Genomic DNA, 40,632 nt, shown 5'->3' on the forward strand with positions numbered 1-40,632 from the left:
ATGATCATGGAGCATCGACACCCTCGCATATAAGAATCCAGCTTAAGATGGACAGATGCGAAACCACACTGCTAGATGGTCGTCCATGCACTTAAGCAAACAGCCAGCCGGTTTGAAGCTAACTTCCATGTCAGGGGAACAGACTTTTAATTGAAGCAACCATTTCTGGTTCAACAGGAGATAATAGAACTATTACCTGATTGACACGGGGACAATTATATCATGGGCTTAACTAAGCCTATTGAACAAATATTTATTAAGTTATCAAGGTACATTTAATGTATCTAAAAATATTATACGAGGAGATAAAGAAATGACTTTTAAAGATATATTTAAATCAAGCTTTTTAGAGAATGTAAGCAGTATAAGTATCTTAGATATGGTTTTGGCACTTACACTGGCGTTTGCTATAGGAATGTTCATTTTTCTTGTTTATAAAAAGACCTATCAGGGAGTTATGTATTCCTCAAGCTTTGGGGTGACACTGGTAGCGCTTTGCATGATCACAACGCTGGTTATTCTGGCAGTTACAAGTAACGTAGTTCTTTCACTTGGTATGGTCGGTGCTCTTTCTATTGTTCGTTTCAGAGCAGCGATAAAGGAGCCTTTGGACATTGCATTTTTATTCTGGTCAATAGCAGTTGGAATAGTTTTGGCAGCAGGGCTGATACCACTGGCAGTTTTTGGAAGTGTAATAATAGGAATCATTCTTCTTATTTTTGTGAATAAAAAAGCTTATCTTGCTCCATATATTGTAGTAGTTAGCTGCACTGGTCATGATGCAGAGGTTAAGGTCTCTGAATACTTAAAGTCCAGAGTGCAGAAATTCGTCGTAAAGAGTAAGAGTGCACAAAAAGGAAATCTTGAACTTAATATTGAGGTGAGATTAAAGGAAGATAACACCGATTTTGTAAATGAAGTAGCCGATATGGATGGTGTAAACAGTGCAGTTCTTGTAAGCTACAACGGAGAATACATGGGTTAAGCTGGCGGAAATACACTGGTACAAAACCAATTTTGAAAACATCGGACAGGTCTCAGGAATCCGCTAAGCGGAATTTGCTTGGGCTTAAGAGGAAAACATATGTCGAGTAATAAAAACATAAATAGGATATGCGTTATCATAACTGTCATCGCCGTTCTGGTTACTGTACTTTTCATGAATGGAAGAGCATTTGGAATCACAGCAGATGATTCTGTATCCTTTGGATATGAGAATAAAATCTTTGATGACAGTTATGTTCATACAATAGATATTGAAATAGATGATTTTGACAGTTTTTTAGAGAATGCTCTGTCTGAGGAATATACCAATGCTGATGTGACAATCGATGGTGAAACAATTAAAAATGTAGGTCTTCGCTGTAAAGGAAATACCTCACTTACGACGGTATCCCAGCTTGATAGCGACAGATATAGCTTTAAAATTGAATTCGACTGCTATGAGTCCACAGGAAACTATTATGGCTTGGATAAACTTTGCTTAAACAACCTGATTCAGGACTACACCATGATGAAAGATTACATAACGTATAAGCTTATGTATGAATTTGGTGTAAGTTCCCCACTTGTTAGCTATTGTTATATAACGGTAAACGGAGAGGAATGGGGATTATACCTTGCAGTTGAAGCTGTTGAGGATTCTTTCCTTGAGCGGAATTATGGAACAAGTTACGGAGAACTCTATAAGCCGGACACAATGTCAATGGGTGGCGGCCGTGGAAACGGTGGCGATTTTGACATGAAAAATGTGGATTTCGACAAGCTTGGAATGGAAAATCCGTTTAAAGAAAATTCTGAGGAGAAAGCAGGCGAAAACAATGATGATACCGAAAAGAATACCTCAGATAACAGCGAAAGGAATACATCAGGCGAAAACAATGATGGTACCGAAAAGAATACCTCAGATAACAGCGAAAGGAATACATCAGATGAAGTCAAAAAATCCAGCGGTGACTTTAGTGAGGGAATGCCAGGTGGTCCCGGAGAAATGCAAGGTGGACCAGGTGGAGAAAAACTCGGTGGACCAGGTGGAGGTCCCGGCGGCGGAATGGGAAGCGATGACTCCAAGATAAAATACATAGATGATGATACAGACAGTTACTCGGCAATTTTTGACAGCGCCAAGACGGATATCACAAAGTCCGATAAAAAGCGACTTGTCAATTCAATCAAATCATTAAGTGAAGGCATCGCCAATTCTGACACAGAAGCCATCGAAAGTGCAGTAGATACTGATGCTCTTATGCGATATATGGTGGTACACAATTTTGTAGTAAATGGTGACAGCTACACCGGCAGCATGATACATAATTTCTATCTTTATGAGGAAGATGGTCTTATGACCTTTATCCCATGGGATTATAATCTTGCCTTTGGAACTTTTAATGGAAATGATGCAACAAGTATAGTTAATGATCCAATCGATACTCCTTTGTCTATATCTGAAGATGATACTGACAGACCTATGTTTTCGTGGATTACATCTACTGATGAATATACTTCAAAATACCATGAATATTTTCAGTCATTTATTGAGCAGTTCTATACAAGTGGATATCTGAATGAGCTCATAAACAGTACCTATGAAATGATCTCAGGGTATGTGGACCGTGACCCAACAAAGTTCTGTACAACTGAAGAATTTGAAAAAGCTGTTCAGTCATTAAGTGGGTTTGTGCCGCTAAGATGTGAGAGTATTATTGGACAGCTTGATGGCACAATACCATCAACGGATTCAGGACAGGAGGCTGATTCATCAAGCCTTGTAGATGCTTCTTCCATAACAATTTCTGACATGGGCGCTATGGCAAACGACGGGAGAGGTGGTGATGATCATTTCCCTTCGCGAAGGGACAGTGAACATTAGAATTGGTAATCGCGTAAGCAGGCCGTTTATATTGTTCTGATTACGACAGCTTTATGGTGAAAAAAACCTGAAGCTGTCGTTTTTATTTTATAGGATGTTTCTTTTGTATACTGGAAGTTGGAATCACATTAAGTTAGTTCATATTGTAATAAGAACGCTTGTTTGGTACAATGAAGAGCAAAGAAAAGTTTGGTCTGAGTAAAAGTACTTAGTGAAGTTCAAATCATTAAGCTAATTCAATTTGCAGTGTAAAAGAGGTATTATGCAGGAGATTTTGGAAGGGTTAAATAAAGCGCAGCTGGAGGCGGTCACCACTACAGAAGGTTATGTGCGCGTCATAGCGGGAGCAGGAAGCGGTAAGACAAGAGCTTTATCTCACCGATTTGCTTATCTTGTTAATGGTCTGGGGATAATGCCGGGCCATATCCTGTGTGTAACTTTTACCAATAAATCAGCCAACGAGATGAGGCAGCGAATCCATAGACTTACAGGTGACAATGATACAGGATATATCAATACTTTCCACGGTTTTTGTGTATCCGTTCTTCAGGAGGATTCTCATGCGGTTTCTTATCCTAAGAACTTTCTGGTGCTGGATAATTCAGATATAGATGACATGCTCAAAATCATTTATGAGGAGAGAGGGCTGTCTCTTCGTGATATGACTTTTAGTAAGGCACGAGACATGTTTGAAATCAGGAAGATTTTTTCAGAACCCGAGTATTATCTTGATATGATTACGATGTCCCTTGATACTCTTAAGGAAAAATATGATAAGGCAACAGATGTACAGGACATATTGTTTTATGGATATCTATATCAGGAGAAAAAGTGCTTTGGGCTTGATTATAATGATCTGATCAAATTCAGTCTCTATATTTTCAGCCAGAATGAGGACATTAAGCTCAAGTGGCAAAAGAGGCTTGAATACATAATGATAGACGAGTTTCAGGATATTGACAGCCTTCAGTATGAGCTAATGGAAGTGCTTGCAGGTTATCACAAGAATCTTTTCATAGTGGGAGATCCTGATCAGACCATCTATACCTGGAGAGGTGCTAACGTCAAATACCTCCTGGACTTTGATAAGAATTTTCCTGATGTAAAGACCATAATGATGAATGACAACTATCGTTCTACACCTCAGATTTTGAGGGCTGTCAATTCATTGATAGATACAAATAAGCAGAGGATAAAAAAGGAACTCTCGGCGACACTCCCTGACGGAGAGAGTGTTTTGTGTCACCTTGCGCCAAATACTGCAGATGAAGCGGACTGGATAACAGGAGAGATACTTGCTTTAAAGGGATTGGGGATTCCTTACCGTGATATCACGATTCTTTACAGGGCGCATTATGTAACCAGGACTATTGAAGAGGGACTTTTAAAGGAAAAGATTCCATACACCATTTATTCGGGTGTGCAGTTCTTTGGAAGGATGGAGATAAAGGACGCGCTCTGTTACTTGCGAATGATTGTGTACCGTGATGACATTTCATTTAGAAGGATTGCAAATGTTCCTAAGAGAAATCTTGGAAAAAGGCGTATGAGCTTTCTGGAGCAGTATGCTGCTGACAATTCCTGCAGTTTGTATAAAGCACTAAATGACAATCTTGATCATGAGATAATGAAGGGAACCAAGGCTAAGAAATTCATTGATCTGATCGACAGATTTTCAGAAAGCTATGAGGGGCTTCCTGTTTCCGAGGTTCTATCAAAGATTCTGAACGAGAGCGGATACGAGGAGATGCTAAGGACCGAGGGTGCTCAGGAGCGGCTTGATAATCTTGCAGAATTGAAGCAGTCTGTATTTGAGTATGAGACCACCTGTGGAGAAGAGGTGGGACTTGAAGATTACCTTAGGCATATCGCACTTTTTACAAATGCGGATTCAGATGCAGGAAATAATGATAAGATAAGACTCATGACAGTTCATGCAGCGAAAGGACTGGAGTTTTCATATGTGTTTTTATGCGGCATGAATGAGGGAATATTCCCTTCAAGAAAAATTCATACCCTTGAGGGAATGGAAGAGGAGAGAAGGCTTGCTTTTGTTGCAATGACCAGAGCTAAAAAGCGACTTTTTATAACTGAAGCAGGTGGCATGAACTTTGAGGGAATACCGAGATATCCTTCGCGATTTATTTTGGATATAGATCAAAATCTTTTGGAATTTACGGAAAAACCGGATGAATCAATGATGAGTGCGGTAAGAAAATATATTGATAATGATTCAAGACATTTAAAGGGAGCTGAAAAGCTAAATCTTCTTGAGCCCGGACAGCGCATAAGGCATGCCATTCTGGGAGAGGGAACAATCCTTGAGATCAATGCGGCAGATAATTGTTATCTGGTACAGTTTGACGAGATGGAAACGCCAAGACAGATAGCATTTAAAATAAAATTGGAGAAGCTTTGAGCTTAGGCAAAATGAAGGCCATTACATATTGTTTTGAGCTTAGGCAAAATGAAGGTCATTACATATTGTCTTGAGCTTAGACAAAATGAAAATCATTACATATTGTTTTGAGCAATTTTTAAGGAAAGTAATACAGTGAAATTATATATACTTCGTCATGGAACAACTGAATGGAATAACAGGCATTTAATACAGGGGCAGACAGATATTCCTCTGGATGATTTTGGAAGGCTTATGGCTAAAGCGACCGGAGAAGGACTTAGGAAAAAGGGAATTACTTTTGACAAGGTCTATTCCAGTCCGCTTAAGCGCTCTGTGGAGACTGCAACGATCGTGCTTGGGCAGCAGGGAGATATTACCGACGATGATTATAATAGGGACAGAATAATTTATAGTCAGAAAGAAAATATTACAGATGAAGATAGGCAAAGTATAGCTGAGGATAGCCCTCAAATTGAAATAATTACCGATGACCGCTTAAAAGAACTGAGCTTTGGCTTTATGGATGGCGGAAAAGTGGAGGATATGACTGCAGATGAGAACCTGCCATTTAGATTTTTTAAATCAGCTCCGGATAAATATGAGGAAGCTATACGGAACTGGAGAAGGGATAATCCGTCATACATAATTTCAAATAATTATGCTGAATCTCCTGAGCTTTTAAGCGAACTTTGCAGCAGAGCTAAGGACTTTCTTACTACCGTAATTGAGCCTATGGCACTTAAAAGTATTAGTGAGAAGGATGAAGTTCTGAACCAGGATTCAGGTCAAGAAATTAACCAGGATTTGGATCAGGATATGAATCAGGCTTTAAACCAGGATGCTTCAGTTCTCATCAGTGTACATGGGGCATTGAGTAAGGCACTGCTGATGCACATTCGTGGAGAAAGGAACCTCGCGGAGTTTTGGGGAGAAGGCCTTTTACCAAATTGCGGAATCGCGATAGTAACTTTGCAAATTAAAAACGGCAAACCGGATTATCATATAGATAATCCCGCTGCCGTTTTCTATGATGAAAGCATTAAAGCAAAAGCGCCGAAGCTTTTATGAGTATCTAGAAGAACACAGCTCTTTAAAGCAGAGATTTTAACGAGTTTGGTTTACTTATATCCCATCTTCGCAAGTGCGTAATCAGCCTGTTCGTCACTAAAGCGCAACACTTTATTGGTGAGGGCTGATTTTAATTCATCCTTTGTATAACCATCATAAATATCAAGATAGAGCTGAGCTGCTTCTGCGCATTCATGATTCCAGTCAACCAGATCGTGTGCCTCAAGATATTCAATTGCTACCTGTGCTTCATCCTGTGTATATTCAGGATCAGCGGTTGCTGCAAGCTGGCACATAAGCTCATACTTAGAATAGAAGGTTGTTCCTAAAAAGAATTTTGCATCATCTATTGCCTGCCACTCATGGTCAGTTAACTGGTCATCAGAAATGTAGTGAGCATCACTGTCAAATTCTGGTCCCAAATGTTCTACTTCTTCTCTGCCAGTATCTTTTGCTGTATCAGTATTGTCACTTGATTCATCAGTCTTGATTTCTGAAATTATTGCTGTTTCATTCGCTCTTTTTACTCTTACATTATGAAGAATTCTTGCAAACATAAATGCGCTTGTTCCGATGATAAATGCAAGTGCTACGAGAATAAAAGTGAGTGCATTTGACGCGATACTTTTTGCCTCCATGCTCTTGTCAACAGCCGATGCATTTGGAATGTTGGTACCACAAACTTCACATTTAATAATCTGTTGATTTTTATCTGCGTAGACTGCCGCATGACATTTTGGACATTTTCCCCATAATATTTTTCCCATATTTTCTCCTCCATCAATGGTAGAATCCTTTTTTCTATCCGGGACAATTATAACATTGAAGGAAGAAGATAATATATACAAACATTTTCGGGATAAATACCTTTAATTGTAGATTTTGTCAGATTATTTGAATCGTGTTGCTCACGAAAATTCTTTTTCACTTTACAAATGTATTGCGTTAAAGTGTAAAATTTGATATATTATGAAAAAGAACAAAGATGTTCCATGAAAGTGGAGCATCTTTATTCATACCCAAAGGAAATTACGTCAAATTTTCTACGACATTCAGTGCTTTATTTAGGAGGAGATATGCAAAACTTTTTATCAATTGTGGAAAACGTCAATAACGCTGTGAACGGTTTCGTGTGGGGATTACCCATGCTGATACTGCTGGTTGGATGCGGTATTCTGATGACTTGTCTGACAAGATTTTTTCAGATATCACATTTCAAACACTGGATTAAAAGCACCGTGGGCGGAATCTTCAAGGATGATCATGTAACTGCTCACACAGGCAAAGAGGATACCCAGATTTCACAGTTCCAGAGTCTCTGTACGGCACTCGCAGCTACTATAGGAACAGGAAATATTGCCGGTGTTGCAGCAGCCATTGCAGCAGGTGGTCCCGGAGCTATTTTCTGGATGTGGGTGGTTGCATTCTTTGGTATGATGACTAACTTTTCAGAGAATGTCCTTGGTATCTACTACAGAAGAAGAAACGAGAAAAATGAGTGGTGCGGCGGTGCTATGTACTATCTTAAGGATGGACTTGGTGCTAAAAAAGGATGCCGTCAGGTAGGCAGTGTTCTGGCAGTTCTTTTCAGCGTATTTTGCGTATTTGCTTCATTTGGTATAGGAAATATGGGACAGATTAATTCCATAGCAGTTAACATGAATTCTGTTTTTGGAATCCCCAGCCTCGTTACCGGTGTGATACTTATGATGCTTGCAGGTCTTGTAATTGTCGGAGGATTAAAGAGAATTGCAGCTGTAACTGAGAAGCTTGTTCCTTTCATGGCAGTAATATATGTACTTGGAGCGCTTATTGTTTGTGTGACAAATATCGGACAGTTCGGTGCAGTTTTCGTTTCAATATTCAAAGGAGCTTTCGGAGCTCGTGCAGTTGGCGGCGGTATTGTCGGAAGCGGCGTTGCCATGGCAGTTCAGTGGGGTATGAAAAGAGGTGTATTCTCCAACGAAGCCGGACTTGGTTCCTCAGTTATGGTTCACTCAAGTTCTAATGTAAGAGAGCCCGTAATCCAGGGTATGTGGGGAATCTTCGAGGTTTTCGCAGATACAATGATTGTTTGTACTATTACAGCGTTCACAATTTTATCAAGCGGTCTTGTTGATCTTAATACAGGAAAAGTTGTATCAGACCAGGTTTCAACAGCACTTGTGGCTGAGGCTTTTTCATCAGTATTTGGCAGATTCGGAGCAGGCTTTATTGCTGTTGCTATTTTGTGTTTTGCATTCTCAACCGTACTTGGATGGAGCCAGTATGGAAGTAAGGGCTTTGAATATCTCTTTGGCACAAAGAGCGTAAAGTTCTACCAGATCATATTTGTTGCTTTCGTTGTAGTTGGTGCCACCATGGATCTGACTCTTGCATGGGATCTTTCAGATACTTTCAACGGAATGATGGCAATCCCGAACCTTATCGGTGTCATCACATTGAGCGGAACAGTTATGAAAATTACACACAACTATGTTGAGAGAAAACTACTTGGAAAAGATATAAAGCCTATGCTTTCCGCTCATGATGAAATTCAGGAGATTCATGAAAGGGAAGTTCAGGAAAAGATATCTTAAGCTTAAATTCTTAGCTGCATCGACGACTGATGATAACGAAGCAGGTCACCATATATTAAATAATAATAGTGACATTTAGTGTCCAAAGTAATATAAGCAATCGCATCAGTTTTGGTATTTTATAGAAAATATAGTTGTAAGCAAACTGACAATGATAAATATGATGGCATAGCCAAAACAAAGAAAGGAAAGGTGATCATATTATGTGACTACCTTTCCTTTTTTGATGCATTTTCTAAGTCTTATCTATGTGATTTACAAAGGACGGCAAATTTGTTCCTGTGATGAATATGAATAATCTTATGCTGATATTGTAAGCAGGAAATTTACATTATTTCGATTGACCAAATATTATGTTTGCGATATTATAGTACAAGAACACTTTTACAGTTTAAAGCGTCAAAATGTTTTTGCAATTTCTAGAACGAGGAGGATAAGTATGAAAAAGAAAATTCTTGCCGCAATTCTTAGCGGCGCAATGATTTTCAGCATGACAGGCTGCGCACGTACAGCAGGTGGAAACACAAGTACAACACAAGCTGGCACAGAGGAAAAAGCTGCCGAAGATACAGCTGCAGAGGCATCTTCAGAAGCCGAGAGCGCAGAAGAGGCTGATAGTGCAGAAGCTGAGAGCACAGAGGAAGCTGCTGAGGTTACAGAAGAAGCAACTGAGGAAGCTGTAGAGGAGACCGCTGATAAGCCGGAAGAGGGAAAGACTTTCCACGTAGGTGTTATCCAGCTTGTTGAGCATCCCGCACTTGATGCTGCTACCAAGGGCTTTGAGGAAGGACTTGAGGAAGCACTTGCAGCTGATGGATATTCTGTAGAGTTCGATTATCAGAACGCTCAGGGTGAGCAGACCAACTGTGCAACTATCGCAACAAAATTCGTTAATGATAAGGATGATCTTATCATGGCCAATGCTACACCTGCACTTCAGGCTGTAGCAGCAGCTACAGGCGATATCCCGGTTGTTGGAACATCAATCACTGATTACAAGTCAGCAGGCGTTATCAAGGATAACAATGAACCCGGAACAAACGTAACAGGTGCTTCTGACCTTGCTCCCGTAGATGAGCAGATTGCACTTCTTCAGAAACTCGTACCTGATGCAAAGCAGGTTGGAATTCTTTATTGCTCATCTGAGGCAAATTCAAAGTTCCAGGTTGATCTTGCTAAGGAAGCTCTTGATGCAGCAGGCATTTCCTACAAGGAATATACAGTAGCCGATTCAAATGAGATTCAGTCTGTTGTAACTAATGCAATTGCAAACAGTGATTGCCTCTACATCCCTACAGATAACACTATCGCTGATAACATGTCTATCATTAAGAATGCAGCTTGGCCTGAGAAGCTTCCCATCATCTGCGGTGAGGAGAATATGTGTAAGAATGGTGGCCTTGCTACACTTTCAATCAGTTATTATGATCTTGGTGTGACAGCAGGTAAGCAGGCGTATGAAATTCTTGTAAATGGTAAGACCCCTGCAACAATGCCTATCGAGTTCGTATCTGAGGGTATTACATCTGAGTACAATCCTGAGACAGTAACTGCTATCGAGTTTGATGAGAGTCTTCTTGAAGGCCTTGTTGCTATCGAGATGGGTGAGTAAGATACTTTGCGAGGACTTAGTTCAACTGTACTAGTTTCATCCTTGTATAAAAGCAGATCTGGCTAAGCCAATTTCTGCAGATATCTAAAAAATATAAGAATTAAAGTGCGAAGGTGCCCGGATTTTATGAGCACCTTCGTTCTTGTAGAGAAGGAGTTTTTTATGGTTTCATTATTGCATGCACTGCCGGGTTCAGTTGCCCAGGGACTAATTTGGGGAATCCTGGCAATCAGTGTTTTCTTAACATTTAAAGTGCTTGATTATGCGGACATGACTGTTGACGGTTCATTTTGTACAGGTGGTGCTACCTGTGTCATGCTGATGCTTTCAGGTCAGAGTGTATATGTTGCACTAATTTGTTCCTTTATCGCAGGAATGTGTGCCGGATATATCACCGGTCTTCTTCACACAATGCTGAAGATTCCGCCGATACTTTCCGGAATTCTTACACAGCTTGGATTGTATTCCATTAACCTTGCTATTATGGGAAAATCGAATCAGGCCATCAGTGTAGATCAGTATGCGCTTATTGTAAGCCTTAGATTTATCAACTATTCAATACTCATGAGTGTAATCATTATTGCAATAATAATATTCCTTCTGTACATGTTCTTCGGAAGTGAAATAGGTTCAGCGATTCGTGCCACAGGTTGTAATCAGAACATGGCAAGAGCTCAGGGCATAAACACCGGAAGATGCATCAGAATTGGTCTTGTGGTAAGTAACGGCCTGACAGCTTTCGCAGGCGGCCTTTATGCACAGTATCAGGGAAATGCTGATGTAAACGCCGGCCGTGGTGCAATTGTAATAGGACTTGCAGCTGTAATCATCGGTGAAGTTATTTTTGGTTCAAGACACAATTTTGCTGTAAGAATGGGCGTTTCAGTTGTTGGTGCGATCATTTATTACATCGTTATCGCAATAGTACTTCAGCTTGGACTTCCTTCAACATATCTCAAACTCTTGAGTGCAGTGCTCGTTGCTATCTTCCTTGGAATACCTGCAATTCAGGGATACCTTGGAATAAAAGTAAAGCAGAGATAATTTGTTTGTAACAGAAATTGCACAGAAAAAGAGGATGATAAATTATGTTAGAAATTAAAAACCTTGTAAAAATATTCAATAAAGGTACGATCAATGAAAGAGTTGCACTAAACGGTGTCAACCTCACATTAAATGACGGAGACTTCGTAACTGTTATCGGTGGAAACGGAGCAGGAAAGTCCACAATCCTTAACGCTGTTGCAGGTGTTTGGCCTGTGGATGCAGGAAGTATTGTTCTTAACGGACATGATATTACAAAGCTTCCTGAGTATAAGAGAGCAAAATACATAGGACGTGTTTTCCAGGATCCCATGATGGGAACTGCTGCTACAATGCAGATAGAAGAAAACCTTGCTTTGGCTGCAAGACGCGGACAGAGCAGAGGCTTAAAGAGCGGAATTAACAACTCTGAGAGAGCGCAGTATAAGGAACTCTTAAAATCTCTTGATCTTGGACTTGAAGACCGCCTCACAAGTAAGGTTGGACTTCTTTCAGGTGGTCAGAGACAGGCTGTAACACTTCTTATGGCTTCCCTTAAAAAGCCTGATTTGCTGCTTCTTGATGAGCACACCGCAGCACTTGATCCCAAGACTGCGAAGAAGGTTCTTGAGATATCCGAGAGCATCATTCAGGAGCACCACCTTACAGCTCTTATGGTTACACATAACATGAAGGATGCCATCGCCCACGGAAACAGACTGATCATGATGAGCGAAGGAAAAATCATCTATGACGTATCAGGCGAAGAAAAGAAAAAACTTAATGTTTCAGACCTTCTTCAGAAATTCGAAGAAGCCGGAAACGATGAAGTTAATGACTCCATGGTATTATCATAAATTTCAAAATTATAACAAAGGCTGTCACGATGTGGCAGCCTTAAACTTTATATTATTGAGTTTTAGAAAATCACTGCGCAGACGAAAACGCACATTAACGGATGGCTGTAATGTGTCTGGCCGTAATTATACGACACGTGACCTACTTCAGGGCTTCGAGCAGAGACGCTCTGATTTTTACGGCTCGCTCATAGTTGTACATGAGGGAGGGGCGGATTTCATTTCTGAGATCATCTGTTACATCGCATAGTGCATAGTAAAGCGGTGTAAGGGATAGATCAGCGCAGGAACCCTTCATTCTGTGGGATACCACAAAGGCATCCTTATATTTCTTTTCTGACATAAGATGAACAAAGTCATCCCAATCATTATTGGTTATGAAGACATCTATCAGACTAAGATAGAACTCCTCATCACCAAGCATTCTTTTAATAGCCGAAGCGGTATCTGCACCCCAGGTATTTAGAGCCTCTATTTTTTTATTCTGCATTCTTTTTCCTCTTAGTGAGAGCCGAGTTTGTTTTGCTTTTCCTTGCTATTACCTGGAAAATTATAAGATTGGCTCATCCAATTGCTTCTGGATAAGAGTAGCAAGATATGAGAAAAGCTTCGATTGATCGATAGGCTTTTCAAGCACTCTATCCATTCCGGCAGCTTCAGCTCTATGCTCTACGTCATTTGCTATGTCAGCTGTCAATGCGATTATCGGGATTGTTGCTGCATCCGGATTACGAAGCGCACGTATATCCTTTGATGCTTCAAGTCCGCTCTTTACAGGCATCATCAAATCCATGAGAATAGCCTGATAGTGGTAAGGTGGTCTGGTCTTGAACATATCAACAGCTTCCTGACCATCTCTTGCTACCTCTGCATGTATTCCTTTTGTCTTTAAAAGCTTTATTATAACCTCAGCGTTAATGGTGTTATCTTCTGCAAGAAGAACGGTTTTGCCAAACAGTAGCTGATCTTCATACTTTTCTGAGCGCTGAGTGTGAAGCGAAATCTGCTCATCTGTGGCGATGGGATAGGAGAGCACCACAACAAATTCAGTGCCTTTTCCCGGAGCACTTGTGCAACTGATGGTACCACCCATAAGCTCAATAAGACTCTTACAGATGAAAAGACCAAGGCCTGAACCCTCTCTGTAAATATCATCAGCTTCTCGGTACTGCTCAAATGGAAGGAACATCTTCTTTTGGAAAGCTTCGCTTATACCTATTCCGGTATCTCTGATTATATAGGTATGGATTGCTTCTTCATCCGTGTATGTGATGTTGGTTGTAAAGAAAATATCTCCGCCACTGGGGGTGAACTTGATGCTGTTGGAAAGAAGGTTTAACAGCGATCTTTCCACATGCTTGGTGTCCATAAGCACATAACGATCCTTGGAACCCGATACCTTACAGTTGAAATGAAGTCCTGCACCTCTTGCCTGCTCACGCGCAATAGTTGAAATTGATGTCAGGATAGCTTCTTCCTTAATGGCTGTACTGATAGATACTATCTTACCTGCGTTAATGCGGCTTGTTTCCAGTATCTCCTCTATAAGAGAAAGAAGGTATTTGCTGGAAGTGAGTATCTTATCAAGATTATCCTTTATGGTGTCAGACACATCATTCTCCTGAAGAGAAAGTTGGGTGAGGCCAAATATAGCTGTTAAAGGAGTTCTCATATCGTGAGACATCTGTGACAGGAAGGATTCCTTCTCGCGGCTGGATTTTACTGCGGCACGGAGTGCTTTTCCCATCTCATCAATCTGTTCCTGATCGTCAATCTGCTTTGTCGTATCAACAAAGGTAAGGACAAGACCTTTAAGCTCACGCTTCTTTTTACGGCTGCCATCCTCGGGATCATCGATGACACCTATTTCATGGTAGGGTGCAATTCTTATGAGATAAGTTTTTCCTGCAACAGAAGCACATCTTTTCTCCACAGGGTTCATCGTATTAAGTACGGTGCGGCATAGTGCGATAAGGTCAATTGTTGCAAAATTATAACTGATATATCTAAGAGACCTTCCTACGTCCTGATCTGCCACGCTGAATTCTGAGGAAATGTACTCTGTATACTTCCTGATGTTGAGGTCATTATCCACCATGAGGATGCCCACAAGGGTGGAAGAGAGGAAGTTCGCCATATCATTGTTGGCAACAGCCAGCTCTGTAACCTTCGACTGGTATTCCGAATTAACGGTGTATAACTCTTCATTAACGGACTGAAGTTCCTCATTACTGGACTGAAGCTCTTCGTTTGCAGTAAGGAGCTCTTCGTTAGCAGCCTGGAGTTCAGCGTTTGTTGACTCAAGTTCAGTAACAGTCTGACGCAGGGAGTTCTTGGTCATCTTGAGCTCGTGCTCAAGGTCGGATATACGCTGAGTGGCAGCAATATCGACCTGATACTCCTGCATATCGATGCTCATATTCTGCCTTCCCCTTAAGAAAGAGATGGCAGTAAAGTCAGTTTCCTGACCGTGATTATCATTGATAGGCTGAGCCACTATTGAAACAAATTCGCCTTTCCCTTCTATTTCAATAGGAATATCTGTGTAAGCCTTCTGACCTTTTTCAAGTCGTGCTTCCTTCAGAGCTGTTGACAGAGCAATCTTAAGGTCATTTCTGATAAGCTGGAAAATATCAAGAGTGACCTGGCCAACAGGCAGGGATATGAGCTTCGAGCAGTCGCCGTAGCTTCTTACCAATTCATTTTTATCATTGATCAAAACTGTGGCGGGCATGAGCTTTTCAAGGACTGAGGTGTCGATTTCATGAGCTTTATAATAAACCGGCTCATCGTCATCATAGCCTGAAACAGCGATAGGATCGATCGGTGTCTCTATGTTACTCATGGAGTAGGCAAGCTGCTCGTGGGATGGTGCATTGCCTTCAGCATAGTGAATGAAAATCTTTTCATCAGCACACACAACTCTGAAAACATCGGAGTAATCAATTACTGACTCCGAGCGTCCAAGGAACAGATAACCTCTGTCAGATAATGCCATGTGGAAAATAGCAAAGAGATTCCTCTGCAGTACAGTCTGGAAGTAGATAAGCACATTTCTGCAGCAGATAAGATCCAGTTTTCCAAAGGGCGGATCCTGGAATACATTGTGCTGTGCAAAAATAATCATCTTCCTTATATCATGGTGGATGACATACTTATTGCCCTTTCTTGTGAAATACTTGGAAAGGCGTGCAACAGAAACATCTTCTATTATATTATTGCCATAAACACCACGTACGGCAGTTCCGATGGAGTCAGGGTCAAGATCAGTGGCAAATATTTTTATATCGCGGCGGATTGAGAGCTCTTCCATGGCTTCTGCAAACAAAATTGCGATGGAATAAGCTTCTTCACCGGTAGAACAACCTGCAACCCAGACACGAAGCTCATCATCTAAATGAGAATCGGTGATAAGCTTTTTGATGACGGTTTCCTTTAGTACTTCGAAATAATCGGAATCTCTGAAAAAAGCGGTAACACCAATAAGAACTTCCTTTGCAAGAAGCTTTGCTTCTTCAGGATTATTGGTCATGTAATTTACATATTCCTGAAGGTTCCTGTTGTGGGTAACAACCAGACGCCTCTCTATTCGCCTTAAGATAGTGGTCTGCTTGTAATAAGCATAGTTAATATTGGTGACGTTCTTAAGTATTGCGAAAATCTTGGAAAGAAGATCATCATCGGTTGTTCCGATCTGAGCCTCTGCATCGATCATGGATTTAGATATATGAGCAAGCTCTCTTGCTATGGAATCCGGTTTTAACATCAGGTCCACGAAACCTGTGGTAATGGCATTTCGCGGCATTCCATCGAATTTAGCGGATTCCGGAGACTGAACTATGATCATACCATTTTGTTCTTTTATGGCTCTTATGCCATTGGTGCCATCGGAGCCTGTTCCTGACAGGATGACGGCAACTGCACGATTTTCATAAGCATAGGCAAGAGAACGGAAGAAGATATCAATAGGATGATTTATCTCCTGGGAGTTCTGCTCTTTAAGCTTCAATATGCCATTTTGAATTTCAATATTATATTTGGGAGGAATCATATATATATGATTTCGCTCTACAGACATGCCATCCTCAATTTCGGTTATGGGCATGGAATTATATTTACCAAGAATATCTACAAGCATACTCTTGTGATTGGGAGCAAGGTGCTGGATTATTACAAATGCCATACCTGTATTGGAAGGCAGGAAAGTAAGAAACTGCTGAAGGGCTTCAAGACCGCCGGCGGATGCTCCTATCCCAACAACACAATGTGGCTGAATATTCACTGACATGTCTTGATGTGTGTACATAATAGATCCCCTTTTTCACAATTAAATATATAGTAAACTTAACGATGTTATGGTATTATTATCTCACATTTATTATTTTTTTCTAGAGGGGAAAATCGGTATGACAGATAATAAAAATATCCGTGACAAGCTTATTGAAACCAGGCATAAGCTTTATTTTAGTGACTCATTTCTTGAGCAGATGAGCAGAACTGTAAGAGGACCATTATATTCTATCATCGAGTTTTCTAAACTTGCCAGGGACACTAAGGACAGCGGGGTATCCATTGAACATTATCTTGATCAGATAAGCCGTGCCGGACGTGAAATGAATGAGTCCCTGGATGATGTAATGGCTATGCGTCAGATTGTTATGAAAAACGTAAGCCTCCATGCTGAGAGTATCAAGATTTCTGATCTGGTTAAAGCATTACTGAATGATATGTCATTTTTCCTAAAACACAAAGGAGTGGAAATTGATGTAAAAGATGATGAGTTAAAAGATTATGTTATAGTTGCGGATTATTCTATCCTGTTCCAGGTTCTTAGAAAAATGATAAGAATAGTTTCCGAGACATTATCCAGTAAGAGCAGAATTGAATTCGATATATATAGAAATGAAGAAGTGAACAGAATACTTGAAATAGGATTCAAGGTACATGGGACTGATGTGTCTTTATCCAGCAGTCAGATAGATGCTCTAAAGCTTGAGTATGAAGGGCTTGAGTATGATATGTATTCGACCATTGATACAATGGATCCCATGATTTTCATTTTCAGGTGCTATGTTCATGAGCTGGGAACGGATAATGTCACAGTGAAGAAAGAGGATGACGGCGGATTAAGCATAGATGTGAAGATTAAATTCCCATATATAACAGGTGAGCAGCTTGCGATTCTGAATTCCCGTTCTTATGATTTTTCAAAGAAGAGGATACTTGTGGCAGATGATGATGAGATTAATCTTGAAATCATTGATAAGCTGTTAAGAGCAAAGGGTGCCGAGGTCATTACTGTAAGAGATGGAAGGGAGGCGCTTTTGACCTACAGGACTGAACATGGAAAATTTGATCTCATTTTACTTGATATTGTCATGCCGGATATAGATGGTCTTGCAGTTGCCCGCCAAATAAGAGATACTACTACTATCCCTACTTCTAAGAATATTCCGATCATAGCAATGACGGTAAATGCTTTTCATGAAAATTATGAGCAAAGCCTCAAGGCAGGCATGAACTCACATCTTGTAAAGCCGATAGATTCAGGGAGATTATATAATACATTGGCGGAGTACATTTAAACACAATGAGCTTTACATTTGAATTGAAAAATGGAGCTGACCACAGCTTTTTTGAAATAAAAGGAGATAAAGAAACACCTGCAGGCATAAGGGAGAGAGTTTTGGAAATCCCACAAAGTGCCACTGATGAAAACGGAAAAGAGTACCCGGTAGAAGTAATCGGGAATCATGCATTTTCTTCAAGAAAAGATATAGAGGAGATTCATATTCCTGATTCCATACATACCATACTGGGCTTTGCTTTTCACAATTGCAGTAATTTAAGGAAAATTAAAATGTCAGACAGCGTCACTGAATACCTGGATGGAAGTACAAGGCAGTGCGAAAATCTGACCGGGATTGAAATAGACATAAACCGTGGAAATTACCAGATTATAAGGCGAATTCTGGAGGATAACGACAGGAGACTGGCCTTTAGAATGCATCTTTCGGGAGAGGATGCATTTCTGGTTTTCCCCGGTTTTAATTATGACTTCGTTGAAAACACAATGGCGAGGACAATTCAGTTTGCTATTGAAGGGACTGGCTATGCTTATCGCGAATGTGTTAAAGCCGGTGAGATAAATTTCAGAGAGTATGATAATATGTTCTCCAAAGCGTCAGCTGATGACAGCGTTACAGCGGAGATGATTGCTATCGGAAGACTATCGTTCCCGTATGAACTCTCTGATGATAGCAGGAATAATTATGAAAACTGGCTGTCTCAAAATGCTCTTAAGAATCTAAAGAGAGTGATCAACCTGAAAAATGGTATAGTTACAGAACCGGATTCCGGTCCGGAGGATCATTTTGATTTCTATATTAAAAGGAAGCTTATCGGGAAAGAGGTCGCAGATCAGCTGTCACATATAGCATCTGACCATGGGATGACTGCCCTTGTAGGAATGCTGATGAATTACGCAAAGAGCCTGACTATAGAAACTGCAGACGGCGCAGATGCTCTTAGTGACGATGGATTTTTGGAATTGGATTTTTAATATATGACAAAAAACGAACAACAGGAAAAACTTGGAAATAAAATATGGAATTCTGTGAAAACTGAACTGCTTTTATCCATGCGCTTTTTGGCGCCTGCCCTCTCGGTACTGGAGATCAGAAAGGATCTTAGCACCACCTCTGTCGGGACTGACGGCGAGAGCGTTCTTTACAATCCTAATTATGTTTTCAAAACCTATGTGGAGGATCCCTCTAAGTTAAACAGAACTTACCTGCATATGCTGCTGCATTGCATGTTCAGACATTTGTACAGGGCGGCTGAGTTTGGTGACAATGAGATGTGGGATCTTGCCTGCGATATAGCGGTTGAGCATATACTTGACTCCATGGATTATCAGTGCATCTATCGCGTGAGCTCTGACCTCAGGGAGAGATGGTATGATAAGCTTCAGGAAGAGCTGAAGGTGCTGACCGCAGAGAAGATATATCACTACTTTGAGAGCCATGTCAGCTGGGGGGAATATTCTTATACTAATAGTTCAAGTGAGAATGTTTCTTTTTTGGATAAGAGTGAATCATACAAAAGAAGTTCATCGGAAGCAGCAGGTAATAGTACCGGGAGTGATATTGTAGAGACAGCTGTAGAAGATAGTACCGGTGTAAGTAAATCGGGCAAATCCGGAGAAAAGAGTTTGATCACAGAGGATACCTGGAACCGCCTTGTGAGGGAATTTAAGTTTGACGATCACGGTTTCTGGGAGCGCCTTGAGGATAAGAAGGACGAGAACCAAAAGCAGGATAAGCCTGACATCGATATGCAGATGCAGATGAGGCTTAGAAGAGCCAATAAAAAGGAAATAGAGGATGCCTGGAAAAATACCGCCAAGAGAATAAAGAGTGACATTGCAAGTCTTGGTGATGAGAAGAGCAAGGAGAGCGGAAGCCTTAAGTTTTATCTGAAAGCTGAAACTGCGGACAAGGTTTATTACACTGAGTTTTTGAATCAGATAGCTGTTGTCAGGGAAGAAATCAGAATAGACCCCGATTCCTTTGACTACGGACTATATAATTATGGAATGGAAATCTATGGCAATATGCCGCTAATTGAGGAAAACGAGTACAGCGAGTCTCACAAGATAGATGAGCTTGTCATAGCAATTGACACCTCGGCTTCATGCTCTGAGGAGCTGGTTCAGAGTTTCTTAAATGAGACAGCGGGGATACTCAGGATGAGTGATAACTTTTTCAGGCAGATCCATGTTCACATCATTGAATGTGATAACAAGGTGCAGAAGGATATTGAAATAAATCACCCCGAAGAGATGGAAGAATACGCCCGTAATTTTGAAGTGGCAGGTGGTTATGGTACTGATTTCAGGCCTGTCTTTTCATATGTTGATGACCTTCGAAGAAAGGGACAGTTAAAGCATCTGAGGGGACTTATGTATTTCACGGACGGATTCGGTGATTATCCGGAGAATCCCACAGATTATGATACAGCCTTTGTTTTCCCTATGGATAAACAAAACGGTGCAGACAAGATGCCAAACTGGGCTATCCAGTTATACATAGATTATTGAATTTCCTCAGAAATTCAATAATCGTACTGGACCAGGCCCTCGCAAAGCGAGGGGCGTGTCCTGCGGAACGCAGGATTCTTGAACGCTTTTACCTTTTTGCGTTCAAGAAGTCATGACTTCTTAAAAGCGATAAGGAAAAGGCGTTCAATAATCTCAATATAAAGGAGCATAAATGAATATCAAAGAAGCAAAACAGGAAATTATCAATACGATCAAAGCGTATCGGGAAAAGGATGAGATGGGAAACTATTTGATTCCTGTTCAGAAACAGCGCCCGATACTTCTAATAGGACCTCCGGGTATAGGAAAAACCGCTATCATGGAGCAGGTTGCAGAGGAACTGTCTGTAAATCTGGTTTCATACACAATAACTCACCACACAAGACAAAGTGCGATTGGACTCCCATTTATTTCAAAAAAGGAATACGGCGGAAAGGAAACTTCTGTAACCGAGTACACCATGAGTGAGATCATTGCCTCTGTATATGACAGGATAAATCAGACGGGAGTTAAGGAAGGCATACTTTTCCTTGATGAGATCAACTGCGTGTCCGAGACACTGGTTCCCACCATGCTTCAGTTTTTACAGTATAAGACCTTTGGTGCGCATCAGGTTCCCGAGGGCTTTATTATCGTAACCGCAGGAAATCCGCCCCAGTACAACAAGGCTGTAAGGGATTTTGATATTGTAACCCTTGACCGTGTAAAGAGAATTGACATCGAAGAGGACCTTGAAGCCTTCAAGGAATATGCCGATGTGAACGGAGTGCATGGTTCAATCCTTGCATACCTTGATATTCACAAGGACAACTTTTACAGCATTAAAAATGACATCCAGGGAAAACGTTTTGTCACCGCAAGAGGCTGGGAGGATTTATCACAGCTTATCAGAGCTTATGAAAAGCTTGGAATCGAAGTGGATGAAAAGGTTACTATCCAGTATCTGCAGGAGCCTGAAATTGCAAGAGATTTTGCTATGTATTACGCCCTCTACCATAAATATGAGGACCTCTATAACATAGGAGAAATCCTTAAGGGAAGCATACCCGCAGAGCGCGATAAGCTAAGAAAAGCGCCCTTTGATGAAAAGCTCAGTATCATAAATCTGCTGATTGACAGACTTAATCAGGAGTTTTCTTCTTACGACAGAGAACTGAATGTCCAGAAGCAGGTACAAAAGGAGATTCTTGCTATTGTTAAGGGAAATGCGCCTCAGAGCGGAGATGGTAAGGCAGCAGGAGCAGGCAAGGCAGCAGGAGCAGGCAAGGCAGCAGGAGCAGGCAAGGCAGCAGGAGCAGATGAAAATAGCAGTGCTTCAAAAGAGAATAATAGTTTTGTGGCAGAAGGAAAGGAAGCTTCCGCAAACAGCAGTGTCTATGAGAGACTATCTAAGAGAGTATCAGAGCTTATGGAGGAGTATGACCACAAGGCAGGTGAACACCTTATGGACAAGTCTTCTGAAATAGTATTAAAGAAGACAATCTCAGCCCTCGAAGAGCTCGAAGCCCGGATTAATGGAATACAGGATGAAGATGCCAAGAAGCAGATTAAGGTTTGGTTCCAAGGCCGGGAAAAAGACCGCAGAGGAAATGCACATACAACAGGTAAGCACCTGTCCAACTGCTTTACTTTCCTTCAGAAAATCTATGGAGAAGAGCAGGAGATGGTTCTTTTCCTTACAAGACTTGATGCAGGACATTACAGCCTTAATTTCATTCAGAATGAAGGCTCGGAAGAATATTACAAATATAACCAGCTGCTGCTCTTAAGAGATAGAAGAAGGGAAATAGTTGAGCAGATATTGGAAGTATGATAAGAGGTGTCAACTTGAAGAGATTACTGACTATCGCATCTTTTTACCTGATAAATTTTGGATTGTGGGAATTGCTCAAAGGCTACATAGGGCCTGAATGGGATTCATTTCTGGTATATGTTATTTTATTTCCTTTGATCATTGCCATTTTTTGGAAAGAGATCAGATCAGAATGGAAGGAGTTTTCCTCTATACTGAAAACTAAATCCTTTTATGTAAAATTGCTGATATGGCTGATTTTGGATTTACTATTAACGGGGTTGATTCTTTGGGGAAGCAGTTATTTTGGATGGGATATTCTTCCTCAGAATAATGATAGTGTGAAAGAACAGATGACTGTGGTTCCGACCTATCTGACCGTGATCCAGGGATGCATTTTTGCTCCGGTGATCGAAGAGCTGGTATTCAGATATGCAATTATTGGCAAACCTAAAAATGCAGTTTCGCAGGTGTTGCTGTTTCTGGTCTCGGTGGTGATGTTTGATTGCATTCATATAGTCAGACCACTAGAATTTTTTTATTATCTTATACCGGCACTATTCTTAACATCATTTTATATGACAAAGAGGAATCCGTTTATCTCAATGTCACTACATTCAGTAATAAATATAGTTGGATACATCTCTTTGATTGTAGGTGTTTTGTGAGTAAACAGATATGAGAATGGATTAATGACAGAAATATACTATTTAGATATAGAATCCAGATAATAGTCAGTTGTCTTCTTAAGGATTCTCCGATAATACTTTTGGATGAAGCTACATCGGCCCTTGATAATATGACTCAGATGAGAATCCAGGAAACTCTTGATAATATAAGAACTGATAGAACTATATTTGTAATTGTACATCGCTTATCAACAGTAATTGGGGCTGATAAGATCATGTTTATGGAGAATGGAAAGATACTTGATGAAGAAACACATGCCACGCTGATCGAGCGTTGTAGATCCTATCGTGAACTGTACGAAGCGGAGGCATAGACTGATCTGAGCTGCGCATATTGAAAAGCCCTAATTTCGCAGCACATATTACCGAAAATGAGCTGCGCATACTGAAAAGTGTCTAATGCGCAGCACATATTACCGAAAATGAGCTGCGCATACTGAAAAGTGTCTAATGCGCAGCACTTATTGCCGAAAATGAGCTGCGCATATTGAAAAGCCTGTATTTCGCAGCTTATTTGTTTAGATTGAGGGTTTGAAAAAATCTCTGTAAATTTAATATAAGTCAATTATAAAGGTCTTCTATGATAAATTTTTATATTATCAAGGGAGGCCTTTTATAATGGCAAACAAGAAAAGAGACGTTTACAAACCGAAACCAATGACAGAAGGAAAAAAACAGTTATCCAAGGATTGCTTGATGAGTATGATATCCAGACAGCTGATGATATCCAAGAAGCACTTAAGGATTTTCTTTCCGGAACCATTCAATCGATGCTTGAAGCTGAAATGAATGAGCATCTGGGCTATGAAAAATATGAGCGTGATGATGAGCCCAATTATCGTTATGGAACCAAGCCAAAGACTGTAAGAAGCAAGTATTCCTGCTTGTTTGAGCAGAAAAAAACATAGATTCCTGTTTTTCCTTAGAAAAACGGGAATCGTATTGGACTAGGTCCTCGCAAAGCGAGGGGCGTGTCCTGCAAAGCAGGATTCTTGCGGGCGATTTCCGCTTTTGCCCGCAAGAAGTCATACTATCGTAAACGAAATCAGGAATTGTATTTATCAGTAAAGTAATGCTTTCTTTACATGGTTTTTATATTTATATGAGAAAATTAAATTAGCATGAGAACATGGAAGTATTGTCCACAAATGAAAGGAGGCCGGTATGCAGAATAAGAATCATATTTTGGCAGCTGTAATGCTATCTGTGGCGGTAATTGTCATGAATACTTCAGCATTTGGTATGCGAAGCATCGCCGGTCCTTCAGAAGATAGGGGAAGTAACACATTTTCAAATCAGGAAAATGCAGAAGGTAATGGGAATTTCACGGCTACAATGCCTGGTGACCCGGGAAACATTTCCAGGGAGACAGAGGTGGAACTCTCTGATTTTGATTGGTTTTTGGATAACCTGATCTACGATGATTTTGAGAAAATCTATTATTACGATATACATCCTCTTTCACAGACTGTGACAGATAAGAGTAAGCTTGAAGGAACCTGGGACATGGTTATCTATCATCATCCGGATCAGACAGTACTTGCACCATCACCGCTTTTCTTGGGGAAGGAAATTGGAAAACTCTACATTGAGAATGTTGGAGATGACAATCTGAAGATTTCCATGAAAATCACAGAGGCCATACCTGATAACCCCGGTGATACGAATCCTGTTGATGAAAATGCCTTTGTTATAGATGGCTGTTGGAATTTAAGCGGAATAATAAATGCAAATATTGAGGGCGGAGGCTCTCTTGATATCTATAACTTTTTCACTTTACCTGATGAGAATGTTCATGCAACCGGATCATTGAGAATTATGACCCAGGATAAGAGTATCTATAATGCATATCTTGGACTGAATAAGTGTGATGAGAGACCGCTTCGTGGTGATGCGGCCAATATCGTACATTAAATGGCACTGAAGTTTGATTTTGGGCTGATGAAAACTAAGAGGTATGTGGTATGGCTATTTATTGTAGTAAATGCGGAACAGAACTACCTGATGGCGCTGCTTTTTGTGATAACTGCGGCCAGTCTATGCAAATTGCCGGAAGAGTAAATATTCCCGAGATAAAAAATCCTTTCAAAAATCCATTTGGTAAGAAGGATATTAAGGTGGATGCTGCGCCTGCATCTGACAATCAAGCTTCTAAATCACCTGCTCCTGAAGTACCTGACAGCCAGGCTGCGAAATCACCTGCTCCTGAAGTACCTGACAGCCAGGCTTCTAAGTCACCTGCTCCTGAAGTGACGTACAGTGCTTCAAATAATACTCCTTCACCGGAGGGTGTTAAAGAGGAAGCTCCTCAAAATACTGCGCCTACTCCGCAGACGACATATACATATGCTAATAATCAGCCACCGGAGGAAAATCCATACCTTTCACAAAAGCCGAAGAAGAAGGTTCCGGTACTTCCTATAGTGATTGCAGCTGCTGCAGTTGCTGTAATTGGAATAGGTGTGGCTGCATTTTTCGTGATAAAAAATAAACCCGGAGATGTGAAGGTTGATAATAAGACTGACGATAATGCAGTTACTGAGACAGCTGAGAAAAAGAAATCAGGACTGGGGCTCTTTAGTAGTGGCGTTGATGTTACTGAGACAGATGGCAGCAAAGTGAAGTGGGAAAATCGTGATGAAGCCACTATGGAAACTGTGAACCCTGCTACAGAGGATGACCCTCTTCCTGAGGATTACATGGTTGGCACCTGGCTTAAATGCTATGAAAATGTGGCTGATGATCCAAATATGAATCGTGAGCTTTCAGATAACCCATCTGATTGGCGCACCAATATGAGGCAGCGCATAACTTTTTCCAAGGATGGAACATATATTGGAGAGCTTTGGTACATTGATAAGCCTGACGCAAAGGCAACATATTCCGGAAAGTATTACTATATTGACGATAATAATTACGAAGATAGCAAGCTAACCACGTACACAATAATGTTGTGGACTGAAATAGATGAGTATCATTGCGACCCGGGGGCTCCGGAGATTAACGAAGAAAGATTGAAGTCGGCTTTTTATCAGACAGGTCTTGCTAAAGACAGTCATCTTGAAAATGAGCTTTTGCTTGATTCAGGTGGAGAATGGATCGCTGATGGGGATCCCGGACAATATTTAAGGAAAATAACGAACGAGTATCATCCCGAATTATTCAATACTACTGATCTTGAAGCCAATGCATTATCAGAAATTGAGAAGTATAAGCATGGCTCTGATGATGAGCTGACTTTAGTAAAGAATGAAGAAAGTGAAGAAGCCGAAAAAGCACAGTCTGACAGTACTGCGGCTATTACCTTTGGGACTACAGATGAAGGAACTGCAGATAATGGAAATACAGAAAATGGAAATACAGAAAATGAAAACACAAGTGGCGGAATAACATTTGGAGAACCTGAAGAAGAAAAAAGTCAGACAGATGCCGGCAATACTTCAGGCAGTACTGATTCTGCAACCGATGCTTCATCAATCGAAACAAAAGAGGATACACTTCAAAGTGCAATCTCCTTTGGAGACAGCACTAATGATAATACAAATGACAACTCAGTAGCTGTAGGCTCTGAAACCGCTGATACAACAACCTCCGGTTCTACAAGTTCTGACGCTACACTATCAGGCTCTGCAAGTTCTGACATTACATCATCAGGTCCTGCAAGCTCCGGCGTTACACCATCAGGGCCCGCAGGATCGGATTCCACTATCGCAGGCTCTGCAAGTGGTCCGGGAGCAGATAAAAAAGCGGCACCTTCAGATGATGGCAGTAGTGCCAATAGTCCTGCAGGCGATGACACACCTGTGAATAAGGCTGTTACCGGTGGTAAATTTGATGTCCTCCAAAGCGGCGAAACAGTTTACTACCTGATGAACGGCCAGGAGGCCCAGAATGTGTGGGTAAGAGAGGCTGATAAGTATTATTATATAGGCTTTGATAAATGCCTTATGTACAATAACTACGCTTCAGACGGTTACTATGTTGGAGCAGATGGTTCATGGGATAAATACATACCGAGACTCACAACAACAGATAGTTTACTGACAGGTACCTATGTATATGAAAATGGCAATGACAATGTTACCTGGACTTTCACCATGACTCCAAGTGGAACCTATGACGGAACAGCTGTAAGAACCTACAGCTTTGGATATTCGGAAAATTACGGAGTTTCCTATAAGGGTGGCTCCTGCTATATGCTTGAGGGCAATGGAATATATGGCTCAGGACCTCAGATAACAGTCCTTGATCAGGGGGAGAGATTTATCATAACCGATTACGGTTATTCGGAGAGATTTACATTCAAGAGGTAGTGATTGTGTTTCTTATGAGACGGAGGTAGTCACCATGAGATGTCACGGAAAAGTTATCGCATCTATTTTTCTTACCGGAATAATTCTTTTATCAGGTGCTGTTCCTGCATATGCTAAGACAACTGATTCCTATAAGCTGCTTAATGTAAGCGGCAACAAAGCGCAGGGGACGGATAACCCTGCCACATACGCCAGGGATGACGGAGTCTGGGAGAAAAATGCAAGCGGTATATGGACCTACAAGGATAGCAATGGCGAAATGGTGAGAAACTGCTGGGTAAAGGATGGCGATATGCTCTTCTTTGTAGGCTATGACGGATGCCTTGTTAAGGATAATTATTCCTCTGATGGTTTCTATCTGGATGCTGATGGTGTATTTGATGAAACGAAAGCTCAGAGAACCTGGGATGTTGATCCATATGAAGGAGCTTATGAGGATGTAGGTGATATCTGGATATTCTCACTTCCGGGAGATGGAAATATGTATCAGGCGGATGTTGCTTATACCCAGACCGGTGAGGTGTATATGAGCTGCGACCTTACACCTGTGGGACATGGATGCTTTATGGCATGGCCTAAGGGGAGTAAAGATGTGTATCAGCAGTTTCTGATATCAGTTTCCGATGACAGATCCACTGTGAGAATAAGCGCAAACGGAATAACTATTGTCTGCACATACACGCCGGGATCATACTACTATTACAATACAGGTGGCAATAACAACAACTCTTACCAAAACAATAGTCAGCAGGATTACAACAATCAGAATTATAATAGTGGCAATAATCAGGATTTCAACAGTCAGGCATATTATGAGTTTATTTTCCCATATTCCTCACTCGATACCCTGGAGGACTGGGAGGTAGAGATACTCTCCGACTATGAGCTTCGCATAGCAATTAACGAGATTTATGCAAGACATGGAAGACGCTTTAAGGATAAGGAATTACAGAACTATTTCAATAATACATCCTGGTATGTAGGTATGTATGAGCCTGAGGAATTTGATAAGATTCAGGATAATTTTTTAAATGAAATAGAAAAAAAGAATATCAACAAACTGACTAAGGAACGAAATAAAAGACAATAAAAATAAGGGATTAGCAGATTCTTTTGTGACGCATTATACATGCGGAATAGCAATATTTATCATAAGAGGAGGAACCATCATGACGAAGTCATGATTCGGAATGGTTCCGACCGATAGGGCAGGATTACGAAGTAATCGTGCCAATACACAACGAGGATGAACTATGAAGATAAAAGGAGCTGTTTCTAAAGGATTACCGGGAATAATTACTATAGCATTATTGCTGCTATGTGTCTTTGTCGTGGGTAATTTGCATGGAAGTACTTCTATCGCAGGATCCACACCTGAATCAGCAGAGGAGTACTTTGTATTCCTTGCAGAAAAGGCTATGGCAGAGGGTGACCTGACAGCTGCTGAATATTATATAGATTCCTTATATTCCAAATGTGGACAGACTGCGCAGGGCACTTTGTGCTGTGCGCGTCTTTGCGTCTTAAAAGAGGACTATGTCGGAGCAAGACTTTTATATGAAAAACTGGAATCCACCGGAAACTCTTCTGTTATGACTGACACTGATTCTGTGCTATTTTCACAGATACAAAATAACCAGGTCATGGACATATACTCAGCCTCAAATATGGCTTCTCAAATAAAACTCCTGCAGCAGGATGGCGTTAATCCCACGTACTATGGTTACACAAGTGAGCAGGTAGATGTTGCTAACAAGGTTCTAAATGGCTCCCTCGATCCGATAGCTGATATGACTGAGCTTTTGGCGAATGATATTACAGAGAAGACAAATGCGAACGCTCATGTAGAAGGGCTTTCTGAAGCAGTTAAAGCTGCTGAGGATATAGGAAAAGAGTACGCAAATTACATTGAACATAACAATGCTGATATCTATTATCTAAAGAAATATCTTGAAAGTTTCAACAATCTTTACGCAAACAGCAAAGATGCCTTTAAAATATCCGGTGTAGATGAAGCCTATGTAAGGCTGCTTATAATGTTGGGTGAGAGAGAAACTCTTGCAAAATATGCTGATGAGTCAGGCTCGCAGCTAGCTCTGGTTGCTGTGGGGCAGATGTTGATAGATCGCAATATGAAACAGTCGGATCTTCCAAAAGGCTTTGCGTCCCTTGACGATGACGAGGTCAATGCTGTAAATGATCAGTGCGAAAAAGCTCTTAAGAATGTAAGAAAAAGAAGGCAGGGAATCGAACTTAGAAATTACGAAAATAAGGTAAAAAATGTTGGCAAGGCATCTGAAAATGCAGCCCTTATTGAGATAAATGACAGGATTAAACCTGGAAAGGAAGATATAAAGGATCAGAGCGCTCTTTATATGGGAAAAGCTGCAATCAGCTACGCCGTTGGAAACACTGATAAAGGCGATAAGTGTATGAATAAGAGTATGGAGACATACCCTTATTCCAACGATAGTGCTTATATAGAGGCTTGTGAAGATATAAGTGCAACAAAATACGGAGCCGGAGATCAGAATGAAATCAGGGATGTGGGCGAAGCTATAGACAAGGCTTATAAAAAGAAGGTTCCCCATGTCAATCCCGAAGAACCTAAGGTGGAAGAGGAAGAAGAGGAAACAGAGCTGGAGCCTGTAGAAGAGGGAGAATATCTTGATCCGCAGGATCCTGAGAATTTTGAAGAGCTTCTTGAAAGGGAAGATGATGCTGACATAACAACTCAGCTCTCAGCTGCCCATGAGCTGGCTTCTGCCTATACGACCTGTATAGCAAAGGAAAACGCAGCTCTTAACATAGGAAAAATAGATACAACTAAATTTCCGACTGTTTCTTTTAACCTGCAGACTTCTGAGCCCATAGAGGATCTTAGTAACCCTCAGCTTGCTATAAATGACTGCAACATAGTTATAACTGACTATACTGTTGAGGAAGTAAAGTATGATAAGGCGATTCTTTTTGCAGTATGTGATAAGTCCGGCTCAATGGAAGGCAGTGAAAAAAGGCTTCAGTCTGCTGTGAGAAATCTTGCCAGGAGCCTTTCTGAAAACGAGAGCATGGGAGTTATCGGCTTTTCAGATGGTGTTGACTTTAACTCTCATATCCTTGCAAGTCCAAGTGATGTCATACCATACTTAGAGGATTTAAATCCCGGGGGCGGAACCAATATCGCATCCGGTACCTTTGCTGCTCTAAGTGAAGTTGGTAAGCATGATGATACAATAAACGTAGTTATAGTTATGACTGACGGCGAAGATGATTCCTTTGACGGCAATACTCTGAACAGACTAAAAAATATGACTAACGATGGTCATACTGTTGTATATACAGTCGGTATGGGAAGCTCAGTTAATTCTTCATATTTGCAGACTGTGGCAAGAGCAGGAAATGGCCGCTTTGTTTATTCATTTTCAGCATCAGAGCTAAATGGAATATATGATTTTATTCATGCTCAGATGGAGAACAATTACGTTGTTACCTTTAAGGCGGTAGAGACAAAGAAAAAGCACCGCGTTCTTACCTGTGCAAACAAGGCAGACGGATATGCTATGACAAAGGAATATTTTCTTGGAGACGAGGAGGAGGCCCAGGAAGAGATTATAGAAGAAGAGGACGTTCCTTTTGACTGCACCGGATTTTCTACAAAGAAGATTTACCGTGAGGTCAGGGATGTAGAAGGCTTTATCAGAGGAAAAGGTTTCGAAAGTGGAATGAGCTGCTTTGTTACTTTGGACGGAAAAGCCTTCCAACATACTTATGTAGGAAACTTTGTGTCCGATGAATCATTCTCTGTGATGATTCCGGGAGAGGTGCCACCAGGTGAATATGAGGCATTCATCTCTGTAAACGGAAAGACCTTCAAGGATAGAATCGAAATATTCGATGGTGCTGAGCAGGTGTTCAAGTATGGTGCCTATGTATTTTTCGGAAACCGTGTTCTTAGAGATGAAGAAAATGAGAAGATTACCATCACCGGCGATGTGAGAATGAATGGCTTCTTGCATTTTGATGGGGATGTCCTGATCGAGGGTGATATAAAGGACAACAAGGTTACAATGTCCAGCGACAGCGGCAGCTATATCATATCTTCAAGGCCGCTTTTGGGTATGATGATGCTTCTTGGAAATAAAACGGATGTGGGAAATTGGAACCAGTATCCTCTTTATAAGGATGAAGCACATCTTAAGGATTTTGAAAATTATAAGGTAGAGACAGTAAGATGGGCTGATGCTGATTCCTGGAAGGCAGGAGTATTCATCATGCAGCAGCCTGAGTACACACTGTATCCTGATAAATTTGCCTTTAAGGCAGGCGAGATTTCCTGGAATTTCCCTTGCGTGAGCGGACTGTTTAAGAAGATTACAAAGAAGGATAATCCACTGAAATTTGCAGTGCAAATGGAAGGTTTTGTGGATAATCAGGGTCTGTTTACAAAGGGAGGTGTAAATGCGGAAGACGTTTCCATGAAGCTCAGTCTTTTGGGCGGCGAATTTGGACTTAAGAAATTTGACTTTAAATGGGATACCTATAAAGATGATTATGACCTTACACTTTTGATCAATGGCTCAGTGTTTAAGCGATGGGGCAATGTCAAGGGCGATGAGGGTACCAACAATTTCGGTTTCGAGATTGCAGCTGTGGACGGCTACTTTAGCAAATTCAGGATTTATGCGGATATTCCTGTGTCAGTTCTGGTTGGAGGCGTGCCGGTTACATTTAGCAACTTCTTTGTTGGAATAAGTGATTTTCATGGACAGGAAGATGCCAGGAGCTTCAGCGAAAGGCTGGCATGCTCAAGTCTTGAGGGCGGAACGGATATAAGCGTGGCTGCGCTTAAGTCTGTTTCACCTGGCCTTGCGAGCTGGCTTGGAGATGATCTTTGCATCGTTAAGTTTGAGGAGACAAAGCTTGCTGTCAATTTGTTTAAGGCAGACTTTGCAAGTAACTCCACGATCAAGCTTTTTGGAGAGATTGAATTTGGAAAGCTGGACTGGAAAATCGGAAACATGGATTACAAAAGCTTTGTTCTTGGACTTACGAGATCTGGATATGGAATGAGCTTCGATGTTCCTCTCGGGCCAAATCTTGAGTTGCCAAGATTCAAATTAACGGGACAACAGGGATACAGTCTTGCCGGTATTTCATCTGCGTTCAGAGTCGGAATCAAGGAACACGGAGCACTTGATATAGATATCATTACCAAATGGAAAGGTGAATTCGATGGAGCTGTAGAGGAGGGCTGGTACATGATAAGTCCTGACAGAATAGAATCTTATATTGGAGTCAGGGGTAAGAATAGCAGCAATCAGCAAGTCGCATTCAGAATAGGTTTTAGCGGATATTATCCATATATAAGTCTTAAATAAATGAGGAGATAGTGTGCCATCAGCGCACGTATCTTGGGACACTCGTATCTGACAGGAATAAGTCAGAATAACACTTGTTTACAGATGAGGTGAAAGGACTATGAGCAGGCAGCCTAGAGGACTACATTATTTAGAATTTTTAGCAGCTTTTATCTTCTGTATTATTATTCTGTTTCCAGTGAGAGTTCATGCGGAAATAAATGAAAGCAATGTATATTATCTGGATAAAGATGGCGGAACATTTTTCATAAGTGTTCTGTTTGAGAAGGGTGACCTGAAACTATCACTAAAAGACCCGGATGATATAGAGGTTTCTCTTAATTCTCCCAATGTGGAGTATGTTCAAAGTGAATCCACGGTGTTCATTATTGTAAAAAACGCAAAAAGAGGACAGTGGAAGCTCATCTATGATAAGGGTAGCAATGAAGAACTGCAGGTTGCGGCATACGCTGATGAAGAGCCTATGGTTATTGATTCTCTGAAAATCGGAAGCATGGATGCTGACGGAAATGTTCCTGTTTCCTTTAAAGTAACTCAGCCTGATGGGAGAAGCTTTAGCTACGAGATCAGGATTGGTACTGATGAGGACATGATGGATTATCGAGTTCTTACCACAGGCTACGGGTATGAGGGTGAAATAACAGAGACTGAGATTTCCTTAAAAGAGATAAACACCTTCGACCAGTATTACCTTCAGATAGTTGCTTATTATGACAAGGATTATATGCGCTATATGGGCAGTGTTACCAGTGAGCGCTTTTCCTTCGTCAATCCCTCAGAAGAGCCTGATGCGATCGAGGATTACAGGGTTACGGTTGATGTCATAACAAAGACAATAGAGGTTGATATTTCTGAGTATGCCCCCTGGGAAGCTAAGAGTTACATGATAAATATCAGGGAGGATGGAGCAGAAGTTGATCCGCTGATGCTTATTCGCTCTGAGGATGGAGATATTGGAAGGTTCCAGTACAAGGAAGGTACTAAGGAAATTGAGTGTTCTGTTGTGCTGCAAAATGATTCGGGCAGAATATCCAAGCCTTTGACCAAGACCATATATCTTACGGAAAGAAGTGGTAAGTTCTGGATGAACCTTCCTGAGAGCGATACTATTAATTCAACCGACTATTCTTTTTCATATGTTAATGCCTTAGAGCAGACAGTTTACACCAGGATAGACGATCAGCGCGAGGAGGAGTTTACCCTGAACGGTGATGGAAATCATCTGATAAGCGTGGGTGCCAATTCCTGCGAGCTTCGAATCAGATATCAGGCTGACGATAATATATGGTACGAATACAACATATTAGTCAGCGTTGATGTCATCCCACCGGAACTCAAAATCTATGAAGCACTTAATGGCATAGTTACGGATGAAAAGAAGATTGTTCTTACAGGAAAAACTGAAGCTGATTCTGCGCTTAAGGTAAATGATGCTGAAACAGATAAAAATGAGGATGGAAGCTTTTCTATAGAGCTTGATCTTGCTGATGGTGACAATAGCTTTAACATCACCGCTACTGACGCTGCAGGGAATACTTCTGCATACGCTTTTTCTATAATCTATAGTAAAAACGGCGAAGCTCCATCAGATGTTGACGCTGACCTGGATGATATAACAGATGGAAGCGGCGGCTCCAAACCCGGAACTTTTGGAAAATGGCTGTGGTTAATTGCACTTCTCTTTGTGGCAGTAATGATAATAACAACGGCACTGGTTGTTTTCATAGGAATAAAGAAGAGAGACATGAAGCAGAATATGTTTAGAGGCGCTGTGGTTGTTGCCGGCTTTTCTGTGGCAGGTTTCATCCTGAACCTTATTTACTACATAATAAGGAGAAATTATCAGAACTCTGAAAAGTATATTGATTTATCCGCAAACAATATACATGAGGCATATTCATACCTGAGTGTAACAAGATTTTCCGGAATACTGCTTATACTATTGGTGATTATTATGATTCTGTCAGCAGGGGTCATTCTGTTTGTTAAGCTTTCCGGCAAGAAACTTAAGACACCGGAATTTGTGAAAAAAGCAACCGGGCAGGTAGCAGAAATAAGAAAGCAGAATTCAGAGCCCTGGAATGCTTATCAGACCGACGGACCGCAAAACAATGAAGAAAGCGGCGACTGGAAAATATGCAAACACTGCGGCGCAAGAAACAGAGCGCAGGCGAAATTCTGCATCAAGTGCGGACAACCAAATGAATGATTGAGCAGAGCTGGCAGATATAAAAATATTTGAATCAAATAAACCGGATGAAGCAGAATTACAATCGGCACCATCCGGTTTTTGTTTGAGCAGAGCAATTAACCCTGCATGCCTGCTGACTGTCTTATCATGTCTTCTACGACGATGTCATAGATTTCACCCACTGAATTACAGTACTCTAAGATTCTCCAGGGTTCATTTGTGTGGAAATGAATTTTTACAAGCTCTTCATCTCCTGCAGCGATAAGTGAATTACCTTCAAAATGAGATGTGATATAATCTGCAATCTCATCCTCATCAAGATCTTTATCTCTTCTGTCTATAAGAAGCTGAGTATCATAGCGATATGCGAACTGATCGTCTTCTGCATCTATACTGTTAATTGGTTCCATAATATCCTCCTTGTAAATTAATGCTAACAAACCAAGGACAATTATATCAAAAAAAATGGAATTAGCAAAAAATACTATATGATCCCATGTATTAAACATCCCCTTACTTTTAAAGCACAAGGGAAAATGCGATGAAAAATACGGCGATTTCAAAATCGATTTCGCCTATGGCATAGCAGAGCGCCTTGCCGGCGACAAAGTGGGAGATGTTGTAGGCAAAGCGGACAAACTCATGTATGAGCATAAAAATAAGGTGAAACAGGGAACGCCGGTTAGTTAAAAATGAAGGGGCTGTGAAAATGAGAAATCATGCTTCACAGCTCATTTTTTATGCTTTCATTTAATAAAAAAAAGAGGTATGCTTATTTATGAGTGCTTGAATGTTACAACACCTTAAAAATTCAGAAGGTGATAGGCACAACAATGAATACAGGTATGAAATAAATGGAAGATAATTTTGGGGATTACATTTCAAAACTAGAAGAATGCATGGCTGAAATTGAAAATTTAATTGCTGATGCTTCTGTTAAGCTACAGCAAAATGAAGAAAAGAAGGCCGTTCTTAGTAAAAAGCGCGAAGAAGAGCTTGCCAAAGCCAAAGAGAGTGCGCAGCTGGAATACGATAATAAATCAGAGAATAATACCCGTGAGCTTGAAGAACTGAATCAGATGAGAAACACGGTGATTAAACATGGTAGAATTATTAGTAATCACACATCTGCTCGTCCGAATCCTGCAGAAGCTGATCCTATTGAGCCTGATCTGACGTATCTGAAAAAGGCAGCTTTTCAAATAATTGATAATGATAAAAAAGATGATCCCATGGCGGCGCAACTTCTTGCAACATGCGCCGGATATATTTCCTTTATAGAAAAGAGAATAGAACTTCTTCAATCCGGTTTTATGGCTAAGCTATCTGTTACAGATTACGAACAGGAAGTGAAGGACAAATTTGCTGCGGGTGTAGGAGAGATTGTTCGCGAAGAGCATGAGGTTAAGGAATATCTTTCAAACCGGCTATGTAATAAACAGCTAATCAGTCTGAAAGAGCTTCTTTCAGAGAATTATAAACACTCTTTTATTACACTTGGTTATAAAGCCTGGAAAAGCAGCGCGAACGATTTAACAGATTCTATTTTTACCAGGGAAATTCCTGAATATTATTCTGAAAACAGTGGAACTATACAGTTGCCAGTTCTTTTGAAAACAGATAAGGCAACTCCGGTTTTTGTGCAGTGGCAGCCATTAAATGAACTTCATTTAAGCAGGATGCTCCAAGAGCTGTGCACTAGCTGGATTAGATTGTATGGCGCTAATAATTCTGAAATCTATTTTCTGGATCAGATAAATAGAAATGCACGTCTTCTCGGGGCACTTTCAATTGTTGTCGGAGAGCAGGGGGGTGCTATTAAAACAGCACCTGTTTCCGATGATGATATTCATAAAACGGTAGATGGACTGGAAAAGAAGATTTCGCTTATTGGAAGACAACATATAGACAGAGCACTATTTGAGGGTGAAGAACTAACAGCGAATAAAAAGACATCTCATATTCTCGTTATTATCAATGATGGAGAGGGGAATTCTATAGATTCAACTGCAAGGGGCGCAATACAGAGACTGATATACAATGGCTCAGAATGCGGCATACAGTTCCTTTGGGCTCATCAGGCGTCCGGTATGGATCAGGCGTATAAGGGAGATTGGATTAAGAACATTGAATATCAGTATCCTAACTCTATTCGCATTACTGACAGACTTCAGGAAAACCCTGGTTTTGTCATGCTGACAGAAGGAAAAAGTGAAGATTTTACATTTGAGGAAAGATTTGATCAGATCACCAGAGATGAACTGACCGAATTCTTTCATCATGATGACTCTATGCAATCTATGCAGACGGCATATTTTGAACGCTATCCGTTTAAGATTCCACAGCGCATGAAGGATTCAAAGGAACCGATTGAGGTTCCCATAGGAATTGATGAAAATGGAACACCGGTACTTATGAATTTTGATGGCGTTAATTTTGCTACTTACATTATGGGAGCATCCGGAAGTGGGAAATCTACATTGCTGCACACTATTATTGCCGGACTTGCAATGAATTACCACCCCGATGAAATGGAACTGTGGCTTGCGGATTTTAATAAGGTTGAGTTTAGCTCCTATATCAGATATCCGCTTCCGCACATAAAGAACATACTTCTTGATGACTCCAGGGAATTGGTATTTGATCTTATAGATCAGCTAATAGCTGAGCTGGACTACAGATTACAGTATCTTAGCAGGCATGGGGTTCAGGATGTTAAAGATCTTTCATCTGAGGATAGATTGCCGGCTATAGTGGTGATTATCGATGAATTTGCCCGCATGTCGGATGTGCTACAACATGAATTTGATTACCAGAAGAAAATGACGAGGCTACTTCAAACCGGTAGAAAACCCGGATTGAAATTCATTTTTGCCAGTCAGAATTATAACAATGGAATACATGGACTACGCGATGAGGCTAAAGCACAGATTCAAAACAGAATCGCATTGATGAACCCCAATAGGGGTGAAATGATTGGTGTGTTATCTATGAGTATGACAGATCAGGTTGATACATGGATAAAAGAATTGCCGGCTTACTGCTCAATTGTTAAGTTTGCGGACAAACAAACAGGCTTTTCTGTAAGACGTATCAGGAATTTTTATCCGTCACCGTCAGATGACGCCTTGGAAGGAATGCGACAATTATCTGAGTTCATGCATTCGGAAATGACACCTGTAACCGGTGATAGAGTAGATGATTCCAAGTGTTATGTAGAAAAGAACACGCTTTATCTGGATGGCAAGGTACCAAGGACATTTGATGAAGAACTTAGTAGGATAGAAGCCTATGAGGACAGTCATCAGGATGAGCTGCTTCCCGGAGATGTTCGTGTGTATCCGGGATCACCCAGAGGTTTCTATTCTGTTCGTTTCTTTAAACTGATTCCCAAGCCTTATCAGAATATTTTGGTAACCGGAGCCGGTGGAAATAGCAAAAATTCAGAGAGGGTACATGCCAGTCTTTTAGCATCTCTTACAAGAAGTTTTAGGCGTGTCGGATATCCTGTGGAGGTATGGAGTGATGACAGGGATCCGGTGTATTACCGCTATCATGATCTCTGGGATGGGGCAGAGTGCTTTGCTGATGAAGCCGCTATCTGTGGAAGAATAAGATATCTTCTTGAAGCTGTTCAAAATAGAGTAAAGCAGAACAGATTAGTGATAATTCTGGGATACGAAAGCCTTAAACAGGCATTTTCGGTAGCAGGGGAGTTCAAACTACCGATAGCATACCCCAAAATAGAAGATGTAAAGATGAAGGATGATCCTTTTTCTTTGATGGCAAAGGAAAAGGAGGGGCTTCTTAAACCAGGTGACATCGAAAAATATAATAATGATGCAATTGAGCTTAATAAAAAAATAAATGCAGAAAAAAAGGATGATGCCATTACTCCTGCTAATAAACTATATGATGCATCATCAGATTTGGAGAAGTTGTGGGCAATAGCAGGAAATATGGGAATTCATTTTGTGCTTTGTTGTCCTGATCCAAATATGATTGAAAGATTGCGAATTAGAATGGACTATTTCATGCATCAGATATTTTTTGATATGCCTTTGTCTTTCTTAAGGAGATATATCAGGGGGGATGTGGATTTATTAAACCTTGAAGGAGCGGTTGGATATTATCAGGAAAATCAGGAGGGTTATTCCTTTAAGGCTCATTTGTATCCGAATGTTCCACTGGATGGATGGTGTGTGAAAAACGGTGTGATTAGTGAAGAATAAATGGGGGTAATATGGACTTTACAGTAGATATTTCTCAAAATGGTGCGCAGACTCTTACTACTACTTCAAAAGAATTAGAGAAAGCTGCCAGTGAAATAGACAGGTCTCTGCAACAGCTAGTGAAGATTGCTCAGACTTGTGGTGGTGACCTGGGGATTTATGCAGGAGAAGTGGATTCTTTTATTGTTGACCAGCAGATACAGGTAAATAAGTGTAGAGATTCCGTGACTATACTGGCTCAAAAGATGAATTCTTTGGCATCATGGATACTTCTCAAGGTTTCAGAATATCAGAAGGAGGAGGCAGTAGGAGTTATTGCATCCGCAAATGAAGCATTGAGAATAGATGCTCAAAGATCTGATTTTGTTACGAAAAAATCGGGATTTGGTAATATCTCATTTGCTCAGCAGGAAAGCGGCTTTGTTTTTACAAAGGGTGCTAATTACGAAAAATTTATAAAGGGGTATTATGACTATGAACATACAACATATCAGGCATACGAAACGGTGGTGACCGAAACTATTTCTGCATCCATGATTGAGGGACTTAGGTTCAGCCCGGATGAAGTCAATAATCCTGATGTTTTTTGGGGAGATAATACCAAAGATTTTTATATGGAAATTGCATCCCGCATTCCAGAAGTAAGAGATGCATTAGCACAGGGAAGAGAGTTATCGGATCTTATCGATGATCCTGAGCTTGGCACATGTGCCAGCCTCTATTTTGATCCCAGGAATATTCCTAAAGTAGATAAATGGGATGACTATTATTGTTTCAACGGTCATGGCAGACATAGGATTATTGCTGCCATGGAGCTTGGATTTGATATTTCAGTACGCATTGCAGGCGAACGTCATTACATAGAACAATAATATATTCATGGAAGGAGGTCATATATGGATGATTTTACAGTAATGATTAGTGCAGAGGGAGCGCAGTCGCTTTATGAGATGCAGAAAGCGTTGGTGGAATCACAGCAAAGAATTTTAGACGCTAACGAAGCATTAAAGAAAATAACAGAAGAGGTCAGTGATGACTTGGGGACATATAAACTAAGAACCGAAGAGATTATTTCAATGACTACAAAGGCTGCAGAGAGAGGAAGTACAGCAGTTAACACATTATCAACGAACCTCGGCAAAGTTGCCGATTGGATTATGACTAAGATTTCCTGATCAAAGTCCAGCGGTGTGATGTCAAGTAAAGAAAAATAAAAAATCTTTTATTTTTTGACATTTTTCACGAAAAGAAAAAACGACCACCTAAGCCCTGTCGACCATATTTTTAAATGAGCAGGGCGTACTCATCAGCAAGTAGGTGATACTACTATGCTGGACGATATAGACGATTGTCTTTCAGCAGTCGAAAGACTAATCGCACAAGTTTACGAGCAGTTAATGCGAGTGCACGTTTGTGTTGGTATCTGTTCACCTCTTTGTACTTGAGGTGATAGAAGTCGCTGTATTCTTTGTCGCATCTTACAAGAGATAATGCTGCTTCACACAGATAATACTTTAAAAATCGGTT

The 40,632-nt window shown here is 40.8% G+C and carries 26 protein-coding genes and 2 pseudogenes; 23 read left to right on the top strand and 5 right to left on the bottom strand.

The window, feature by feature from the left end; genetic code table 11:
• Window positions 1–313: 313 nt before the first annotated feature.
• From T501_RS14405 to T501_RS14420, 4 genes are all read left to right on the top strand, one after another.
• Window positions 314–985, top strand: a complete 672-nt coding sequence (locus tag T501_RS14405) for a DUF4956 domain-containing protein (protein WP_026512103.1) — start codon at window positions 314–316, stop codon at window positions 983–985.
• Between the two features lie 99 nt (window positions 986–1,084).
• Window positions 1,085–2,869, top strand: a complete 1,785-nt coding sequence (locus tag T501_RS14410; RefSeq protein ID WP_050008330.1) for a CotH kinase family protein — start codon at window positions 1,085–1,087, stop codon at window positions 2,867–2,869.
• A gap of 262 nt (window positions 2,870–3,131) precedes the next feature.
• The gene (locus tag T501_RS14415) at window positions 3,132–5,288 is read left to right on the top strand and encodes an ATP-dependent helicase (protein WP_044915575.1); all 2,157 of its coding nucleotides are present in this window, start codon (window positions 3,132–3,134) and stop codon (window positions 5,286–5,288) included.
• A 135-nt stretch (window positions 5,289–5,423) separates the two neighbouring features.
• Window positions 5,424–6,338, top strand: coding sequence for a histidine phosphatase family protein (locus T501_RS14420; protein WP_044915577.1), 915 nt, complete (start codon window positions 5,424–5,426; stop codon window positions 6,336–6,338).
• 50 nt (window positions 6,339–6,388) lie between these two features.
• Here the strand turns inward: T501_RS14420 and T501_RS14425 are convergent, their stop codons facing one another.
• Window positions 6,389–7,105: a hypothetical protein gene (locus T501_RS14425; RefSeq protein ID WP_044915578.1), complete on the bottom strand. Its 717-nt coding sequence runs from the start codon at window positions 7,103–7,105 to the stop codon at window positions 6,389–6,391.
• A 309-nt stretch (window positions 7,106–7,414) separates the two neighbouring features.
• On the opposite strand from T501_RS14425, the gene T501_RS14430 reads away from it, so the two are divergent.
• The 4 genes from T501_RS14430 to T501_RS14445 all read left to right on the top strand — a co-directional run bounded on the left by T501_RS14430 (window position 7,415) and on the right by T501_RS14445 (window position 12,409).
• On the top strand, window positions 7,415–8,917 hold the full coding sequence (locus tag T501_RS14430) for an alanine/glycine:cation symporter family protein (RefSeq protein ID WP_044915579.1): 1,503 nt from the start codon (window positions 7,415–7,417) through the stop codon (window positions 8,915–8,917).
• A 439-nt stretch (window positions 8,918–9,356) separates the two neighbouring features.
• Window positions 9,357–10,529 carry an ABC transporter substrate-binding protein gene (locus T501_RS14435; protein WP_044915580.1) on the top strand — a complete coding sequence of 391 codons (1,173 nt, stop codon included), beginning with the start codon at window positions 9,357–9,359 and terminating at the stop codon, window positions 10,527–10,529.
• A 162-nt stretch (window positions 10,530–10,691) separates the two neighbouring features.
• Window positions 10,692–11,573 (top strand): ABC transporter permease, encoded by an 882-nt coding sequence (locus T501_RS14440; protein ID WP_026512098.1) that lies wholly within the window; start codon window positions 10,692–10,694, stop codon window positions 11,571–11,573.
• Window positions 11,574–11,617: 44 nt separating this feature from the next.
• A complete protein-coding gene (locus T501_RS14445; protein ID WP_026512097.1) occupies window positions 11,618–12,409 on the top strand; it encodes an ABC transporter ATP-binding protein in 792 nt (263 codons plus the stop codon).
• A 142-nt stretch (window positions 12,410–12,551) separates the two neighbouring features.
• Here T501_RS14445 and T501_RS14450 read toward each other — a convergent pair whose 3' ends face one another.
• Window positions 12,552–12,899 carry a hypothetical protein gene (locus T501_RS14450; RefSeq protein ID WP_044915581.1) on the bottom strand — a complete coding sequence of 116 codons (348 nt, stop codon included), beginning with the start codon at window positions 12,897–12,899 and terminating at the stop codon, window positions 12,552–12,554.
• Between the two features lie 60 nt (window positions 12,900–12,959).
• Complete coding sequence (locus T501_RS14455) at window positions 12,960–16,715, bottom strand: chemotaxis protein CheB (protein ID WP_049945982.1); 3,756 nt, start codon at window positions 16,713–16,715, stop codon at window positions 12,960–12,962.
• 100 nt (window positions 16,716–16,815) lie between these two features.
• On the opposite strand from T501_RS14455, the gene T501_RS14460 reads away from it, so the two are divergent.
• The 12 genes and pseudogenes from T501_RS14460 (at window position 16,816) to T501_RS14515 (ending at window position 34,891) form a co-directional block, all read left to right on the top strand.
• Window positions 16,816–17,994: a response regulator gene (locus T501_RS14460; RefSeq protein WP_026512095.1), complete on the top strand. Its 1,179-nt coding sequence runs from the start codon at window positions 16,816–16,818 to the stop codon at window positions 17,992–17,994.
• Window positions 17,995–17,999: 5 nt separating this feature from the next.
• Window positions 18,000–18,971 (top strand): leucine-rich repeat protein, encoded by a 972-nt coding sequence (locus T501_RS14465; RefSeq protein ID WP_050008331.1) that lies wholly within the window; start codon window positions 18,000–18,002, stop codon window positions 18,969–18,971.
• Between the two features lie 3 nt (window positions 18,972–18,974).
• Window positions 18,975–20,510 carry a vWA domain-containing protein gene (locus tag T501_RS14470; protein ID WP_044915582.1) on the top strand — a complete coding sequence of 512 codons (1,536 nt, stop codon included), beginning with the start codon at window positions 18,975–18,977 and terminating at the stop codon, window positions 20,508–20,510.
• A gap of 172 nt (window positions 20,511–20,682) precedes the next feature.
• Entirely contained in the window at window positions 20,683–22,323 is a 1,641-nt protein-coding gene (locus T501_RS14475) for an ATP-binding protein (protein WP_044915583.1), read from the top strand.
• A 14-nt stretch (window positions 22,324–22,337) separates the two neighbouring features.
• Window positions 22,338–22,970 (top strand): CPBP family intramembrane glutamic endopeptidase, encoded by a 633-nt coding sequence (locus T501_RS14480; protein ID WP_197027965.1) that lies wholly within the window; start codon window positions 22,338–22,340, stop codon window positions 22,968–22,970.
• 101 nt (window positions 22,971–23,071) lie between these two features.
• Entirely contained in the window at window positions 23,072–23,305 is a 234-nt protein-coding gene (locus T501_RS14485; protein WP_044915586.1) for a hypothetical protein, read from the top strand.
• A gap of 366 nt (window positions 23,306–23,671) precedes the next feature.
• Window positions 23,672–23,863 (top strand): annotated as a pseudogene (locus tag T501_RS14490) (transposase); the annotation flags it as partial.
• 292 nt (window positions 23,864–24,155) lie between these two features.
• Window positions 24,156–24,905 (top strand): hypothetical protein, encoded by a 750-nt coding sequence (locus tag T501_RS14495; protein WP_044915587.1) that lies wholly within the window; start codon window positions 24,156–24,158, stop codon window positions 24,903–24,905.
• 50 nt (window positions 24,906–24,955) lie between these two features.
• The gene (locus tag T501_RS14500; RefSeq protein WP_044915589.1) at window positions 24,956–27,304 is read left to right on the top strand and encodes a zinc ribbon domain-containing protein; all 2,349 of its coding nucleotides are present in this window, start codon (window positions 24,956–24,958) and stop codon (window positions 27,302–27,304) included.
• Window positions 27,305–27,338: 34 nt separating this feature from the next.
• A complete protein-coding gene (locus tag T501_RS14505) occupies window positions 27,339–28,394 on the top strand; it encodes a YARHG domain-containing protein (RefSeq protein ID WP_044915591.1) in 1,056 nt (351 codons plus the stop codon).
• A 163-nt stretch (window positions 28,395–28,557) separates the two neighbouring features.
• Window positions 28,558–32,682 carry a vWA domain-containing protein gene (locus tag T501_RS14510; protein WP_044915593.1) on the top strand — a complete coding sequence of 1,375 codons (4,125 nt, stop codon included), beginning with the start codon at window positions 28,558–28,560 and terminating at the stop codon, window positions 32,680–32,682.
• A gap of 100 nt (window positions 32,683–32,782) precedes the next feature.
• Window positions 32,783–34,891 (top strand): Ig-like domain-containing protein, encoded by a 2,109-nt coding sequence (locus tag T501_RS14515; protein ID WP_044915594.1) that lies wholly within the window; start codon window positions 32,783–32,785, stop codon window positions 34,889–34,891.
• A gap of 98 nt (window positions 34,892–34,989) precedes the next feature.
• On the opposite strand, the gene T501_RS14520 is transcribed toward T501_RS14515, so the two are convergent.
• Window positions 34,990–35,283 carry a hypothetical protein gene (locus tag T501_RS14520; protein WP_044915607.1) on the bottom strand — a complete coding sequence of 98 codons (294 nt, stop codon included), beginning with the start codon at window positions 35,281–35,283 and terminating at the stop codon, window positions 34,990–34,992.
• Between the two features lie 489 nt (window positions 35,284–35,772).
• Between T501_RS14520 and T501_RS14525 the strand changes: the two genes are divergently transcribed.
• Genes T501_RS14525 through T501_RS14535 form a run of 3 tightly spaced genes read left to right on the top strand, consistent with a single transcriptional unit; the run spans window position 35,773 to window position 40,280 of the window.
• Entirely contained in the window at window positions 35,773–39,105 is a 3,333-nt protein-coding gene (locus T501_RS14525; RefSeq protein ID WP_197027966.1) for an FtsK/SpoIIIE domain-containing protein, read from the top strand.
• Between the two features lie 11 nt (window positions 39,106–39,116).
• Complete coding sequence (locus T501_RS14530; protein WP_044915598.1) at window positions 39,117–39,977, top strand: hypothetical protein; 861 nt, start codon at window positions 39,117–39,119, stop codon at window positions 39,975–39,977.
• A 24-nt stretch (window positions 39,978–40,001) separates the two neighbouring features.
• A complete protein-coding gene (locus T501_RS14535; RefSeq protein WP_044915600.1) occupies window positions 40,002–40,280 on the top strand; it encodes a hypothetical protein in 279 nt (92 codons plus the stop codon).
• A gap of 151 nt (window positions 40,281–40,431) precedes the next feature.
• Here the strand turns inward: T501_RS14535 and T501_RS22200 are convergent.
• Window positions 40,432–40,632 (bottom strand): annotated as a pseudogene (locus T501_RS22200) (IS110 family transposase); the annotation flags it as partial.

It is taken from the genome of Butyrivibrio sp. WCE2006, assembly GCF_000701985.1.
Lineage (GTDB): Bacteria > Bacillota > Clostridia > Lachnospirales > Lachnospiraceae > Butyrivibrio.

Excerpts from the sequence above, each read along its gene's own strand:
- T501_RS14405 (WP_026512103.1), top strand. The coding sequence starts at position 314 with ATGACTTTTAAAGATATATTTAAATCAAGCTTTTTAGAGAATGTAAGC.
- T501_RS14410 (WP_050008330.1), top strand. The coding sequence starts at position 1,085 with ATGTCGAGTAATAAAAACATAAATAGGATATGCGTTATCATAACTGTC.
- T501_RS14415 (WP_044915575.1), top strand. The coding sequence starts at position 3,132 with ATGCAGGAGATTTTGGAAGGGTTAAATAAAGCGCAGCTGGAGGCGGTC.
- T501_RS14425 (WP_044915578.1), bottom strand. The coding sequence starts at position 7,105 with ATGGGAAAAATATTATGGGGAAAATGTCCAAAATGTCATGCGGCAGTC.
- T501_RS14430 (WP_044915579.1), top strand. The coding sequence starts at position 7,415 with ATGCAAAACTTTTTATCAATTGTGGAAAACGTCAATAACGCTGTGAAC.
- T501_RS14435 (WP_044915580.1), top strand. The coding sequence starts at position 9,357 with ATGAAAAAGAAAATTCTTGCCGCAATTCTTAGCGGCGCAATGATTTTC.
- T501_RS14440 (WP_026512098.1), top strand. The coding sequence starts at position 10,692 with ATGGTTTCATTATTGCATGCACTGCCGGGTTCAGTTGCCCAGGGACTA.
- T501_RS14445 (WP_026512097.1), top strand. The coding sequence starts at position 11,618 with ATGTTAGAAATTAAAAACCTTGTAAAAATATTCAATAAAGGTACGATC.
- T501_RS14450 (WP_044915581.1), bottom strand. The coding sequence starts at position 12,899 with ATGCAGAATAAAAAAATAGAGGCTCTAAATACCTGGGGTGCAGATACC.
- T501_RS14455 (WP_049945982.1), bottom strand. The coding sequence starts at position 16,715 with ATGTACACACATCAAGACATGTCAGTGAATATTCAGCCACATTGTGTT.
- T501_RS14460 (WP_026512095.1), top strand. The coding sequence starts at position 16,816 with ATGACAGATAATAAAAATATCCGTGACAAGCTTATTGAAACCAGGCAT.
- T501_RS14465 (WP_050008331.1), top strand. The coding sequence starts at position 18,000 with ATGAGCTTTACATTTGAATTGAAAAATGGAGCTGACCACAGCTTTTTT.
- T501_RS14470 (WP_044915582.1), top strand. The coding sequence starts at position 18,975 with ATGACAAAAAACGAACAACAGGAAAAACTTGGAAATAAAATATGGAAT.
- T501_RS14475 (WP_044915583.1), top strand. The coding sequence starts at position 20,683 with ATGAATATCAAAGAAGCAAAACAGGAAATTATCAATACGATCAAAGCG.
- T501_RS14495 (WP_044915587.1), top strand. The coding sequence starts at position 24,156 with ATGCAGAATAAGAATCATATTTTGGCAGCTGTAATGCTATCTGTGGCG.
- T501_RS14500 (WP_044915589.1), top strand. The coding sequence starts at position 24,956 with ATGGCTATTTATTGTAGTAAATGCGGAACAGAACTACCTGATGGCGCT.
- T501_RS14505 (WP_044915591.1), top strand. The coding sequence starts at position 27,339 with ATGAGATGTCACGGAAAAGTTATCGCATCTATTTTTCTTACCGGAATA.
- T501_RS14510 (WP_044915593.1), top strand. The coding sequence starts at position 28,558 with ATGAAGATAAAAGGAGCTGTTTCTAAAGGATTACCGGGAATAATTACT.
- T501_RS14515 (WP_044915594.1), top strand. The coding sequence starts at position 32,783 with ATGAGCAGGCAGCCTAGAGGACTACATTATTTAGAATTTTTAGCAGCT.
- T501_RS14520 (WP_044915607.1), bottom strand. The coding sequence starts at position 35,283 with ATGGAACCAATTAACAGTATAGATGCAGAAGACGATCAGTTCGCATAT.
- T501_RS14525 (WP_197027966.1), top strand. The coding sequence starts at position 35,773 with ATGGCTGAAATTGAAAATTTAATTGCTGATGCTTCTGTTAAGCTACAG.
- T501_RS14530 (WP_044915598.1), top strand. The coding sequence starts at position 39,117 with ATGGACTTTACAGTAGATATTTCTCAAAATGGTGCGCAGACTCTTACT.
- T501_RS14535 (WP_044915600.1), top strand. The coding sequence starts at position 40,002 with ATGGATGATTTTACAGTAATGATTAGTGCAGAGGGAGCGCAGTCGCTT.